At 37.8% G+C, this 57,671-nt stretch carries 49 protein-coding genes and 2 pseudogenes (1 of these 51 running past the window's edge); 43 read left to right on the plus strand and 8 right to left on the minus strand.

Annotated features, from left to right (window positions below):
- The first annotated feature begins 999 nt into the window (after window positions 1-999).
- The 11 genes and pseudogenes from IW510_RS12110 (at window position 1,000) to IW510_RS12155 (ending at window position 11,965) form a co-directional block, all read left to right on the plus strand.
- Entirely contained in the window at window positions 1,000-1,176 is a 177-nt protein-coding gene (locus tag IW510_RS12110; protein WP_202059991.1) for a restriction endonuclease, read from the plus strand.
- Between the two features lie 209 nt (window positions 1,177-1,385).
- Window positions 1,386-2,468 carry a hypothetical protein gene (locus IW510_RS12115; protein ID WP_202059993.1) on the plus strand — a complete coding sequence of 361 codons (1,083 nt, stop codon included), beginning with the start codon at window positions 1,386-1,388 and terminating at the stop codon, window positions 2,466-2,468.
- Window positions 2,469-2,572: 104 nt separating this feature from the next.
- Window positions 2,573-4,549, plus strand: a complete 1,977-nt coding sequence (locus IW510_RS12120; RefSeq protein ID WP_202059995.1) for a hypothetical protein — start codon at window positions 2,573-2,575, stop codon at window positions 4,547-4,549.
- Window positions 4,550-4,772: 223 nt separating this feature from the next.
- Complete coding sequence (locus IW510_RS12125) at window positions 4,773-6,713, plus strand: NACHT domain-containing protein (protein WP_202059998.1); 1,941 nt, start codon at window positions 4,773-4,775, stop codon at window positions 6,711-6,713.
- A 178-nt stretch (window positions 6,714-6,891) separates the two neighbouring features.
- Window positions 6,892-7,188: pseudogene (locus tag IW510_RS12130) on the plus strand (tyrosine-type recombinase/integrase); the annotation flags it as partial.
- 481 nt (window positions 7,189-7,669) lie between these two features.
- Complete coding sequence (locus IW510_RS12135) at window positions 7,670-8,482, plus strand: aminoglycoside phosphotransferase family protein (RefSeq protein ID WP_202060002.1); 813 nt, start codon at window positions 7,670-7,672, stop codon at window positions 8,480-8,482.
- A gap of 71 nt (window positions 8,483-8,553) precedes the next feature.
- Window positions 8,554-8,676 (plus strand): annotated as a pseudogene (locus tag IW510_RS21480) (TetR/AcrR family transcriptional regulator); the annotation flags it as partial.
- A gap of 39 nt (window positions 8,677-8,715) precedes the next feature.
- The gene (locus tag IW510_RS12140; RefSeq protein ID WP_236674735.1) at window positions 8,716-9,150 is read left to right on the plus strand and encodes a TetR/AcrR family transcriptional regulator; all 435 of its coding nucleotides are present in this window, start codon (window positions 8,716-8,718) and stop codon (window positions 9,148-9,150) included.
- 161 nt (window positions 9,151-9,311) lie between these two features.
- Window positions 9,312-10,109 (plus strand): hypothetical protein, encoded by a 798-nt coding sequence (locus tag IW510_RS12145; protein WP_202060004.1) that lies wholly within the window; start codon window positions 9,312-9,314, stop codon window positions 10,107-10,109.
- 47 nt (window positions 10,110-10,156) lie between these two features.
- The gene (locus IW510_RS12150; RefSeq protein ID WP_202060006.1) at window positions 10,157-11,026 is read left to right on the plus strand and encodes a GNAT family N-acetyltransferase; all 870 of its coding nucleotides are present in this window, start codon (window positions 10,157-10,159) and stop codon (window positions 11,024-11,026) included.
- 528 nt (window positions 11,027-11,554) lie between these two features.
- Complete coding sequence (locus tag IW510_RS12155) at window positions 11,555-11,965, plus strand: pyridoxamine 5'-phosphate oxidase family protein (RefSeq protein WP_202060008.1); 411 nt, start codon at window positions 11,555-11,557, stop codon at window positions 11,963-11,965.
- A gap of 165 nt (window positions 11,966-12,130) precedes the next feature.
- On the opposite strand, the gene IW510_RS12160 is transcribed toward IW510_RS12155, so the two are convergent.
- Window positions 12,131-13,171 carry a BtrH N-terminal domain-containing protein gene (locus IW510_RS12160; RefSeq protein WP_202060010.1) on the minus strand — a complete coding sequence of 347 codons (1,041 nt, stop codon included), beginning with the start codon at window positions 13,169-13,171 and terminating at the stop codon, window positions 12,131-12,133.
- 293 nt (window positions 13,172-13,464) lie between these two features.
- Here IW510_RS12160 and IW510_RS12165 point away from each other — a divergent pair, with 293 nt between their 5' ends.
- From IW510_RS12165 to IW510_RS21580, 8 genes are all read left to right on the plus strand, one after another.
- Window positions 13,465-15,201, plus strand: a complete 1,737-nt coding sequence (locus tag IW510_RS12165) for an InlB B-repeat-containing protein (RefSeq protein WP_202060012.1) — start codon at window positions 13,465-13,467, stop codon at window positions 15,199-15,201.
- A 10-nt stretch (window positions 15,202-15,211) separates the two neighbouring features.
- Window positions 15,212-15,520, plus strand: coding sequence for a hypothetical protein (locus tag IW510_RS12170; protein ID WP_202060014.1), 309 nt, complete (start codon window positions 15,212-15,214; stop codon window positions 15,518-15,520).
- A gap of 9 nt (window positions 15,521-15,529) precedes the next feature.
- Complete coding sequence (locus tag IW510_RS12175) at window positions 15,530-15,871, plus strand: DUF7006 family protein (protein WP_202060015.1); 342 nt, start codon at window positions 15,530-15,532, stop codon at window positions 15,869-15,871.
- 202 nt (window positions 15,872-16,073) lie between these two features.
- The gene (locus IW510_RS12180) at window positions 16,074-17,612 is read left to right on the plus strand and encodes a helix-turn-helix domain-containing protein (protein WP_202060017.1); all 1,539 of its coding nucleotides are present in this window, start codon (window positions 16,074-16,076) and stop codon (window positions 17,610-17,612) included.
- Between the two features lie 239 nt (window positions 17,613-17,851).
- On the plus strand, window positions 17,852-20,101 hold the full coding sequence (locus tag IW510_RS12185) for a BspA family leucine-rich repeat surface protein (RefSeq protein WP_202060019.1): 2,250 nt from the start codon (window positions 17,852-17,854) through the stop codon (window positions 20,099-20,101).
- A gap of 10 nt (window positions 20,102-20,111) precedes the next feature.
- A complete protein-coding gene (locus IW510_RS12190; RefSeq protein WP_202060021.1) occupies window positions 20,112-20,585 on the plus strand; it encodes a tRNA (uracil-5-)-methyltransferase in 474 nt (157 codons plus the stop codon).
- A 19-nt stretch (window positions 20,586-20,604) separates the two neighbouring features.
- Window positions 20,605-21,078, plus strand: coding sequence for a hypothetical protein (locus IW510_RS12195; RefSeq protein ID WP_202060023.1), 474 nt, complete (start codon window positions 20,605-20,607; stop codon window positions 21,076-21,078).
- A gap of 30 nt (window positions 21,079-21,108) precedes the next feature.
- A complete protein-coding gene (locus tag IW510_RS21580) occupies window positions 21,109-21,408 on the plus strand; it encodes an LPXTG cell wall anchor domain-containing protein (protein ID WP_202060025.1) in 300 nt (99 codons plus the stop codon).
- 187 nt (window positions 21,409-21,595) lie between these two features.
- Here the strand turns inward: IW510_RS21580 and IW510_RS12205 are convergent, their stop codons facing one another.
- Window positions 21,596-22,009 carry a MerR family transcriptional regulator gene (locus tag IW510_RS12205; protein WP_202060027.1) on the minus strand — a complete coding sequence of 138 codons (414 nt, stop codon included), beginning with the start codon at window positions 22,007-22,009 and terminating at the stop codon, window positions 21,596-21,598.
- Window positions 22,010-22,133: 124 nt separating this feature from the next.
- Here IW510_RS12205 and IW510_RS12210 point away from each other — a divergent pair, with 124 nt between their 5' ends.
- The 7 genes from IW510_RS12210 to IW510_RS12240 all read left to right on the plus strand — a co-directional run bounded on the left by IW510_RS12210 (window position 22,134) and on the right by IW510_RS12240 (window position 32,969).
- Window positions 22,134-22,979, plus strand: a complete 846-nt coding sequence (locus IW510_RS12210; protein WP_202060029.1) for an aldo/keto reductase — start codon at window positions 22,134-22,136, stop codon at window positions 22,977-22,979.
- An 80-nt stretch (window positions 22,980-23,059) separates the two neighbouring features.
- A complete protein-coding gene (locus IW510_RS12215; protein ID WP_202060031.1) occupies window positions 23,060-24,067 on the plus strand; it encodes an aldo/keto reductase in 1,008 nt (335 codons plus the stop codon).
- A gap of 131 nt (window positions 24,068-24,198) precedes the next feature.
- Window positions 24,199-25,089, plus strand: coding sequence for a MurR/RpiR family transcriptional regulator (locus IW510_RS12220; protein ID WP_202060033.1), 891 nt, complete (start codon window positions 24,199-24,201; stop codon window positions 25,087-25,089).
- Between the two features lie 266 nt (window positions 25,090-25,355).
- A complete protein-coding gene (locus IW510_RS12225; protein ID WP_202060035.1) occupies window positions 25,356-27,200 on the plus strand; it encodes a beta-glucoside-specific PTS transporter subunit IIABC in 1,845 nt (614 codons plus the stop codon).
- An 80-nt stretch (window positions 27,201-27,280) separates the two neighbouring features.
- Window positions 27,281-28,708, plus strand: coding sequence for a 6-phospho-beta-glucosidase (locus tag IW510_RS12230; protein WP_202060037.1), 1,428 nt, complete (start codon window positions 27,281-27,283; stop codon window positions 28,706-28,708).
- Between the two features lie 292 nt (window positions 28,709-29,000).
- On the plus strand, window positions 29,001-31,034 hold the full coding sequence (pbp4, locus tag IW510_RS12235; protein WP_202060039.1) for a penicillin-binding protein PBP4(5): 2,034 nt from the start codon (window positions 29,001-29,003) through the stop codon (window positions 31,032-31,034).
- A gap of 708 nt (window positions 31,035-31,742) precedes the next feature.
- Complete coding sequence (locus tag IW510_RS12240; protein ID WP_202060041.1) at window positions 31,743-32,969, plus strand: L-lactate MFS transporter; 1,227 nt, start codon at window positions 31,743-31,745, stop codon at window positions 32,967-32,969.
- 107 nt (window positions 32,970-33,076) lie between these two features.
- Here IW510_RS12240 and IW510_RS12245 read toward each other — a convergent pair whose 3' ends face one another.
- A complete protein-coding gene (locus IW510_RS12245) occupies window positions 33,077-33,943 on the minus strand; it encodes a LysR family transcriptional regulator (RefSeq protein ID WP_202060043.1) in 867 nt (288 codons plus the stop codon).
- A gap of 112 nt (window positions 33,944-34,055) precedes the next feature.
- Here IW510_RS12245 and IW510_RS12250 point away from each other — a divergent pair, with 112 nt between their 5' ends.
- From IW510_RS12250 to IW510_RS12260, 3 genes are read left to right on the plus strand one after another with little or no spacing between them, the layout of a single operon-like run.
- Window positions 34,056-34,619, plus strand: coding sequence for a DapH/DapD/GlmU-related protein (locus IW510_RS12250; protein WP_202060045.1), 564 nt, complete (start codon window positions 34,056-34,058; stop codon window positions 34,617-34,619).
- A 48-nt stretch (window positions 34,620-34,667) separates the two neighbouring features.
- Window positions 34,668-35,189, plus strand: coding sequence for a cyclophilin-like fold protein (locus IW510_RS12255; RefSeq protein WP_202060047.1), 522 nt, complete (start codon window positions 34,668-34,670; stop codon window positions 35,187-35,189).
- 26 nt (window positions 35,190-35,215) lie between these two features.
- On the plus strand, window positions 35,216-35,962 hold the full coding sequence (locus IW510_RS12260) for an SDR family oxidoreductase (protein WP_202060049.1): 747 nt from the start codon (window positions 35,216-35,218) through the stop codon (window positions 35,960-35,962).
- Between the two features lie 197 nt (window positions 35,963-36,159).
- On the opposite strand, the gene IW510_RS12265 is transcribed toward IW510_RS12260, so the two are convergent.
- Complete coding sequence (locus tag IW510_RS12265; RefSeq protein ID WP_202060051.1) at window positions 36,160-37,194, minus strand: AraC family transcriptional regulator; 1,035 nt, start codon at window positions 37,192-37,194, stop codon at window positions 36,160-36,162.
- A 271-nt stretch (window positions 37,195-37,465) separates the two neighbouring features.
- Between IW510_RS12265 and IW510_RS12270 the strand changes: the two genes are divergently transcribed.
- Window positions 37,466-38,782: a PTS sugar transporter subunit IIC gene (locus IW510_RS12270; RefSeq protein WP_202060053.1), complete on the plus strand. Its 1,317-nt coding sequence runs from the start codon at window positions 37,466-37,468 to the stop codon at window positions 38,780-38,782.
- Window positions 38,783-38,825: 43 nt separating this feature from the next.
- Window positions 38,826-41,402 (plus strand): family 78 glycoside hydrolase catalytic domain, encoded by a 2,577-nt coding sequence (locus tag IW510_RS12275; RefSeq protein WP_202060055.1) that lies wholly within the window; start codon window positions 38,826-38,828, stop codon window positions 41,400-41,402.
- 106 nt (window positions 41,403-41,508) lie between these two features.
- Here the strand turns inward: IW510_RS12275 and IW510_RS12280 are convergent, their stop codons facing one another.
- Both IW510_RS12280 and IW510_RS12285 read right to left on the minus strand, forming a co-directional pair.
- Complete coding sequence (locus IW510_RS12280; protein ID WP_202060057.1) at window positions 41,509-42,081, minus strand: TMEM175 family protein; 573 nt, start codon at window positions 42,079-42,081, stop codon at window positions 41,509-41,511.
- Window positions 42,082-42,503: 422 nt separating this feature from the next.
- A complete protein-coding gene (locus tag IW510_RS12285; protein WP_236674737.1) occupies window positions 42,504-43,322 on the minus strand; it encodes a sortase domain-containing protein in 819 nt (272 codons plus the stop codon).
- 204 nt (window positions 43,323-43,526) lie between these two features.
- Between IW510_RS12285 and IW510_RS12290 the strand changes: the two genes are divergently transcribed.
- Together IW510_RS12290 and IW510_RS12295 are read left to right on the plus strand one after the other, a co-directional pair.
- Window positions 43,527-45,017, plus strand: coding sequence for a helix-turn-helix domain-containing protein (locus tag IW510_RS12290; protein WP_202060061.1), 1,491 nt, complete (start codon window positions 43,527-43,529; stop codon window positions 45,015-45,017).
- 235 nt (window positions 45,018-45,252) lie between these two features.
- Window positions 45,253-45,606: a hypothetical protein gene (locus IW510_RS12295; RefSeq protein WP_202060063.1), complete on the plus strand. Its 354-nt coding sequence runs from the start codon at window positions 45,253-45,255 to the stop codon at window positions 45,604-45,606.
- A gap of 495 nt (window positions 45,607-46,101) precedes the next feature.
- Here IW510_RS12295 and IW510_RS12300 read toward each other — a convergent pair whose 3' ends face one another.
- On the minus strand, window positions 46,102-46,779 hold the full coding sequence (locus tag IW510_RS12300; RefSeq protein WP_202060065.1) for a cyclic nucleotide-binding domain-containing protein: 678 nt from the start codon (window positions 46,777-46,779) through the stop codon (window positions 46,102-46,104).
- A gap of 293 nt (window positions 46,780-47,072) precedes the next feature.
- Here IW510_RS12300 and IW510_RS12305 point away from each other — a divergent pair, with 293 nt between their 5' ends.
- From IW510_RS12305 to IW510_RS12345, 9 genes are all read left to right on the plus strand, one after another.
- The gene (locus tag IW510_RS12305) at window positions 47,073-47,999 is read left to right on the plus strand and encodes a phosphate/phosphite/phosphonate ABC transporter substrate-binding protein (RefSeq protein ID WP_202060067.1); all 927 of its coding nucleotides are present in this window, start codon (window positions 47,073-47,075) and stop codon (window positions 47,997-47,999) included.
- 60 nt (window positions 48,000-48,059) lie between these two features.
- Complete coding sequence (gene phnC / locus IW510_RS12310) at window positions 48,060-48,827, plus strand: phosphonate ABC transporter ATP-binding protein (RefSeq protein ID WP_202060069.1); 768 nt, start codon at window positions 48,060-48,062, stop codon at window positions 48,825-48,827.
- The gene (gene phnE, locus IW510_RS12315; protein WP_202060071.1) at window positions 48,824-49,603 is read left to right on the plus strand and encodes a phosphonate ABC transporter, permease protein PhnE; all 780 of its coding nucleotides are present in this window, start codon (window positions 48,824-48,826) and stop codon (window positions 49,601-49,603) included. The genes phnC and phnE (IW510_RS12315) overlap by 4 nt, the downstream gene beginning before the upstream one ends.
- Window positions 49,600-50,382: a phosphonate ABC transporter, permease protein PhnE gene (gene phnE / locus IW510_RS12320; RefSeq protein WP_202060073.1), complete on the plus strand. Its 783-nt coding sequence runs from the start codon at window positions 49,600-49,602 to the stop codon at window positions 50,380-50,382. The genes phnE (IW510_RS12315) and phnE (IW510_RS12320) overlap by 4 nt, the downstream gene beginning before the upstream one ends.
- 2 nt (window positions 50,383-50,384) lie before the next feature.
- Entirely contained in the window at window positions 50,385-51,188 is an 804-nt protein-coding gene (locus IW510_RS12325) for a metallophosphoesterase family protein (protein ID WP_202060277.1), read from the plus strand.
- 252 nt (window positions 51,189-51,440) lie between these two features.
- Window positions 51,441-52,988, plus strand: coding sequence for a bifunctional metallophosphatase/5'-nucleotidase (locus IW510_RS12330; protein WP_202060075.1), 1,548 nt, complete (start codon window positions 51,441-51,443; stop codon window positions 52,986-52,988).
- A 338-nt stretch (window positions 52,989-53,326) separates the two neighbouring features.
- Window positions 53,327-54,070: a hypothetical protein gene (locus IW510_RS12335; protein WP_202060077.1), complete on the plus strand. Its 744-nt coding sequence runs from the start codon at window positions 53,327-53,329 to the stop codon at window positions 54,068-54,070.
- 110 nt (window positions 54,071-54,180) lie between these two features.
- Complete coding sequence (locus IW510_RS12340) at window positions 54,181-54,396, plus strand: hypothetical protein (protein WP_202060079.1); 216 nt, start codon at window positions 54,181-54,183, stop codon at window positions 54,394-54,396.
- The gene (locus tag IW510_RS12345) at window positions 54,397-54,903 is read left to right on the plus strand and encodes a hypothetical protein (protein ID WP_202060081.1); all 507 of its coding nucleotides are present in this window, start codon (window positions 54,397-54,399) and stop codon (window positions 54,901-54,903) included.
- A gap of 153 nt (window positions 54,904-55,056) precedes the next feature.
- Here IW510_RS12345 and IW510_RS12350 read toward each other — a convergent pair whose 3' ends face one another.
- Window positions 55,057-55,878 (minus strand): helix-turn-helix transcriptional regulator, encoded by an 822-nt coding sequence (locus tag IW510_RS12350; protein ID WP_202060083.1) that lies wholly within the window; start codon window positions 55,876-55,878, stop codon window positions 55,057-55,059.
- 146 nt (window positions 55,879-56,024) lie between these two features.
- Between IW510_RS12350 and IW510_RS12355 the strand changes: the two genes are divergently transcribed.
- A protein-coding gene (locus IW510_RS12355; RefSeq protein ID WP_202060085.1) for an ABC transporter ATP-binding protein crosses the window boundary here: on the plus strand, window positions 56,025-57,671 show its 5' portion. 96 nt of this gene lie beyond the right edge of the window; the window shows 1,647 of its 1,743 coding nt (coding positions 1-1,647); the start codon lies at window positions 56,025-56,027; its stop codon lies off the right edge, out of view.

Below are 57,671 nucleotides of genomic sequence, written 5' to 3' on the forward strand. Positions count from 1 at the left end.
TAGAAAAAAATAGAGAGATAGCGGTTGGCGGTCTCTTAAAAAGCTCCCTTGAAGGGAGCAGCAAGTAATGAGCCCTTCTAGGGCTATTAAAAAGCCACCCGCTATGCGGGTGGATAATTACTTTCATTCATTTCGTCAAAAAGTGAAATTTTTCTGTAATTGACGATTTTCATTATTTTTTGTGAGCACAAATTTGAATACAGAAATACCAAAACGACGACCGAGTTTAGCAGATTAGAGGTTGGGTTGTTAAAATGGGAGAAAAACCCAATCCATGTACCTATGTGTGTATAAAGGACTGATGACGAACTTTCTAAAACCATTTTGGAAAGGACAATCGAGGAAATGAGAATAGATAAACGAGTTACTTAGAAGGACAAATGCAATCTCGAAATTAAGAACTTTATAGCGAATCGTAGAATCTTTTCAGTGAGAGAATATTAGCAGTTTAAGAAGAAATATCCAAATGATGTATCTGGCTTATAGGTCATCCAATAAAGATTTGATTCTATGGATTGGAGATTACTAAAACAGTAGAAAATGCTGACGGAACCAAATTAACTGCGTCGCAGAAAAAAATGAAAGAAGAACAGAAAATAGAAGAGAAGTAGCTCCTAAAGGCTATGAATGGATCTTAGTCTATACAAAGGTACAAATTAATACAAAATGAAGACGGAAGTGACGATAAGAAAATTAGCAGTGCTTCAATATATCCGGCTTTGGATTATAAATCGATGGTTGGATATATGTGTGAAGGATACATTTCAGACTATACAAAGATAAGGGATAACGTACGAATACGGTTCAATCCATTAACAGGTGACTATGTAACATTTGCTTTGGAATAAAGAAGAAAGTAGTCTGAATGTTCAAGATATTTAAGGAATCTCACTGATTTTTAGTGGGATTTTTTGTACTAAAAGATATTAATTTTACTGTCATAATTTTAGTTATACAGTATAATTAAATTAAGTACATTTGAAATGGAGAAGTATGGATATGTTTAACTATGCCAGTTTAAATGATGTAGAATTTGAAGAGCTGTGTCGAGATGTTATGCAACGAAAATTAAATTTGGAATTAAGAACTTACTCATCTGGAAAGGATGGAGGAATAGATTTTGCAGATGACGAATTTCCACACAAAGTGATAGTTCAAGTGAAACATTTCGGATAATTGAATACATTACTAAAAAAAGAGTTTTAAAAAATATTAGCGAAAAAAATTACTATAATTTTGTAATTGAGAATCTTAATTTCCCCAATAGGATTTGGGAAAATGAATTTTCAAAAAGAATTGAGGCAATTGACAGACATTTTATGTTGGTTTTGTATTCATTGACCGATACTGTTGTAGACTATCAGGTTTTAAAAAGATGTTTTGAAATGAGAATCAGTGGTATTCACAATCTGGATACTAGCATTAACCAGTTTGAGTTAGTATTGAGCAGGCTAAATGGATCAATGATTACAATTTTTGATAGTAAAGGTAACAAAGTTATAGGTGTATCAAATCCATCCGTAAATGATTATTTACGGAAAATATTTTATGATAATCAAGTTGAATTAGAGAGGATGAAGGAATCAATTTTACACTTTGAACAAATCTTTCGATGCTATGATCAGGAAGATGCGAATAGAATTTTGAAAAAAATGCTGTTAAACGAAAAGATACTAGAGCTCGAATTTGATTCTTTTGCAGTAAAGACTTATATTCTTTCGGTTATCGCTACAAAAAATAGAGTTATGAAGCCTGGTTATCAAGTATATATAGATAATTTTTTAACTAGCTATGAATCGAAAATAGCTCATCTATACAGTAAACAGGATATGTTATCAGATATTTTCATGACACTATTGGAAGAAGAGCTATATCAATATTATAACATTTCCAAGTATCTCTCAAATAGGGATAAGTTAAAGCAAATAATCAATAAAATTGAATTAGAAGATCTTTCCACTATAGTTAATAGGCTATGGAAAAAGTTACATGAGAAGCGAGTAATGCATCTTGGTAATATAAAAGACTATTTAGCATTTTTTAACGAAACTATTCTTGAAAAGATATCAGATTGGATGATGAATCTTTCTATCGCGGAAATATTAGATAATACGGATATGGAAGATGTTGTCAATGATAACAAAGAAATCAATTCTGATGGGGAAGTAGAATATAATGAATACGAAATTGAGGAAGAAGCAAAAGATCAGATTAAACAGTATTGTATTGATGAGATAACAAACCATTTAAAGCCAATCAAATTTATAAACTGGGAGCAAGTAGAAGATACAATAGAAAAATCGGATATTTTAGACATAGATTTTGATGATATTGTAGTAGAGATTTATGATAACTCAGATGATGAAGAACTATATACTCCTGAACTTTTGAAAGAAGATCGTGCAAGATTAGAGGCACAAGAAAGTTTGAATTATCAAGATGAAATAGATTCAATTTTTGACAGATGAAAAAATCAGTTTGATTAATTTTATAGTCAAATAAAGAATTAAATTCATATTGTTTAAAACGTTAATGGATTTAAAGAGTTAGAAACTCAATGAGAGGAGATGTCATGAAAAAGATTAAAATTGCAGATGTATCTACAGAAGTCGCAGAAAAAAACTTTTCAGAACTGCTAAAAGATAATAAAACTTATTTTTTAAATGGTCCTTGGGGATCAGGAAAGACTAGATTTACAAAAGGAGTAGAGAGAATTTCAGATAAAGATTTCGTTTATCTTGATCTATGGAATATAAAAGATGATCGAACTGTAATAAATATAGCTTTTGACAAGTTTACCAAATTGAACCCTACTATTTTAAAGCTAATTATTATTTTATGTGTAGGACTTTCTTTATTAATGACAGAGTTTACAAATTTAGGATTTGTAACTTTACTAACGAACTGGGGATTGGATGGACTTATTAAAATATTTGGAGTGATTGCGTTAATAGTTGCAACTATGCAATTTCTACAGATTAAATCAGACCAGATTTATGTATCAATATTTAATAGATGTAACTTCATTTTCAGTAACAAAGCATTGATAATTGATGATTTTGATAGAATTATTCCAGAAAAACAAGAGGATGCATACAAATTATTTAATATTTTAAACGGGAAGTTACCAATTGTGTTTCTGGGTGACTTTACAAAGATCACTAAGAACGGAGATAATTATTTACAGAAAATAATTGATAGGCAGATTGACTTGCCTTATGCATTACATCCAAAATCTATTTGGAGTAGCTATTTTATCAAAATAGAAAAAAAGTTTGAGATAGAAATGTTAGAAGAATTAAAAGCTATTTTTATCAATGAAAATAGAAATATACGAGAGCAAATACACTTTAATGATTATGTCAATTTGGAATTTTTTGAGCGAGAAAAATTTGGACATATTCAAATAAATCAGCAATTAACGGTAATTTATTTATACTTATTTCATAAAGATTATTACCAGCAGCTACTAAATGGCTGGATACCTGAATTTCAAGAAAAAATAAGCAGTGATTTACCTAGTGAAAATTTATTCACTGTAGCAGACCAAGACAATATGAAGTTTAAAAATGATCTTGAAGAAACAATTTATCAAATTCTATTTAATAATACAGGTTACCCAGCAAGTTTTGGAGAAAATAGACAGGGTTATTTCATTTTCGAAACCATTTCAAATTTAAGTATTAGTGAAGCGGAAAACATGTTGGAAGATGATGCTAAATTGAAAGATTACATTATTAAATATGGAAAAAGTAGTGATGACTTTTTCCAATTTGTAATCAGTAAATATAAAGAATGGTGGCCTCATACTAATCAAGAAATATTACTGTCTGATATGAATGGTGAAAAGATAAATTTGACTAGTGAAATAGTTCGAATTGAAAGAGTAGCGTTTCAACAATTAAAAGATAATAATCAGTCGAATTTGATAGACTTTATTGTGCAAGAAATACAAAAAAGAAACCAGCTTTTTCTTAGTGCTAACAGTGATCTTGAGAATGCTAAAAACACGATTGATTTTTTTGAAACTAATTATTTAAACTCATTTGAGTTATCTCAGAAAATATACTTTTATGATCATTATAGGTTGATAAAGTTTTCTAATTTAAAGGAGCTATTTCATAATGATGCAAAGGACATCTTAGAAGAGGATGAACGATATCAAAATGAAACTAAGAAGCCTTATTTGCTCATTCTAGCAACTCTTGCTGAGAAAAGGAATTGGATATATTCGAATCAGTGGAGTCAGCAAATAAAAAAAAGGATTAGAGAGTTAAATGATGTAGATCTCATTGAGTTTTGGCGTTTGATGCGAATTTTTCAAGTGAAATACAAAACCATCTCAGATTATGAGACTAATCGACTTTCAGAAATAGAGCATATAACAATAGTAGAAGGTTACTATCCAAGAAAAGAGATGAGGGAAGAGGAACAGAATTATAGAGATTTAATAGATTTTAGTTTATTTGAAGAAAGACTCAATGAAATTGCTGGAAAAATAGGTTTTGAAATCATATACATCAGTAAAAAGACACAAGATAACAAGTAAGAAAATCTTCAGGGGTACCTAATTCATAATTTTTAATACGTTTAATAGAGTTATGTATAAAGTTTTTTTAGTTAGCAGAAGTTAATATACTATTTTTCCAATATTAATAAATATTAACTGAACAGACATTAGTATTACAAGATGATTATTTTAGAGTCAGTTGATTATACAACGAATGATCATTTCAATTAAAATATCAATATTTGAATAAATTGGAGGAGTAATGATGGTTTTAGAGTTGATAACCACGACTTTACTTGCATATAATCTAGAGCAACTAAGTGAAGGGATAGTAAATGAAGCAGTTGGGAAATGGGAACAATTTGAGACTAAATACAATAAAAATTTTAAAACATATTTCCAACGATGTGAAAAAAAGTACAGAATTATTAGAACAATTCTTAATGATAGAGAGCAAGATCTAATTAAAATTTACCAGCCTACATCCTTGTTTCAAGAAAGAGAAGAAATCAAAGCGGATAAGTTGTTACAGTTTATTGATAATATGAATTATGTTTGGATCACAGGACATGGAGGACAAGGAAAATCGACTTTATTAAGGTATTTAATGCTAAAGATTTTATTTGATGAAAAAAATAGTAAACAAAAAATACCAGTTTATGTAGAACTTCGTAAATTTAACAATGAGAAACATGAACGAAGAAAATTGTCTAAATTTATTTATAGCGAGATGAATACTTTGGGCTTTGATTTGGGGTACGATCTATTTGAGTTCATGTTAAAAAAAGGTCGATTTCTATTTCTTTTTGATGCATATGATGAAATTATTTCTGCAAAAAACCAGTTGTTTATGTTAGAATTTGATGAATTTATGACTAAATATGATGAAAATAACTTTCTCATCACCAGCAGAAAGATGCCCACAGGAAATCTAGAAAATGTTGTTTCTCTCTCCCGCTTAGAATTAAAAGGATTTACAAAAGCTGATGCTATCAGCTTTATTAGGAAAGTCGAATACCTTCCTGAAATTAAAGAAGAATTTCTTGCTCAATTAGATGAAGGGCTTTATGAAAAATACAAATCTATAGCATCTAACCCTTTATTGTTAGTTTTAATGCTGAAAGTTTTTAAACAAAATCCTAATTTCCCTAAAGATATCAGTAAATTTCTAATTGATGCGTTCAAAGTTTTATATGAACAACATGATGCTGCAAAACTAAGTTATCAAAGAGAATACCGTTCTAAGTTTAATGAAGAGCAAATGTTACAGTTTTTTTCAGCATTTTGCTTTATTACTTACTTTCACTCTAATGCTCAATCAAAAGAATTTTCTGAAGAAACAATCTCAACATATGTCAGATTAATAATAAAAAACTATTCTTGGGTAAATCAAAAAGCTGAATTTTCTGAGAAAGACATTATCTATGATTTCAAAGTTTGTCTATGTTTGTTATACGAAGAGGGTCAAAATTATTATTTTGTGCATAACATTTTTCAAGAATTTTTTGCTGCATATCATATTTATCAATTATCAGAAAGAGGGAAGAAAAGTTTCTTATCAAAATATATTCTCTCAAGTAATGGTAAACTATTTTCTAATGTTAGGTTATTTACAACAACTTTCGATTATATTTATGAACTAGATGCTTTCAAAAATACTAAGTCGCTTGATTTAGAAATTTTATTACCATTGATTGAGTCTGTTGAAAATAGTGAAAACTTTATAGATTTCCATCATTACTTTATCTACACCTTTGATGTAAAGAAAAAGGGGAGCAATCAATTCGAATTGTACATGTCTCACAATTCAAATCATTATAAAAATAGAGTTCGACAAGTTCTAATTAGATTGAATTTTAAGCATAAATATGGAAATAATTATCCAAATGCTGGAGGAATAGCGCTGAAACCACTAATAACTTTAAGTAAAGGTGAAATAGTTAATTTAGTAAAACAATCTAATTATAGCAAAGATGATTTAGAGAAATACTTATCAACAATAAAGGAAAATAGTTACCAAAATTTCAGATTTGAACTTGATATGGAAACTATTGAAAAAAATCCAGTTCTTTACACTCTAGTTAAAAAATCGGCAAGATATAAAAGTATAGCAGAATTTGATCCACTGAAGATAGAACTTTTAGAAGAACGAAGAGAATTTGAAAAGGAAGAATTGTTTTTTTTCGAGTATGATGAATTCTAAATATTTTTTGCTGGTAGACGCTTATTAATAATTTTTACAGCATGTTGATTGCTATCAAAGAAAAAAATCTCATTTTCATATTTTAAACCGTATCTGATTCTCTAGATATGGTTTTTTACTGTGTATACAAGAACAAAGAAAATACTCAAATTTTTATGAGGACATCCTAAAAATCTAAGTGGATGACTTCTACTTATTTGTTTATCTTGACCCACCTAAACGAGGTGCTCTATTTAGGCGCGAGTATGTAAATAATCACGTTAAAAAGTGTGTAGCTCTTTGTGGTATTAAGAAGCCTTTTCAAACACACTTAGCCCGACATACGATGGTCAGTTTAGTGGCAGAACATTGCAGTTGGGATGTATTGAGAGTTCGTTTAGGACATACGAATAAAGCAACATCAGAAATTTATCGCCATCTAACTTCAGAAGAACGTTTAAAACCATTAGAAGCTTTTAAATATTTAGAAGGCTAAGGCTGACGACATTTTAATAGATTGACTATAAAAATGATTATTCCGAAAATCTGTGGAAGCATCGTGGAATTAGGCTTTGTAAAAACATGACAAAAATTGACATTAGTCAACTGTAGTCAAATTTAAGTTGAAAAATCAATAATACCAGTTAATAGAATGACTCTCGCACACAACAAAGAAATCCGTCGTTAATTCATTATTATCGAATGAGATTGAACCCCTTGAGAAATCAAGGGGTTTTTTGTATGTATATAAAATAATCATTGTTATCTATATATATTAGTTTAAGACTATTAACCAGATTTTTTTCTAGTACAGAAAACGCAAGAGCTCTTAAGCGTTCTTTTATTTTTTATCTGTTTTTCAAGGTGAATTGACAAATACTAGCGTTCACTAGTAAAATAAAATGAAACTAGTGAACACTAGTGTTTGTTTGAAAAGATTCTTTACACTAAAAACTATGTCAAAGGAGGCTAAGGTAATGGAGAGAAAGCTGATTTCAGAAGGGAATACCGCAGAGGTTTTTGAGTGGTCGAATAACAAAATCCTAAAGCTATTCAAATCAGGTTTTACTGAAGAGACATGCAAAAAGGAATTTATGATAAATCAGGAGCTGGCAAAATCATTATCCAACCTGCCTAAAGCTTTTGAAATGATAGCTATAGATGACCGACCGGGAATCGTCTACGAAAAAGTTTCAGCACCAACTTTGCTTGAGCTGTCACTGAAGAAACCTTGGAACATAAAGAAGTATGGCTTGAAAATGGCTCAAATCCATTTCACTATCCATCAAAAAGAGGTTCTTGGGGAGTATATTCCCAACATGATAACGACGCTATCCACCAGTATTTCTGAATCTATCAAGTTAGACGTGAAAGAAAAAGAACGAATTCTTTATAAATTATCCCTATTGCCTGTTCAAAATAGAATTTGTCATTTTGACTTCCATCCAGATAATATCATGTATACAAAGGGGAAAGAAAAAGTTATTGACTGGATGACTTGCTGTAGCGGAAATCCACTAGCAGACGTTGCAAGAACTTCAATGATGTTAGAGCTTGCTGTCATTCCTAGAGTACCTGCCATCATCAATCAGCTCATTTCTATTCCACAAAAAATAATGAATCGTGCTTACCTTAAAGAATACTGTAGACTTTCTAAACAAACAATTCCTGAAATTGACGAATGGCGCCTAGTCATTATGGCCTCACGATTACAGGAATGGCTGCCAAAACAAGAAGCAGATACATTGTTAAAGAAGGTAAAACTGCTGTTGAATGACGAAGCTGACTAGTAGAGTCAGCGCCGGCTAAGCGATACGATGAAAAAACGGAGGGAATTATTATAAAAAATACAAAAGAGCTTATATGGAAAGAAGCGCTAAATCTATTTTCAGAACACGGATATGAAGGAGTTTCAGTAAAGGAAATTGCTAAAGCTGTCGGTATAAAGGACAGCTCACTTTATAATCATTACCAGAGTAAACAGGAAATATTTGACACGATTTTAGTTCAGGTCACTGATCGGTTGAAAAATGCTAATAATACCTATGTCTTCCCTATAACAACAGAAACAATCAAAGAATATGAAAATACTGATGTACAGGAGTTGGCACAAAGGTACATTGATTTGTTTGAGTTCTATTTACAAGACGATATTGCGTCTAAGTTTAGAAAAATGCTAGTCATCGAGCAATATTCCAGTCCTCGTGCAGCAGAGCTGTTCAATGAAATATTTATTGATATGCCGTTAAATTATATCACCATTCTTTTTACTGTGTTGATTCAGAAGGGGAAATTTATTCACACAGATGCATATATTATGGCATTAAACTTTTATTCACCACTTTTTTTACTTCTCTTCAAAAGCGATTCAGCAACGACTGAATTTGAACAACTAAAGAGCATGTTGACCAATCATATTGAAGTGTTTATTCAAAATCATGGGAATATAGAAAAATAGCTGGTTTAGTTCTTTTAAGGTACACAATCCTATATATTTAGAAGTAAGTGATGTCGTGCTTACTATTGTTATTGTACAAGTAGTTGCTTTCATAGGTTTGGGGCTATCTATAAGGAATAAAAGTGAAAAACAGTCATCATAGATATTCGGAGGTGCTTATTATGGGGAACATGATTGATATAGCGATTGTAAAGGACGGCAAGAAATCTGAAGTACAGGGGTCTCTATACAATTGGATAAAGGGCAAGGATAGTTATATAAAGCTAAATGAATGTGTAGTTGAGCAACAAGACAACGCGGTGGTGATACTATTTAATCATGACAGTTGTATGGAGGGGAATGGTTTTTCATATTTTTTTTCTAGTGAGACAACTGGGGTAGTATTATCCATTTATGTTTATGATAGTGACTATTGGGGATACACTTTATATGATAACGGCAAAGAGGTTGATATGTTTTGCACACGTCCGTATTGGTCGCTTTCCAATCCTTCACTGGAAGAACTGCAAAAATATTCCGGCAATAGTGTAGTACTCTCCAAATATTTTAATGTTGAGGAAGATAGTATAAAAAACTATCTTGTGTCCTGGCCAGAGGAGACGGAAGGTCAAGGGAAAGCCTATCCTGACGATAAGCACAGTCAGGAGGATTGGCAGATATTAGATTTCATGGAAAAGTTAGGATACCAATATCCTGAAGAGGAGGAGGGTTTCCCTGATTATTTTGATGATTTTTCCAGAGAATATGTATCAAATGACAATGAAACTACTTCAAATGGTGGAACATCAAAATCATCTGGATTTATGCTTATTGCAATGGGCATTATATTTTTACTTGCAATAGTGTTTACAAAAGAATTTCTGTTATTTGTATTACTATTTGGTATTACAGGCAGCATTTTACTCAGTGTTGGGGGATGGCTCTTATATAGGGGATTTCAATCTGATAGACTAGACTGATTAGATTTTATAGTAAATGGCAATGAGTAACAAATAGGAGGATGAAAATGATTCATTATCAAACATTGGAAAAAATTCCAGTCGAAACACTCTATCAAACATTTTTAGAGGCCTTTTCTGATTATGCAGTGCAGTTTCAGTTGTCGCTGGAAGAGTATAAAAACATGCTAAAAAGAAGAGGGTTTACTCCGGAAGTCTCAGTAGGCGTCTTTCATAATAAGGAATTAGTGGGATTTGTATTGAATGGACTCAGGGAGATAGAAGGTCACCTTACTGCGTATGACGTAATGACAGGGATTGTTCCTTCAAGTAGAAAACAAGGGCTCTCAAAAGAGATGTTTCGGTTTGTGCTGCAAACATTTTCTGAAGCAGGAGTGATGCAATATATTTTAGAAGTTCTTCAGGAAAATAGGACAGCGTTTGATATTTATCAAAAGCAAGGGTTTAGAATAGTAAGAAGCTTTGATGTATTTAAACTTGAACAGAAAATTGCTGGACCTAAAAAAGAAATGAGTAACATTGTTTTTGTAACGGAACTGTCAGATGAACATTGGGCATTGGTCCAAACATTTTGGAAGTCATCACCTTCTTGGCAAAATGCAATTGCATCCATCAAAAACACCCCAGCTGCTTTTTTCTATGCGTTGGCAACAATTGATAGAAAAATAGTCGGCTATGGGATTGTTGATAAAAAAACGGGCGATGTACCGCAGTTGGCTGTCCATGGAAAATATCAAAATTTAGGGATTGAGCAACAGTTATTGGCTGCATTGCAGGATAAAACCGAGAGTAGTACATTGAGTCTTGTGAACATTGATACTGAGCTGAAGGATAAAATTGAGTTGCTGCAGACAATCGGTTTTAAGCGAACGACTTCGCAATACGAGATGATTCTGGATAGCGATAAACCAAAATAAATAATTTGACTATCTTCTGTAGTATTCCAAACTTTCCGGTTAAAAAAATAAAAAAGTGATTTGAAGCGCTTACATTTGGTGGTATAATGAAATCAAAAAGAGGGTTTGATGCATATGGAAATTAAATGCAATTGTGGTCATAGCTTTATAGGAGTTAGCCTTTTTGAGTTACAGAAATCCGGACATGGCATTTCACCAGATGTAAATGTTGTTTCAAGTAAGAGAAAAGGAGATAAATGGATTTTCAGGTGTCCGAAGTGCAAAGGTGAAAATGAGAAATAACTATAGGACCTCAGTTAAGAGGTCTTTTTTTGAGGACTAAACCCTTGATATGTAAAAATGAATAGAAGTTCCTTGACGGACTTATATTTACAAAAGAAATAACAGAACAAATTATCGTAAGAGCTGTAGTTGGCGGCAATGATATATTTCCAGATAACTATCTAAGAGCTTATATACAGTGGATAATTGTGTTGTATTCTTAGAACATCAGGTATAATAAAGAAAAACCTTAAGGGAGAGATGATTGTGATTGATGAAATTCGTAAATTGATAGAAAATACTCGTTCTTTTTTGCTTTCTACTGTTGATAGAAATGGATTTCCAAACACAATTGTTGTATCTAAACCAATTGCCAGGCTCGATTTTTACACGCTAAAGTTTTACGTAGATGGAGACGGTGGTACAGTTAAGAACATTAAGCAAAACAGTAAAGGAAATGTGTGCTGCTATAATGAAGACAAACACGAAAGCTTATTATTGAAGGGGGTCTTTTCTGTCCATCCAATAGATGGGTACCCAGTGATTGAGGAAAGACTAAATGATTATCAAAAATTTCTCAACCACAAGAACCCTGTCATTGTATCCTTTGATGTGTATACAGCAAAGGTACACCAAAATGGCTCAACGGATTTTGAGCAAATTGAAGAAAACTTTTAAGTGATATCCTTGATATTCTGTATTTCTACTTGAAACGCCAGTTTTAGCAATTGGCAATGCCGGTATCATTCTCCTGTATCCCATAAAAAGCAATTAAATAAGTCTCTGCCAGAGTAGATGTATCTGGTGGAGACTTATTTTAGTGTATTTCATAGAAAACTTAGCTTAAAGGAGCTGTTCCAATTCTTTTAAAAGTGTAAGCTCGCGTAAATACAGCTGCTCAATTGTTTTAGACATTACAGGAAGCAGCTCCTGATCGGCAGTTGTATGAAGTGTCCACATATCATCAGCAAGACGATCCCATGAAGATGCTAACTCAATAAAAGCAGTACCATTTTTCTCAAGGCGGCTTTCTTGAAGAATCGCTGCAGCTTCAATCAGAAATCTGCCAAATAGACTGCGGAAAATTCCACCACCGGTCCCACCATCCTTATTGATTTGAAAATAATTGGTAGCACCGGCAGTCCGCAGCTTCCCAGCATCAAATTTTTTCCAACTAAGCACCTGCTTAGAAAATTTTTCTATTCCTTGAATCCCCTTCAGTTTAGCACTCGGGTAAAGCATTTTTTCAACAGTATGTTTAATAGCTGTAAGGAGAACTGTTTTTTGAGGAGGCTGATAGGACGAAAAATCGAAGCTGATACTCTTGTTATTCGCGGGAAAAGGACGATACTTACTGCCTCTGGCAAGTGACAGATTATTATATGAAATCAGATGATAGTCCTCGTGACTTAACCCAGAAGGTGTTCGAATAGGAAAATCAGAGTGATCCCGATCGCTGAGATAAAAGAGCTGCTTTTCATCATCAAAGCCATAGAGAATAACTGCGTGTCCACCAAAATGATTCTCACTTTCCAGTGAAAAATAAGGAAGATAGGCCATATCTGTGTAGATTAGCAGCGGTTGATTAGCAATCAATTTTCTTTTGGCAGCATTAAAAGCCTGTTCATTCGTCTTTGGTTTTTGAATGGTCAGAGCAATGCCGAGGTTGTCTGCCAATTTTCTTTCGAACTCAAGAATTTTTGAGCGACCCGAAATCATTGGTGAATGCTGCAGGTTGATATACGTAAAATCCAACCCTTCACCTAAACCGAAAAGCATTGCTTCAGAAAGTGGATAACCGTGATAAGCGAAAAGCTGTTTTAGTGCATGAGTAATACAATGATCTCCACCAGTGGGAGTGAAGCCTTTTATAATGTGTTTCATGAAATCTCCTCCTATTTTTTCATAGTGCGTTACCTTACAGCTTCAGTATAAACTCGTTCCTAAGGAGAGAGTCAATAGATAAAATAGACGTAACACGGCCATTTAAGCGTGAACCATTTGTGTTACTAATAGGAAGTGTTGTTGCAACGTCATAGAAGTTTGGGTGAACTTGCTGAAAATTTTAACTATTTAAAAAAAAAGCAAATATGAAGCTTTTTCTATTTGGTATTCTTACTCTAAGACTATGTTAGCGTGGAGGAGGAGCGGCAATAGAAAAGAAAAAAATTTTTTATATGAGTTTGGTAGGTGTCACAATTTTAGGATCAGTCCTGCCGGGACAAGTGTTAGCCAATCAAGAAATGGAGTGGCGTGTAAATGGGGGGGATTCCGAAGAGGAAGAGGAGGAACAGGTAATAGAGGAATCCTTTGAAGTCGAAGAGGAATTGTCTGGGGCAAGTGAAATAGAGGAGTCTACTGAAGAGATTGTAGACGAAATAGAGAGTGACTTTTCTTTGGTTGAAGCAGTTGAAAATGTGGAGGATTCTCTTGATCATATCGAGATAGAGCCATATAAAACTTCTGTAGATGAACGAACGGGAATTGGATATGCTCGTGGCGGCTATGTACCTACTGAAGATAGTGGGATGGCTGCGACATATTTGGATTCATACAAGATTGTCTCTTTTACTCCTGGTAAGGTGACAGATATTGTTTTACCCAAGTTTGTGAATGGGCTGACGTTTGCTGATATTGATGAGTCTGTTTTTGCAAATAAGGGAATTACCTCAGTTAGCGGCGGAGCGCTGGTGCGGAGGTATAGAAGAAGCATTTTTAGGGATAACGAAATTACTTCCGTTGACATCCCCGGGCAAAATGTGTTGAGAATCGAAAGTGATGCGTTTTCCGGGAACCAGATAAAAAATCTATCATTTGGAAAAAAGTTAGACAGTATAGATGCTAATGCGTTCAGAAATCAACGCTTTTCAAAAGTGGCTGCGCCCAATGAACAGTTATCTTTGTCTACTTTATTTGCAGATAATCAGATTGTTCAAACCGCAATTGCAACGGGTGGAGGGAATAGCGCTATTACTGTTTCGAATATTTCATCAAGTGGGATGACCTATAATTCCAGAACGGGTTTGTTTACTAGAACAGGGAAGCGAGAGCCGTTCACCTTTGACTTTTCATTAAGTACTATTATTGATAATAACAGCATCCGTTACAGTGGAACCTATTCCATTGATTACAATATGGATGAGACTGCTCTCGTTTTAAAAAGTCATTTGATAGAGGTTCCTCAATATGCCGCATTGGACCTATATGAGAATATTGAATCGGTAACAGATAAGTATGGAAATGCTGTTGATAAGCAACAGGTATCCCTTAGTCATATGGTGGACACCGACAAACCTCGTACAGACTCTGTTCGTTATTATTATGACACGGTGCAAAAGGATGTTGAAGTACGTGTTATAGCTGTTTATGATTTAAGCTTTGAGACAAATGGTGGAAGTCAAATTCCTGCTCAGAGAGTTACAGTAAATGATTTTTGGCAAGTTCCTGAAATACCAACAAAAGAGGGCTATCAATTCGATGGCTGGTATAGCGACAACGACTATACCGAACTGTTTGATTTTAATCAATTGGCAACAGAATCCAAGACTGCTTATGCTAAGTGGATAGAGGATTACACAGTCATTATTCCTGAACGGATTACATTGAATACGCACCCTGACCTTAAAATCCGAGGTGTGAATCGCGGCAATAAACAATTGTCTGTTGAGATTAATCGCTTGGAGACATCAATCTCAATAGACAACCAGTTAATTCTCAAGCATGAGTCTGATTTTGAAATTGAATGTTTTGCGCAGTTAAGTTGGCTTGGTTCAGATATCAATGGCCCGATTCTAGTCATACCATCCGAACATGGAACGATTGAGAGAGAAGAAACGCTTTCATTTGAAAATCCAAAAAGGGCACAAGCTGGGCATTATGAGGGGAATATTGTGTTTACTATCAGCTACAGATAGGGAGAAGATGATGGCATTTATAAGAAAAGAAAAGGCAATGATTTTTGCAGCAATGGTTTATTTACTAGCCGTTGTTGTCTTTATTCTTGTGAATGAACGGAAGACTCTTGAATCTTCAAAGGCTATTTGGTCTGAAAATCAAGGGGTTGTTGCACAAGTAAAAATAGAGCTTGTTCATGAAAAGCAGTCGGTAATTACTGAACAAGAACAATGGGTTCGACTGTTTCAAATAATACTTCCTGTTTGCTCAGATTCTAATGCAGAAAATGGTGCGTTTATTGATTATGAACATTGCGTGTATTCGAAACTAAAAAAGTAGGAGGTTGCTATGGATGGAGATAAGAATAAGTTAAAAGCGTTAGACTCATTTGTAGAAAAACAAGATATTTCTAAGTATAAGGTGCTAAGTGACTACTATAAAATGTTAAGAAACGAACTGAAAGAATTATTGGTTGAAGAATCACAAACGAGTGCGCTTCAGTCTGCTCTCCGCTGCTTGAAATTGGAGTCTAAACTACAATTGTTCCTCTTCTATTTAGAACAGATAGAAGAGAGCTGTTTAGATTTGACCGAGCTGGAAATAGTGACATTGATTGAAAGAGAGTATGAGATGTTCTCTGTTGAAATGATAAATACCGAGTTAATTGGAGAATATTCGCTTCTTTTTTAGCAAAGTTTATGGAGATTGGTATAGAAGAACTATCTCGAAAAAGAGAGTTACCGGATAATCCTAGGGCAAGCAGAGTATCTAAGATGCCCTAGGATTATTGTGTGCGTTTTCATTTCTTTGTAAACCGTTTATAATGGGGATATAAGCTTTATTATAACTAGGCAAAAGAAGGAGATAAATACGGGGGGAGAAGTGAGATGACATGTTTGGATTATTAGATACAAAAAGCCGAAAAAAAGTAGCGATTATTGAAAAAATATTCCACGCTAAGAATCATTCTTGTGATCAAAAAGTTTTACTGGAATCATTAAATATGACCTACCCTACGCTGCTTTCCATGATTGACACGATTAATGAGGATGTACTTAGATTTGGATATGACAGCTTTTCAATCAGACACTCACCGTCTAATCAGATGTATTCATTACAGCTTCATGAAAATATGAGTGTGCAGCTACTGATTCATGCGTATATTAGAGAATCAACAAAATTTATTCTACTGGAATTACTACTAACTTCTTCGTTTCCTAATCTGCAAGCCTTAGCCAATAAGCTCCATATCTCATATACCGCAATAAGAAAAGATATTAGAGAGTTAAATCAGATGCTGGACGAAAATAAAATGTATATTTCTACGAGAAATGGTGTTCGTCTTGAAGGCGATGAGTTGGGCATAAGGTTGTATTATAGTTTCTTGTTTTTAACAGTTTATGGAGGTGAACTATGGCCGTTTTCTTACATTCAGTATTTTGAGATTTCGAAGCTTTTGACGAATTGTCCTGAAGAGATATACATAGCCGGTTTAATCGATAAGAGTATGCTTATTCATTACTATATAGGCGTTCATTTATTAAGAGACAGGCAAAATTATTTAGTTTCGCAAGCGCGAACATTCGATGTCCCTTTGTATGCACCTTATTCTGAAGAATCGAGACACTCAGTAGAAGCGTTTCAAAAGGACCTGAAACACTATTTACCCAACATAAATGGCAAAGCACTTTGCTTTACCACAACACTTCTATGTAGTGTTCTTCTTGCATTTGGCAGTTATACTTCAATTGAACGTGTCCCTGGCTTCTTTTATTCTGAAAAAACATTTAGAGAAAATGACTTTTTAGATACTGTTTTGTTTATTGGTGAGAAAGTGGAGCAACAACTCTCAACTCCTTTCTCAGAGCATGAAAGAGAGCTACTATTCTATTCGTTAATGTGCGTGAATTATCGCCATTTTTTGTTTAATGGCTTAAGTCTCAATCTGAAGTCGGTTATTATCGGTTACATGGATATTGAAAGAAACCCGAGGAAAATGCACAAAATTAATCACTTGCGTCCGCTTGTCAGAGCATTATTGGAGCTGGAAGAGCTATCTGCCTTAGTTCCGTTTAAACAGGCGATCGCCTCTGATTACCTTATTATATTTGAGAAGCGAATTGATTTTTCCAAGCACACTCGTCCGATAAAGATAGCCCTTTTATCTGTTATTTCTAACGAAACTGCTTCTTTTGATTTTAAAAGCTATTTTTCAAATTACTATAACATTATCGTAACCAATGTTTTGGAAAGAAATATTGATCTCTTCATTAGTGACTTTTCTTTGTCACCGCAAGTATTAACGACTCTGCGCATCAATCAACCTGTGGTATACGTAAATACTCGATGGGTTCAATCAGACTATGAAAAGATTAATGTGAAGCTGGCTGAGATAGCTACTAAAAAATTAATCAACAAAAGGACAGAGTGATTTTTGGTTTTGTGAATCAACTCACTTGAATGCGATTGGCAGAAATGTTTTGCCAGCAGCATTCAAGTGAGTTTTTTTAGTTTTCTCAAAATAAACGTGTTCAAAAATTTTAATAGTTTAAAAAAAAATATCGAACTACCTTGTTTTTTTTAGCTAGAATAAGTCCATAAGAGTGAGCGCAAAACGCACATATCCTACTAGAAGCAGAGAAAGGTTTAAAAATAGTGAAGAAATTTAAAATGGGTATACTTATTATTTTATCTCTCATAACAAGCATTAGTGTGCCTCAAAGCTTCGCAATGGCACAGAAACTGAATGGACCAACGGATAATCTGTTTGCTATCGAATCAGATTTGGCTGTTGCTGAAGTAGAAATTGCAACTAATGAAGAGGAAAATGCTGCAAATGAACCAGAAGATAAATGGTTAGAAGAGTCAAGCGGTTTGGATATTTCTCAGGAGGAAGAAAAGAATCTAGAGACTTCGACTGACTTTTTTGAACTTGATCGTGCTGATAATGCCATTATTGATTGGGGAGAAGTGCCAAGCGGAAGGTGGGTACTGTATGCGGATGGACACCTGACCATAGAAGGAGTGATTACTCGAGAAGTCTCTGCTGGATGGGAAAACTATGCTCAAGTCATTGAATCAATTGAATTTGGACAAGCCAATTTATATGGCAGTTTTCGTGACTTCTTTTCACCATATACAAATCTGAAAGCTGTTGAATTTGGCTACGCCATTCTAAATGACGTCACTTCGATGGAAGCTGCATTTGCAGGACTGGCTAAGCTTGAACGAGTTTCTTTTAGAAATGTTATTCATGAGGAAAGCGTTCTGAGTGTGACCATGAATATGTTCTTTGGCTGCACTAGCTTGACGGAAGTGGATTTCGGTAGTTTAAATACGAGTGCTGTATGGCAAATGGCGTACATGTTCTATGATTGTACCAATTTAATGAAATTAGATGTAAGTCGCTTCGATACAAGTGCTGTCATAGATATGAGCTATATGTTTTTCAACTGTAGGAGGTTAATCGAGCTGGATGTCAGCAGCTTTGATACTCGTTTGGTGAGAGATATGAATTCGATGTTTTATGGCTGTAGAGGCTTAATTGAATTGGATCTAAAAGAATTTGACACAAGTGCTGTAAGAAATATGGCTTCTATGTTTTATTTCTGCGATAGCTTAACTAAGCTGGATGTCAGCGGCTTTGATACGAGTGCGGTGACCAATATGAGTCGAATGTTTTCTAACTGTAGCAGATTGCCAGAACTGAATGTCAGCAGCTTTAATACAAGTAGTGTAACAACGATGAGTGGGATGTTTGAAGGATGCTACAGTTTGACCAAGCTGGATGTAAGTGTCTTTGATACACGCTCTGTGTGGAATATGAACTCTATGTTTTTTAATTGCAACAAACTTTCAGAGATAGACTTGAGCAGCTTTGACACTAGCGCCGTGAATGAAATGGAATCTATGTTTGCTTATTGTACGAATCTGTCAGTCCTTGATTTAACAAATTTCGATACAAGTTCTTTAAAGAATATATACAAAATGTTTGAACAATGCAAAAGTCTTAAAACGCTAGACCTTAGCAGTTTTGATACAAAATTGGTAACCAATATGAGCGCAATGCTTAGCGGTTGCACGAGCCTGACAGAGTTAGATTTAAGCAATTTCAATACAAGCAGGCTTTCAAGTATGGCTTCCATGTTTTCTAATTGCTATAGGCTTTCTCTGGTGCGACTAGGGCAAGAGTTCAAATTCTCTTCCATTCCTAACTATAACTTTCCTGCATTAACAGAGGGTTATGCTTGGAAAGAGGAAAATAGTTCGATGATCTTTTCAAGCTCTGATGAAATGGTGAATTATCACAATGAGGTGAATGAAGCTGGTGTTTATCGAAAAGTCGCTCAGCTTCAATTGACGATGAATGCGAACGGTGGCAGCTTTATAGAGTTTGAGGGAGAGGACGTAATATATCAAGAAACCTTTTCCGGCTATTTTTGGGCGGAGCTGATTCCGATAAAAGAAAATTGTGGGTTTGACGGGTGGTATGTTGATCAAGAGTACACAACGAAATTTGATTTCAGTCAACCAGCTGCTGAATCCTTAACAATTTATGCCAAGTGGATTGAAAGCTTTATAGTGACGATTCCGGCAACGATAAACATAAATTCGGAGGATACGCTTTCTATATCAGGAGTAAATAACGGCGAAAAAACATTGGAAGTCAGTCTTAAGCAAGAAGAAAGTCAGATTGACGAATCTTTTCAATTGAAGCTGATTCATGAAAGAAATGCTGATATAGCTGTTTATACTCAGCTAAAATGGGAGCAGCATCCCGGTGATCGTTGGAATGTGTTAACTGTTGAGCCAGGATTAGAACCCGTATCAAAGAGTTCCAATATCCAGCTAATGAGACCGGAGACAGCTCAAGCCGGCAGCTATGAAGGGCAACTTGTCTTCTCAATCAAGTATGAATAGGTGGTTAATTATGAAAAAGAAAAAAGTAGGTATTACAATCTTGCTGTTGTTAGTAGCGCTTGTTGCTGTATTTAGAATCTACTCATTGTCTAAAGAGGAAGACAATCTATTAGACGTTGACTCTTCTGCAGTGGCATGGGATGGAAAACGAAACAAAGCAGCAGAAAATGAGGTTGCGACTATCGCTATCCCAGGCTTTGAAAAAGTAACTTTAAATGCCGACGAGAAAATGCAGGAGGTCAATTTTCACAATCCGGAAATCAACGATTGTTACTTTAAATTAACGTTGCTTCATCCTGATGGTTCAGTACTATGGACTTCTGATTTAATTGAACCTGAAAAAGGGATGTATTCAATTGAGTTGGAAAAGACCTTGACTGCGGGTGAATATGCAGATGCAGTCTTAAAATATGAATGTTTTTCTTTAGACGATCAGTCACCCTTGAATGGGTCTGAAATAAATTTAAAATTAGTTGTCGTATAGACATAGGAGGAAATTAGTTATGAAAAAATTAGTAGTAGGCGTCTCAGCTTTAGCAACACTTGGAATGGTTATTTTTATTGGAAACACTGCGCATGCAGATACAACAAAAGTTGAATACTCTGTAGAAAGTGATTATACATTGGTGTTTCCACAAAGCGTAAATTTGTTGCATGATAATGTGACGGAAATGTCTGTGAAAACAATCAATCGTAATTTGGAACCGGAAAAGGAAGTAGAAATTAGATTAACAAGTGGTTTGAAGGCGGATGGCGAGATTGAACTTGAACGTACTGGGGCAACTTCAGACAAATTGACTAGCAGCATTAAAAGTAATGGGACTAGCGTTACTGTTGCAAACCCAGTAATCGGGAGTTTCACTGGATACGCAATGGCTGAAACAGAAGTGAGCAAAATTGAATTCGGTATTCCACAGGGAGAAAAATTGGCTGGAAGCTATTCAACGACATTAGTTTTCGGAGCTAGCTATAAGTAATAGAGTTATTCATATTAGGAGAGTGGTTCAGTGAAATTTAGAATAACAATCTTACTATTGCTGGTATGTCTGATAGGCAGCTTCCGTTTGTTGACAGCTGTAGAAGCTCATGCAGGACAGACAACATTGGAGTTAGTCATTCCGGAAGAGACAGCGACTAGCGAATCTATGATTGAAATTGAAAAAGGAGCCTCAGAAAATAATGAGGGCTCCATCAGAAAAAAACAGCCAGCTTTACCGGCAACTGGTGAGATGCTGACTAGTTTGACATTTATTGGCGGATGCTGTCTCCTTTTTTCACTGACAGTATTTCGTAGAAAAAGAAGGTAGAGCAGTTTTCCGGCAAAGCGACTATAAGAAAATCAACAGGCAAGAAGGTCTTGGTAAATCATTTTCAATGATTCTATCAAGGGCTTTTTTTCTTGTTAATGGCTAGTGGCAACAACCATTAAGTTTGTAGAGCAATTACCATGTTGCATTTCTTTTCAATAAAGCAGGATTCAAAGTTATACGACTATCACACCGTTACTTGGTTAATTGGCCATTTATCAGGATTCGCTGTATCGGTATGCTGACGATTTTTTATTTTTTCGTATAGTTCAAGCTTATCTTCCAGGTATTTATAGCGCTTCTGAGCTTCCAGCAACTGTTCCTCTGCCAGAGCCTTCTGCTTTAAAATAATGTCAAAGCGTTCATCAATCGTTGAATCTCCTAGAAGACAAAGCTGATTGTATTCACGAATATCTTGAATAGACATCCCACAATTCTTAAGATAGCGAACGCCAATGAGCCAATTTAGCGAAGCATCATCAAATATGCGGTTATTATTCTTGTCACGTTGTAAATTGGGAATTAAGCCTTGGTCGGTGTAATAGCGAATGGTGTGTTTGGAAAGATTCAATCGTTCAGAAACGTCATTAACAGTATACATAGACAGCACCTCTTTTTATAAATGTAGTTGACTCAAAGAAATTTTTTGTAAAACCCTTGACTTCGAGTTACCCGAATGGAGTATAGTCCAAGTGTATCATTTAATTAGAGGAGGAGACAAGAAGATGGAAACAATTACTTTAGTGAATGGTGTAGAAATGCCTATTCTAGGTTTTGGTGTGTATCAGGTGACTGATTTGACTGAGTGTGAACGCGTGGTTACAGAAGCTATCGAGGTTGGCTACCGTTCAATTGATACTGCACAAGCGTATGGCAATGAAGAAGCTGTTGGGCGTGCAATCATTAATAGCGGGATACCTAGAGAAGAATTCTTTCTTACGACAAAGATTTGGATTAGTAATGGCGGTTATGAAAAGGCGAAACAATCATTGAATGAATCGTTGGAAAAACTGCAAACAGACTACATTGACCTCGTTTTAATTCATCAACCGTTCAATGATTATTATGGAAGCTATCGTGCGATGGAAGAGTACTACAAGGCTGGAAAACTTAAAGCTATCGGTGTCAGCAATTTTTATCCGGATCGCTTTATTGATATTGCCAAATTCAGTGAGATTCCTCCAATGGTGAATCAGGTGGAAACACATGTATTCAATCAACAGGTTGAAGCACAGAAAATTATGGAAAAATATCACACACAGATTGAATCTTGGGGACCCTTTGCTGAAGGGAAAAATGATTTCTTTACGAACGAAACCCTGGCAGAGATTGGAGACAAGCATCAGAAATCTGTTGCTCAGGTTGCCCTGCGCTATTTGATTCAGAGAAAGGTAGTAGTGATTCCAAAAACAGTTAATAAAGACCGAATGATTCAAAACTTTGATGTTTTCGATTTTGTTTTGTCTAACCAAGACATGGCGACAATTCAGGGACTGGATCAAGGGGAGAGTCTGTTCTTTTCACACTATGATCCGGAAACCGTCGATTTCCTAACGGGGTTAAAACTATAGCATGTAGATGTTTCTTGCCGGCAAGGCGAAAGCACGTCTGCAAAAAAGACTCACTTTACATTACAATGGAGGTCATTTGGTTGAAAAAAAGACAACTAAGAACTATTGAAGTTTCGGAAATCGGTATGGGCTGCATGGGTTTTTCTCATGGGTATGGTGCTGTACCGACTGAGGAATATAGTATCAAAGCGATTCAGCAAGCCCATGATTTTGGGTGTACCTTTTTTGATACAGCGGAATCCTATGGACAAGAAATGTTTTATGCCGGTCATAATGAGCGGTTAGTAGGAAAAGCCGTGCAGTCATTTAGAGACCAGATTGTATTAGCGACCAAATTTCATATTCAAGCAGGTGAGTATGAAAAGGGTAAGAATCTTTACGAGCTGGTTACAAAGCATCTAAATGCTTCGATGAAAAACTTGAAAACAGATGTTATTGATCTTTATTATTTGCATCGAATCAATGAACAGGTCCCTTTGGAGCAGCTGGCTGATGTGATGGCTAAGCTCATTCAAGAAGGTTACATCAAAGGCTGGGGTCTTTCTCAGGTGTCGGCTGAGACGCTTCGCAAAGCCCACGAGGTAACACCTGTATCTGCAGTTCAAAATCTCTATTCAATGATGGAGAGGGATAGTGAAATAGATATTTTTCCATATTGTCTAAAAGAAAATATAGGCGTGGTACCGTTTTCTCCGATTGCCAGCGGTTTTCTTTCTGGAAAAGTAACAACAGAAACTGCATTTGAAGGAGATGATGTGCGAAAGTTCGTGCCTCAGCTCTCTAAAGAAAATATTCTTGCTAATCAACCAATTTTGGATATTCTTTCAAAATTTTCCGCACAAAAAGGAGCGACAAACGCTCAGATTTCACTGGCATGGATGCTCCATAAATACCCAAATGCTGTTCCAATTCCCGGGTCGAAAAATCAGGAGAGGATACTTGAAAATCTTGGCGCATCAACCGTGGAGCTAAGTGATTACGAATTTAACGCCATTGAAGAGGCTTTAGACAAGATTCAAGTGCATGGACACAGAGGACATGTCGAGTCTGAACAAGTAAGATTCAGCAGTAATTGGTTAAAGAAGTAATTTAGCTGAAAGGCATCTTTCTAGAAAGAGAAAAGACTGATAGAATGGAAGCATAACTCTGCTTCCGGATATGAAGATAGGCTACAGCTAACAGGAATCAGGAATTCTTTTTTTGAAAGGGTGTTTGCTAAATGTACTTGTTTCAACGAATTGAAGAAGCGGTTTTCAAGGAGAATGATGCCAAAAGGGCTATTGGAGAGTTTATACTGGAAAATCGTAATCAGCTACAAGATTTTTCAATGGAAGATATTGCCAAGCAAACCTTTACCTCCAAGCCGACATTAGTACGTTTTGCCAAATTTTTTGGTTACTCCGGCTGGAAGGAATTCATGTACGCCTTTACCCACGAAGTTGCTTATCATGATGACAACGCCTATAAGGATGTGGACCCCAATTTTCCCTTTTTAGGAACAGATGATTCATTGGAGATGATTGAAAATCTTGTCAGTCTGAAGATTCAAAGTATTAAGGACACTGTGTCGCTGATGGCTGTTGAAGACTTAAACAAGGCAGCTGCCATTATTCAAAAGTCCGCCAATGTAGTGATTTACGGAACAAGCCCTAACTATTATTATGGAGAATTGTTCAGAAGAAACCTGTTAAGCATCCATAAGAAGGCTTTTATGGCTAATTCAGGAGAGAGCGGCATCATTTCTCATACACTTACGGAAAAGGATTGTGCGGTTATCATCTCCTATTCCGGCAATAGCCCGGAGGAAAGCCCAACCAGTAATGTGAAAATTCTAAAGAAAAATAATGTACCAATTATCAGTATTACCAGTGGAGGAAAAAACTATTTGCGGGATTATTCAGATATCGTGCTCAATATATCTAGTAAAGAAAAGTTGTACTCAAAAATCTCAAATTATGCAACGCAGGAATCGATCTTATTGATTGTAGAGATGCTATTCTCGAAGGTTTTTGCCTTAGATTACGAAGCAAACATGGAGAAGAAGCTTGCCAGCTCAAGACAGCTTGAATCGAGACGACAGGCAACCTTTAAGGATTTGTCTGAACAATAAATAATAAACAGCGGATGAAGTATGAGGCCAATACTTTATCCGCTGTTTTTTCATGAGCGTATGTATTACGGATGAACTGGCAGGGTAAACCATGAAATGAATTCCATCAAAACCAGCTTGTTTTTAGAAAAGATGGAATACGTTTCATCTTCTCAAAGAACTGTTGGAAACGCTATCTAAACGTGATATTGTTCAATTATAAACAAGATATGACTAACCGGTTAGCTCAAAAACAGCATCTTGTTGCAATGAAAGGGGAACTTACCATGAGTAAGAAATATGAGAAATTGGCTCATGATATTATCGAGAAGTTAGGTGGAAAAGAAAATATTACGGATGGTTACCATTGCCAGACTCGATTGCGTTTTAAAGTTTCTGATGAAACAAAAATTGATATAGCGGGCTTGGAATCCTTAGAGGGAGTGGCAAAATACATTTCTAATGCAGGCGTCCATCAAGTCGTGATTGGCACACATGTAAAAGACGTATTTGAAGAGGTGGAGAAAGGGCTTGAGCTTGATCCGTCAAAAGAGCCTTCAGGAGAGAAAAAGGGGATTTTTACGTCAATTATTGAGTTTGTAGCAGGCACCTTCCAGCCAGTAATTCCAGCTTTGTCAGGTGCTGGGATGGTAAAGGCTGTTTTAGCTTTGCTGGTTGTTTTTCAAGTGATTTCAACTGATTCACAAACCTATTATTTATTGAATATGTTTGCGGATGGCGTATTCTATTTCCTACCAATGATTTTGGCTTTTACAGAAGCACAGAAGCTGCGTTGTAATCCAATTCTGGCTGCCTCTGTTGCCGCTATCATGATGCATCCCAACTGGGGCGCACTAGTAACAGCTGGTGATCCGGTTCAATTTTTTGATATTATTCCGTTTACTTTAGCAACTTATACTGGATCAGTTATTCCAATTTTATTGGTTATCTTTGTCCAATCATACGTTGAAAAATTCTTAAATCGAATCATTCCAAAATCAGTGGAGCTAGTATTTGTTCCTATGCTGACCTTCCTTGTCATGGGGACATTGGCCTTCTCCGTATTGGGTCCTTTTGGCAGTATTATCGGCGGTTATCTTGCAAGTTTCTTTACGTTCCTCAGCGTTCATGCCAGCTGGGTACCTGCAGTTCTTATCGGTGGTTTCCTACCGATTATGGTGATGTTTGGTCTTCATAATGGGGTTGCACCTCTTGGCGTAATGCAAATGGCAGAGCTTGGCTATGATAGTATTTTTGGTCCCGGTTGTGTGTGCTCAAATATCGCACAGGCGACAGCTTCAGCGGTAGTAGCCTTTAGAACAAAGGATAAGAAGCTGCGGCAGTTGGCTACCTCCGGTTCAATTACTGCGTATATGGGTATTACTGAACCAACCTTATATGGAGTCAATTTACCAAAGAAATATCCTTTGGTAGCAGCTATGATTGGAGGCGGCTTTGGTGGACTATATGCCGGATTAACGAACACGCATCGCTTTGCGACAGGCTCGTCCGGACTCCCTGCAATTTTGCTTTATATCGGTGACGACACGATGAGATTCTTTTGGAATATTGTCATTGCGTTGTTAATCTCTGCCGGAGTAACAGCAGTCTTAACCTATATTCTCAGCTTCAAATTTGAAACAGACGAGTTGCCTGAGGTAAAAGAAATTGTTTTAGAGGATACATTAATCATCAGTCCCATTAAAGGTGAGATTGTTCCTTTAAGTGAGGTACACGATGAAGCCTTTGCTTCTGAAGCATTAGGGAAAGGCTTTGCCATCGAACCGAGTGAAGGAAAAGTGGTTGCGCCATTCAATGGTCGAATAGTAGCTGTTTTCCCAACCAAGCATGCGATTGGGCTAGTATCAGATACAGGTGTTGAGCTCTTGATTCATATTGGGTTAAATACTGTTGAGCTTAATGGACAATATTTTGAAGCATTAGTAGAAACAGACCAACAAGTGACAAAAGGACAGCCAATCTTGACTTTCGATTTAGAGAAAATTCAAGCGGCAGGCTATGATACACAGGTACCAGTTGTTGTGACGAATACACCACAGTATGCTTCGATTGAAACAATTACGGTTGGCGCTCCAGAATGGAATCAGGACATTTTGGCAGTGAAGGTTTAGCTGGTTATTTCAAAAAATGGGGATGTCGTTGTTGCTTTATTTTAAACGAAATGACAGATTGAATGAGGAGAGATAGAACGATGGTTTTAGATAAGAATTTTTTATGGGGTGGTGCAACAGCGGCCAATCAAGTAGAGGGCGGTGTACTGGAAGGCGGTAGAAAGCTTTCAAACATTGATGTTTTGCCCTTTGGTGAGGACCGCCGAGCAGTCAGCTTAGGTGAGATGGAGATGTTGGAATGGAAAGATGGCTATTATTATCCTGCAAAACAGGCGATTGATATGTATCATCAATATCTTGAGGATATAAAGCTGTTTGCCGAAATGGGCTTTAAGGTTTATCGAATGTCGCTGTCTTGGTCGCGAATTTTTCCTAATGGTGATGAGGAGGAGCCAAACGAAGAAGGGCTGCTATTTTATGAGGCTATTTTTGAAGAGCTGAAAAAGCACGGGATTGAGCCATTAGTTACGATTGCCCACTTTGATGTGCCGATTCATCTGATTAAGGAATATGGCGGGTGGAAGAATCGTCGTATGATTGAGTTTTATACACGCTATGCTGAAACAGTAATGCAGCGCTATAAAGGAAGGGTAAAGTACTGGCTGACGATTAATGAAATCAATATCTTGCTTCATCAGCCTTTTGTCGGCGGAGGGATTGTTTTTAAAGAGGGAGACAACAAGGAAGAAATCAAGTATCAAGCTGCTCATCATCAATTAATCGCCAGTGCTCTAGCCACAAAAATTGCTCACGAGATAGACCCCGATAACAAGGTTGGGTGTATGCTGGCTGGCGGAAGTCATTACCCTTACACTTGTCGACCGGAGGATTATCAAGAGGCAATTCGCAGAGACCGAGAAGGGTATTTTTTCATTGATGTACAGGCACGTGGGAAATACCCTAATTATGCATTGAAAAAGCTGGCACGTGAAGGTCTAAATATTCACATGGAGGAACAGGATAAGGCAATCCTGGCAGAATCTCCGGTTGATTTTGTGACGTTTTCCTACTACTGCTCTCGAACTGTAAGTGCACATGCAGAAGACTATGAACAGGCAACAGGCAACATATTCCCTTCTATAAAAAACGAGAATCTTCCTTCTACGGAATGGGGCTGGCAAATTGATCCGCTTGGTTTGAGGAATTCGCTGAATCAATTGTATGATCGGTATCAAAAACCATTATTTATCGTAGAAAATGGACTTGGTGCAATCGATACACCGGATGAAACCGGCTATGTGTCAGATGACTACCGTATTGATTATCTGAAAAGGCATATTGAAGCGTTCAAGGATGCGGTGGAGATTGATGGTGTCGAGCTGTTAGGCTATACAACATGGGGCTGCATCGATTTAGTTGCTGCAAGCACAGGACAAATGAGTAAACGTTATGGCTTCATTTATGTTGATCGAGACGATGAAGGTAATGGTTCATTGAAACGAACAAAGAAAAAATCATTTGAGTGGTATAAGCAAGTCATTGCTTCAAATGGAGAAATGCTAGAATAAGTCTTGACCTAAAGCTGACTTCAATTTGTAAGCTTAAAACAGGTCACTTCGATAAAAAAATGGCTCGGCTAAGAACATTCAACCTCCATGAGAAATCATGGAGGTTTTTTCTATCTACCTGCTTTCTTACCTCAATAAAACCGTTGATGAAGTAACTGGCATCGATTTTTAAGAATCCAATAAATAAATAATAATTTTCATGCGTTGAGCTATTTTTGTACAGCCCATCATTGTAAAATAGAATGAGAAAGTATTGAGTTGATCTTATTAAATTAGGAAAAGGAGTGTTGGTATGGGGAAACAAAGAAATAAAAAGATACTTGTTGGAGCCGTTGTTATTGTTGGTGTGGCTGTCTGTTCAGTCGCAGGCTATTTTTTCGTATCAAGTCAAAATGAGAAAAAGAAGGTTGAAAGTATCGTAGATGCCTATACGAAAGCTCTAACAAAGCAAGAGTTCGCGAAATACAACGAGCTATTTTCTGAAAAATCATTTACTAACTATGAAACAACAAAAGAAGAAACGACGCAAAGATATGAAATCATTTTTAGTGGGATTGGTGTAAGAGAGATAAAAGTGAAGGATATCTCCAAAACTAAAACCGAAAAAGGTGATTATAAGGTTACTTACTACTTAGACTTGGTTACTGAATTTGGCGATATTGTCACGGATAAATATACTGTTGATTTGAAAAAGCAGGATGAAGATTACTCATTTGTATGGACTCCGGCATTGATTTTTCCAGATATGAGTGAAGAGGATACAATCAAGGTCGCAGCAGATGAAGTTGCTCGTGGAGAAATACTGGATAGAAATGGCGTGAAGCTTGCTGAAAATTATGATTATCAGCAAGCCGGAATAATTCCGGGCCAGCTTGGAGAAGGAGCCGAAAAAGAACAGAACATACAAGCAATTAGTGAGGAATTTGGTCTCTCTGTTGAAACAATAAATGACAAATTAAACCAAGCTTGGGTAAAGGATGATTTATTTGTCCCAATCAAGACACTGGAGAATGCAATGAGCACATTGGAGATTGCCGGATTACCGCAAGGGGTGACGATTGGCAGTACCAATCAACGGCATTATCCTTTTGGAGAAGCAACTGCTCACTTACTTGGCTATGTTGGCAAGGTCAGTGCGGAAGATATTGAAAAAAATCCTGAGCTGTCTGAAAATGATGCTATCGGAAAATCAGGCTTGGAAGCAGCCCTAGATGAAAAGCTAAGAGGGAAAACAGGTGTAACAATTGATATTGTTGATAAAGATGGACAAGTAAAAAAATCACTTTTGAAGCTAGAAAAAGTCGATTCGGTTGATATTACCTTGACAATAGATAGTGAGGCACAAAGAATTGCCTATGATTCATTGGCAGGCAAGCCCTCAACCGCAGTTATCTCCGAACCAAAAACAGGAGAGCTGCTGGTTGCGACAGGTGCCCCATCTTATAACCCCGATAAAATGGTATTAGGTATTTCGGAAGAAGAGTATAAAACATATGCAGATGACACAAATTTACCGTTTATGGCACGCTTTTCTAATCGCTATGCACCAGGATCGACGTTTAAGACAATAACAGCAGCTATTGGTTTAGATTCAGGTCATATCACAACTACGGAGGAACGAAGTATTGACGGTCTAAAATGGCAAAAGGATGCCAGCTGGGGCGGTTTTTGGACAACAAGGGTCAAGGAGACACCTGTCGTTGATTTGAAAAAGGCGCTCGTTTATTCTGATAATATTTTCTTTGCACAGAAAAGCCTGGAAATGGGCGAAGATGTTTTCCGAAGCGGATTGAACAAGTTTATTTTTGGGGAAGAATTGGATTTGCCAATTTATATTGAGCCGGCGAGTATCTCAAATGAAGATACCTTTAACTCGGAAATTCTTTTAGCAGATACAGCTTATGGACAAGGAGAGCTGATGATTTCTCCAATTACTCAGCTAGCAATGTATAGTGTTTTTATGAACGATGGAGCAATTGTCTATCCTCAGATAATTAAAGGTCAAGAAGTAAAAACGAAGCAAAGCGTTATCGGTTCAGAATCAGCGAATACGGTACTGAACGATTTGATAGATAGTGTGGCATCACCGGAAGGGTATGTTTACAGCTTGAATAACCCTGACTTTACTCTCGCAGCAAAAACAGGAACGGCTGAAATAAAGGAAAAGCAAGATACTCTGGGAACTGAAAATAGTTTTTTGTTGTTTTTCGATGTCAACAATCGTAATTTTATGGGATTAATTATGTCGGAAAACTCAAGAGAAAATGGAACTGCTACAGAAAAAGCAGCGGCGGTTGTTCAATATTTAGAAGCAAATTATAAATAGTAAGCAACTATTTTATTCATTTGCACCAAGTAAAAAGGCTGGGCGTATCAATCACGCACCGGTCTTTTTATTGTTAAGTCTTTTGTCGAGCTGTGATGATAACGCGTATCTATTCTCAAAAAAAGGAAATGCGGATTCGTTAATATGCAGATGGTGCTGGATGTTAACAGATATGAAAGGGAGATAAATCCCTATATAATACTATTTTTCCATTTGACTTATCTATCTGTACTGGTACAATGTATCTTATATAATAATTGTTATATAAAAGGGGGCTTCTATGGTCGATATCAGGGAATGGGGATTACTGCTGTTTGTAAGAACAACTAGCAGTAAAAAACTATTGAGGGGGTATTGTTAGTAGAAAATAAGTAAGCAATAAAAAGTTGCCAATACTCATTGGGCAACTGTTTTTTTATAGGATAAACCAATTATGTATAGAGATAGAAATCGGATGTAAGAAGTAATAAGCCACTTTATGAAGGTGGTGTTAGGATTTCTTACTGAGTCTGAATATGCGAATAAACTCATCTACAAGGAGCGTTGAGTATTGGCACGGTAGATGTTAGATAATAGTAGAATAGAAAATATTGGATAACCATTAGCAGACATACAAGAACGTGTCATTTATCATGTTTGTTTCATGTAATTACAGATTGTAAAATTTGTTGTTTGTGTGCTGCTACGAAGAGAAGGAGAGATTTTTAAGTGAGTAAAGTGAAAAATCGGTGGCTGATTGCGTTGGCAGGCGTATCTGTGCACTTGTCAATTGGTTCAGCGTATGCTTGGAGCATTTATACTAAGCCGATTAATGAGCTGACCGGCTGGTCGCCGACCTCTATTTCATTTGCTTTCAGTATAGCCATTTTTTGTTTGGGTATATCTGCTGCATTTATGGGGAAATTTGTTGAACACTATGGGCCAAAAACGACTGGAACAGTTGCGTCCATTTTCTTTGGGGCAGGCATCGCATTGACTGGTGTAGCTATTCAAGTTCAATCATTGCCGCTGTTGTACGTCACATATGGTTTAATTGGTGGAATTGGGTTGGGGTCAGGTTATGTGACACCTGTTTCAACCATGATTCGCTGGTTTCCGGATAGAAGAGGTCTTGCGACAGGAATGGCGATTATGGGCTTTGGATTTGCTTCATTGATTACTAGTCCAATTGCACAATTTTTAATGGGAAAAGTAGGAATATCTAATACGTTTTATATATTAGGCGCTATGTATTTCTGCGTCATGTTTCTTGCCTCACGCTACCTTGAAAAACCGCCCAAGGATTGGAAGCCTGAGGGAATGGTGGAGGAAGAGAAGCCATTTGATGGAAAGAAAATCGATGTCTCAGATGGTCTTACTGCAAATGAAGCCATTCGAACACAAAAATTCTGGATGCTTTGGCTGATGCTTTTCCTAAATATTACATGCGGGATTGGTATCGTGTCAGCTGCTTCACCAATGGCACAGGAAATGACCGGTATGTCGGATCAAATGGCGGCAGCTATGGTTGGGATTATGGGGATTTTCAATGGCCTAGGTCGTTTGTTCTGGGCAACAATCTCGGATAAATTTGGTCGTCCCAAGGTATACTCGACAATTTTCGTGGTAAATGCCATCGCGTTGACTGCGCTGTATTTCTCAAGCTCAGCTATCTTTTTTGCGGCATTGGTATGTATTATCATGACCTGCTACGGTGCTGGATTTTCAATTATACCAGCCTATATCGGCGATGTATTCGGCATGAAAGAGGTCGGTGCAATCCATGGCTATATTTTAACGGCTTGGGCTGCAGCAGGTATTGTCGGTCCGGTTCTACTGTCTACTGTGAAGCAATTGACAGACGGATATACAACAACACTATTCATTTTTATCATCTTATCAGCCATCGCTTTCACAGTATCATTAATTATGCGTAGAAAGCTGGCTCAGGAATAGAGAAAAAACGAGAACTATCTATTGGGATAGTTCTCGTTTTTTCTGTTAATAGCAGCAATCACTAGTTAATTGTCTATTTTCACCAATTTTTTTATGAAAGAAGTTGGTTATTTCCCCTGCAGCAGCTGTAAAAAGGCTTTGGAGGCATTAGAAAAAATCTGATTTTTCTTCCAGATAATATTGATTGTCGCGCTAAGGGGCGGGGAAAAAGGAATGAAGGTTAAATTGGTATTTTCAGTAGGAATAATTCCATCGATACACAGTGCGCTTGCAACGTTTTGTTTTACTAAGAGCGACGCGTTATAAAGCAGATTGTAGGTACCCACAATCATTAAATGATCGAGATTTTCACCAAACCATTCGGCGAGTTGGTTATCTACCAAGCTCTGATTGGAAATCAATAAGGGGGTATCGGTGATATCTTCAGGAGCGATTGTTTTCTTTGAAGCAAGTGGATGTTCAACATTCATTAACACGCCCCAATAGTCTGCCAGGGGCAGGCGAAGATGCTCATATTTCTGTTTTTCTACTGGATCAATAACCAGCCCGAAATCCAGTAGTCCATGATCAATTTTCTCCATGACGTCATCAGCATTCCCACTATAAAGCTTTAGCTTGATATCTGGATGCTTTTCTCTCAGCTCACGTAAAAGGATTGCAACAAACTCAAAGGCCTGTGTCTCTCCTCCGCCTAGTGAAACCTCACCACTGATGAGATCATCTGATACTAGATTTGTTGTCGTTGCTTCGACAAGAGCTAGAATCTCTTTCCCTTTATTAGCGAGATAAATCCCTTCCTCTGTTAATGTAATGGTTCGATTGCCCCTTGTGAATAGAGTGACACCCAGCTCGTCTTCTAACTCCTTCAGCTGCTTGGAAAGTGTTGGTTGTGAAAGATGCAGCGCTTCAGCGGCTTTGCTGATAGTCTTCTCTCTGGCAACAGTCAAGAAATAATTTAAAACTCGTAATTCCAATGTAAACCTCCTCCTATAGCTAAAAGTTATGATTAGTCATTCGATATAAGTATTAGTTAAGTATAGCAAAGTTAGATACAATAGGGATAGTAGAAAGTGAGGGGGAACAAGAATGACTGATTTTGATTTACAGAAAAGGCTGTTGAATCATGATATCTTACCTGATTCAGCTTTAAGCAAAGAGCTCCATTTAGTGAAGCAGAATAATGAACGACTACTGATGGAGCTGAATACCCAGTATCGCACAAATGAAGAGATGCTAAGCTATCTTGAAAAAATCACCGGAAAAGTAATTGACTCGTCAACCACTATATCACAGCCATTTTACAGCGATTTTGGTCGGCATATCACCTTAGGCAAGAATATTTTTATTAATAAAAATGTGACATTTGTTGATTTAGGCGGTATCACAGTGGAAGACCATGTGTTGATTGGTCCGAGTGCTCGATTCATTACAGTCAATCATTTAGTCGAACCTAAACAGAGACGCGGTTTAAGAGTAGCACCAATTGTCCTTAAGAAAAATTCGTGGATTGGTGCAAATGCAACGATTTTATCAGGAGTCACGATTGGAGAAAATGCGATTGTTGCAGCAGATTCTACAGTGACAAGGGATGTACCGGCAAATGTAATTGTGGCGGGCAGTCCGGCAAAGGAAATTCGTAAGGTTGAGTAGGGAGGACAAGAGTAGCATCTATACTCGCGTTTCAAGAGGTGACAACGAATGAGCGGAAAGAAGATAAGACACTATCTGTCGATAGCCATTGTTTGTGGATTTTTTGTTCTTTCAGCATGCTCATCTCAGTCTCCAAATAGTCCCCGCACATCTGGTTCTCAGGAGGGATTAGAGACACAAACCACTGTACTGGAAGAGGCGCAATTAGAAGATGAGGAGTCGGAAGTGATTATTAAACAGATAACAATTGAGAATCAGACGTTTCACCTAGAATTGGATGCTAACGAAACTGCTGAAGCCTTTGTACAGCTATTGCCGATTACTGCTGTGATGGAGGATTTACATCAAAATGAAAAATATCTTTACTTATCTGAAGAGTTACCAACAAATCCCAAACTAGTGGAGAATATTGAGAAAGGAGATGTCATGCTATTCGACTCTGACTGTCTGGTGATTTTCTATAAGAGCTTTAGTACGTCCTATTCTTATACACGAATTGGAAAAATTAGAGAAGCAGATGCGTTGGATTTTTTAGCAGATAGGAATACGATACAAATAGAATTGAACTAACCTATTCAAATTAAGGAGAGAGAACAATGACAATTAAAGATAAAGTCGTTATTATTACAGGTGCTTCTTCGGGAATTGGTGAAGCAACAGCTAAGCTATTGGCTGAAAAAGGAGCAAAGCTAGTGTTGGCAGCTCGTCGAGCAGAGAAGCTGAAAAAAATTGTTGAAGAAATTACTGAAAATTCAGGAAAGGCTGTTTATCAGGTTACTGATGTGACCAAGCGGGAAGACAACCAAAAATTGATTGATTTTGCCAAAGCTACGTATGGTCGAGTGAATGTCATTTTTCTAAATGCCGGAATCATGCCGAACTCACCACTTTCTGCTCTGAAGGTAGATGAGTGGGATCAGATGATTGACATCAATATTAAAGGGGTTCTCAACGGTATAGCAGCAGTGCTGCCATCCTTTATCGAACAGAAATCAGGCCATGTAATCGCAACTTCATCGGTTGCCGGTCTGAAGGCTTATCCGGGAGGTGCTGTATATGGTGCAACAAAATGGGCAGTTCGTGATTTGATGGAGGTTCTGCGTATGGAGTCAGCGCAGGAAGGGACCAATATTCGTACAGCGACCATTTATCCGGCAGCAATCAATACTGAGCTGTTAGATACAATTACCGATGATCAGACAGCGAAAGGAATGACCGGTCTATATGAACAGTATGGCATTACACCAGATCGAATCGCCAGTATCGTTGCTTACGCTATCGATCAACCGGAAGATGTGAATGTGAATGAATTTACGGTAGGGCCAACTACTCAGCCGTGGTAATCAGCAACTGCAATGACTGTAAAGACTGACACACTGGATGATTTCCTATAGAAGAGATGGTAAGCAAGAGGTTTTTTAACGGTCTTGCTTACCATCTTTGTTTGTTCAAGCAGATTTTAGAGATGTTGAGTTGCATTCCTTCTTTTGAATATAATTATTAGCAAAAGGCTTTTGTTGCAATAATTTTTAGACTTTCTTCATATCAACGCTTTTCGATAATCATTTGGCGAGAGGTCATATCTTTCATGAAACTTTTGATAGAAGAAGCTCAAGTTTTTATAACCAACCTGCTGGATAATTTGTTCGATAGGAAGTGTGGAATTTTTCAATAACAAAGCGGCATGCTGTAGTTTAATATCCTGAATAATGGAAATAAAGGATTTCCCCACATGCTTATGAATGAGTCGGCTGAGATAGCTGGGATTATACCCAAACTCGTGAGCAACTTCCTTTAATGTACAACTCATGTAGTTTTTCTCCATGTAATCCAAAATATCGCCAATATAAAATTGATTGGCTTTTTTTGATTCCTGTGATTTTTTCTTTTGAAAGGAGCGCAGCAGCTCCGAAAAGACAATAATCATATAGGCATTAATCACTTCGTGAGAATCACCCACAGGATCGAAATAGTGGGATAACACGCCTTCAATAGCATCCAATAAAAACTCGTTATTTAATGCTTCAAATACAATAAACTGATCGTGCTTTTGACTTTCAGATAAGGCGTCTACAGCGAATTGAGAGATGGTGCTGTTAGAGGCGAGGCGACGAAGCATCTGCGAAGAGAAATACTCCTTTTTCATCAAGAAGTTAATCAGAATATCCTTCTCAGAGGTTTCCAGAACACGGTGAATCACATCGGTATCCAACAGACAGAAGTCACCTTGCTTTAGTACTACATTCTCATTATTGATTATCATTTCCACACAACCGGAATAGACATAACTCATCTCAATAAAGTCGTGGGTGTGAAAAGGAGTATAAGAATGTCTAGCATGCTTTAAAATAATTACTTGGCTACTTTCCAAAAAATGAGTGTAAGGGAAATCCTTTTTTAAAGCACTCTCTAAATGTTTTTCAAAGGTATAGCGATAAACCTTTTGACCACCCTCTGAAATGAAGAAGGGGAAATACTCATATTCCATCGAAGCAGCTTGATTTTTCGGTGCCAATAATTCTTTTTCTGTTTCTGTATAGGCAACAAGACGTTTACGAATATCCTTTTTATCCATGGGTTACCTCCTGATAAGAATGGTCAATGAATGTGTGTCGATAGTTACTTCTATGGTAAGCGTAGCAAGTTGAACCTGTCAACCTGAACATGAACAGCTTTTGATAAAATGAACTATAAATAGAGAAAGTAAAATTCAGTCAATCTTCTGGTCAAAAATAGATATTAACGAATCGTGTTCAATCAGCTACAATGATTATGATAGCGATATCATAAAAGGTGATCCGGACATCATTTATAGTCACTATAAAAAATAAAGGGACGTGACAAAAATGACTACTGAAAAAATGTCTTTAGGGGACAGAATACAAGCAAAGCTAGGGCCGTTTTCAGCTAAAGTAAACGGAAATCTTTACATTCAGGCAATTCGAGATGCGATGTTGGCGTACATGCCCTTCACATTCGTAGCTTCAATCTTTTTAATCATTGCTTTTTTTCCAATTGATGCAGTAACAGACTTTATTACAAGTATTCTCGGTGTTGCAGATGCCAGTGTCTGGCAAGAAAAATTGCTATATGTGAATAATGCAACGCTGGCTATTGGTGGACTTATTGTCGTAATTTCATTATCCAAATCCTTATCAGAAAAGCTGGAGGTTAATGTTACACAAAACATTCTGACAGCACTAGTTTCTTTCTTACTATTGACTCCGTTGACTGAAACAGAAACAGGGCCGATGCTGGACATCTCCCGAATCGGTGCGCAATCCATGTTCTTATCCATCATCGTTTGTATTATCAGCGTGAAGCTGTATAAGCTGATTGCGGATAGAGATATCAAGATTAAGATGCCTGCTTCTGTTCCACCGGCTGTTTCCGGTCCATTTGAGTCAGTGATTCCCTCATTCATCGTCGTTTTCGTATTTTTCATTTTCCGTCTGATTCTGGAAATAGGCTTTAATAGCGATGCGTTGAGTCTGATTAATAAAGTACTAGGTACACCGTTGACCATGCTGGGCGGTTCCCTAGGCGGTATGATTGTCGTGAAGCTTTTTGAGCAGTTTCTTTGGTTTTTCGGCTTACATGGTTCGTCAATTATTGCAGCAGTTATGGACCCTATCCATCAGGTTTTGGAGGATCAAAACAAAGTGGCATCTCTTGCCGGAGAGGTTCCAGAAAATATTATCAGTATGAGCTTCAGAAGTCATTTTGCTTCTATTGGCTTGGTGGGAGCGGTCATTGCCATTTTATTGGTTGCTAAAAGCCGACAGTACAAAGAAGTAGGAAAAATCGCTTTTGTTCCATATCTGTTCAACATTGGTGAGCCGACTCTTTTCGGGATACCATTGATGCTGAATTTCAGCTACATTATTCCGTTTCTGTTGGGAAATACTATCTCTACAGTAGTTTCCTATCTGGCATTTGCCTCCGGCATCGTTCCGTTGCCTACAGGCTTGGCACAACTGCCTTGGACGACACCGATAATATTTAGCGGCTATTTCGTGACAGGAAGTATTAGAGGGTCATTGTTACAGATTGTCCTGTTGGTTCTGATGACTCTGTTGTGGCTGCCGTTTGTTAAGGCTGCAGATAAGCAGATTTATGAAAAAGAAATAACCACTGCTAAAGCTGAAGAGAACGAAGGATAGAAGGGAGAGAACGAAAATTAGTCTATTGATAAATGGCAGTATAATGCCTGATTCTGTCACAATTACAGATTCTGTGACGATAGCTTGGCGGGATATCCTGTTTGAGCAAGCAGGGTATTCCATAGAAATCACAGATAGAAACGGGCAGTTGATTTTTATAGAAGAGAAGCAAACTGCGGAGAAAGCCGCGATTATTAAATTAAACTCGAAACAGCTGACAGGTGAACGACAGACACTTTTGGTTGAGGTTACCTTGGAGTCGCCAAAGAATGAATTGCTGAAGCTGTCCAGCCAGTTTACAACGACCAGTCAAGGACTTGAAAAGGCTGAATGGATTACACGTTTAGATCATCCCATTGCGAAAGAGGGAACTTATTTTCGAGACAACCCGACAATTATTCTAACAAAAGTGATTCGATTAGAAGCAGAGATAAAGCAAGCTTGGATTGATATCTGTGGTCTGGGTTACTATACATTGTCTATAAATGGTAAAAGAGTAGGAAACGACTATCTGAACAACGACCTAAGTAATTATGATAAGGTTGTTTATTATGATACCTATGAGATTTCAGAGTATCTGATGGTTGGAGAAAACACGCTCGCTGTTGAATTGGGGAATGGCTGGTATAATCCGGCACCAATCAATATTCTAGGTAAATACAATGTACGTAAACAGCTATCAATAGGAAAGCCATGCTTAATCGCGGTTATTGACTTGGAGGATGTGGAGGAAAGAAGATGGCAAATCGCCACTGATACGACCTGGGAAAGTTCCTATGGGTCAATTCTTATGAATAATGTTTATGTCGGTGAACGAATGACAGATTGTCTGGACGAAAGCCGAAGAGGAAAAACTGTGAAAATCATAGGCCCTTCAGGTAGACTGACAGCAGGATTTATCCCGAAAATACAACGAGTGAAGAAAAGAGAACCTGTACGTGTGCTTTTTCAGGAGAATAGAGCAATTGTTGATTTTGGTGGAATTATCTCAGGTCAGCTGTCCTTTACTGTGGCAGCAGATTTTACAGGGACCATTCAATTAAACTATTCGGAAATGCTGTCTGCTGACGGTACCTTGAATTATTCAAGCACCATTAGTGGTACTTATGGTATTGCAGATTCTGAGCTGGGAATTGAACCGAATCAACAGATTATTCAACAAGATTCACTTAAAAAAACTAGGGAAGAAGTATTTGCTTTCTCTAATCAGTACACGTATCATTCCTTCCGTTATGTCGAGTTCATTTTTGATAAGCCTGTTTCCTTTGAAGAGGTAATAAAGGATATAACAGCGTTTAGTCTTCATACGAATGTCGAAGTGATTACGGAATTTACCAGCTCGAGCCCAATATTGAACGGGCTTTGGCAGGTAGGTCTTCAAACTCGATTAAACAATATCCATTCTTATTTTGAAGATTGTACCAGAGAGCGTTTTGGTTATGGTGGTGATATTGTCGCATTGATCGATTCCCATCTGTATTCGATTGATAGTCTCAGCTTGTTGAAAAAAGTGATGATAGATTTCATCAATGACCAGACGACACAAGGCGGAATACCGGCAACAGCGCCTTTTGTAGGTATTATGACAAATGGTCCCAGTAATAAAGCCGGTGCCGTTGATTGGCAGCTGGTTCTGCCGACCATTGCCAACAAGCTGCTGAAATTCTATGGTGATGCTTCTTTCGTTAAACAATTTATTCCAGAGCTGACCAGACATATTGAGTATTTACTCAGCTTTGATTTTGACTACATTAAAACTTGCAGTTTGGGTGACTGGGGTTCGATTGATGAAGTAGTGTATGGGCTGGTCATTCGCTCACCGGATCAGGAATTTTGCTCCGCCTGCAGCTACAGTATTATCCTTCAGGAATATGCAGCTGTGATGATGCAGCTTTCTGAAAAGAGGCTGGCAAAGCAGCTGTCAGAGAAAATCCATGAAGTGAAGCAACGAATTTACACAACTTATTATCATCAAGATGAGAAGATTTTCGGAGATGGTACACAATCTAGTTATATCTTTGCTCTTAAGGCTGACCTATTGGATACTGCTGATAAAAAAATGATGATTGAGCGGCTGGCAGATAAAATAGAAAGAAATGATGGTATTATTTCCGCAGGGATATTCGGAATGTCCTGGGTTTACGACTATCTGAAGGACTTTGGCCATAAGCAGCTTCTCTTTCGGTGGTTGACTCGAAAGCAACATCCAAGTTATCGTTCGATGTATCTAGAGACAGGCACGATAAGCGAGCATTTTCCAATGAAAGATAAGGATACAACGTATAACGGATCATTGAATCATGCGATGTTTTCCTCTTATTCAGCTTGGATGGCTAAACAGCTTCTGGGAATCAACTTTCCCGATGGATTACTTCAAAAGGTCATCATAGTACCAAATACTGAATTGTTCATCGAAGAGGTAAGTGGCAGCTTCAAGACACCATACGGGAAAATTGAGGTGCAGTGGACACAAACACAGGAAAGTATCGTTGGAAAAATAACACTACCTAAAAACATGTCCTACGAGTTGAGCTGCTCTAACAAGAGTTGGAGAGTAGAAAAGGTTTTAAAGGAATCTGCTGAATGTTATGAGCTGTTGGTTACGCTGACAAAAGAATAAAGCTCAAGATTTTATAGTATCAAAAGAATAGCAGACCGCTGTGATAAATGGTTCTATCACAGCGGTCTGCTTCTTTTTGAACGACGATTACCGAATTTCAATTTTTTCATTTTCCGGTTTCAAATTGATTGGGAATTACAAAAAGCAAAAGAGTCAAAACAACAGAAAGACTCATTGCAGGTGGATAAATAGTAACTGATACGACAAACCCAATAATTTTAAGGATGATATCATAAGTAAGCCAATGTACACGATGATTCATTCGCTTTAAAAATAGCTCACTGGAGGTATTTGGAGCAAGTAGTGTCTGATAGGTCAACAGATTTGAGAAGGTGACTAGTAGGACAATTAATCCGTAAAAGCCCTGTGCGACACCATTAGAGAAATTTGCAGCAACAATACTGGTGGAGTAAGGAAAAATGGATGAAAAGAAGAGCATAATCAATGTTGCCCAAACTGTTTTTTTCGATATCCTTTCGATATTTTCCCATTCATTATGAAGATTCACCCACATTGTGCCTAGCCAAAAAAAGGAAAGTGTATAAGCAAAAAAGTTTTCTCGTAATGCCCAAAAACCTGCAAAAGACAACACATCAGGTTTTTTTAGTTCTAAAACTAATAGCGTCATAATGATGGCCAGTACAGCATCAGTAAATGCTGCTAACCGTTCTTTTCTCATCGTTACCCTCCTTTCGACTATAAATCAAAAGAAGAATACATCCAACAAGTGATTTTGTAAAGCAATTGACTTGTCCATGAGTGGAAATGCTGGAGTAGGTAAAAGTTCATACAGTGAGTTTAGAATATCCTAATCCCTTAAAAAGAATAAACGGTATTCAAAAGCTTCATCAGGCTTCGAGAATCGGAGCAAAGCGAGAACTGCAGCCAAGCTTGTAGGAACCTAATACTTTGACTCGAGAGTCGTTAGACTGCTAGAGACAGCAGTTCTCTATACTTCGTTCCGATATCATCAACTTCTAAGTGCTAAAACACTTAGAGCCGAGGTACTTTACTGCGATAGTTGAACAGATGCAATAACCATACCTACTTGGTTATGGGAACTAAATGCCTTTTCACAAATCCATTGAATCTGAACCTAACTTATTTATATGCTAAAACAAACAGGTTTACATCATCGTTAACACAGGTTTGCAAGGTGATTCGTTCGCCGCCTCCGGTTCCCACTGTCAGATCCCATACATCCTGTCCTGTAGAAAGCTCTTTGCCATAATCATCAACCTGCATAACATTTTGAACGGTGTAAGTAGTTGGGGTGCCGGCACCATCTGTTACTACAATTTGGCTCCCAATACCTACGCTGAACAGAGCTGAGAACGCCCCAGGATTATGTCCAATGATATGGGTATTCATGCCATCATCTCCGGACTGAACAGGTGCTCCGCCCCATGTTGCTGCAACACCATTGGGATTGCTGTCAATAATTCCTTGTCCACTGCCTGTTCCGCCATTTTGATAAGAAATGGTTTGACCGGCAAGAGACAGTGTCATTGCTTGATAAGTCGGAGCACTGACTTCGACAGGCGCGGGTTGAGACGCTGTTTCCGAAACGATGGCAGATTGAACAGGCGTTGCGACCGCTTGCTCTTCAGGAGCAGGGGTATCAACTGCGACTTCCGATTCAACTGAGACAGAGGGTTCTGTTTCTACCTCGACAGGAGCTGTACTTGAAGCTGCCTCTGTTTCAACTGTTTGAGGTGTTGAGTTTTTTTCTGTGCTTGTTGTTGTACTTGTTTCTGTACTTTCCACAGTACTGCTCTCTTCTAGCTGGGAAGAGGCTGATACTGCTGAACGGATTGCCGAGGTATTTTCCGCAGCAACGCTGTGATCAAAGATGACTGCTCCGCCCAATAAAACAGCTGCTCCCATAGGAAATAATAACGCTAATGTTCTTTTTTTCATGAGAATCCCTCCAATTGGTGAGATCATCATTTATCGATAAACGCTAATCTATTCTTGACACCCACATCATATAGGACACCCTTGCATTATTCCTAATTTCCTGTTTATAAAAAACATGAAAAAATGATATAATTACTATTAAATCAAGGGATATTCAATTTTTATCATGTACCTAGAAAAAATTGAAACAGGGGAGGTAATGAGATGGAACGCTTATTATCAAATGAAATGAATCGGCGTGTATTGTTGTTGAATGAGCTATATAGTACCACTGAGTGGCTGACATCTGAACAACTGACCAAGTCACTAAAATGTTCAAGCAAGACGTTATTTTTGGATTGCCAATATTTGGAAGAACGTTGGGGGGCGTACCTGACGATTGAAATATCAAAAAAGAGTGGGATAAAAATGATTACAGCCCCACACCAATCGATTCATGATATTTATTCACAAATCATCAAAGAATCCTCGGCATTTATTTTGCTGGAATCAATATTTTTCCACCCAAATCATGAATCAAATTTTTTTGAAGAAAAGCTTTTCATGAGTAAGTCGACACTGTATCGTTTAACCAAAAAAATTAATGTCTCCTTAAGGGATCGAGAACTGAAGCTGTCACAAAAGCCTTTTTACTTATTCGGAAAAACAGAGCGGCAGATTCGCTATTTTTTTGCGGCTTATTTTTTAGAAGTATACGGCATTCATGATTGGCCATTTCTCTTTGATAAAGAGAAGATTTTGGCTTTTATCCAAAAAATTGATGAGAATTTTCAATTACAATTGACAGACATTCAAATCATTCACCTTGCTTTTTCGATTGCAGTGACGCTTATTCGCCAGCAGCAAGGATACTATGTACAGATTCCTGAGAAGGAACGAGAAGAGCTTGCAAGAGAGCAGGAGCAGCTGCTTATTTATCAAAATGAAATTTATGACTTTACAGGAATGCAACCGAAAGAAATCGCAGACTGTTGGTACGAAGACTTCATATATACCTTTTTCTGGTGGAATTTTGGTTGGAAATCTTTGCTGGAAAAGCAAGAAGTGGAAAGTGCTGGGGAGGACTTTGTGGAAACAATAAGGAATGCGTTGACGATTCCTGTTACAGAGAGCAGCAGGGAGAGAATTATCCGCCTTTTTCAAAATACGTATACCTTACACAAAATGTTTCCCTTCAAAAAGTATATGATTTATGATCGTTTTTTGTTTTCAAGTAAAGCAATTCAACAAAACTATGTGGTTTTTTCTGCGGTAGTCTCAAAAGCGTTGAAAGTACTAGAGGAGGAAACAGCTTTTCCGTGGTACCAGATGTATCAAAATGAGCTGCTTCATGAAGTGATGATTTATTGGGAGCATTTGGCTATTTATATGGATCAGCTGCGGAAAACGGTTTCTATACTGGTTTTGAGTGATCTTGGGCAAGAGCACGCTCAATCGATGGTCGATCAATTAACAAGTGCATTTCAATATAAAATTTCTGCCACTTATCAAAAACATGTGATATTGGATACGGATGTGTCAGGCTATCAAACAGCCGATTTATATGTGACAAATTATTTTCCGGAAGGAATGCTGAATGAGCAGTTGATTGTTGTTGAGGATGTGCTGTCTTCGAAGGATTTAAATGATTTGCGTGATTTCATTGATAAAGCAAGACTGATTTTGCCGGAGGATATCCCCTATTTACATAGTTAAGAATGCTTATTGGTATTCTTTTCTATGGTAAAGGCGTATTGCAGAAGCCGGACTTGCCATTGCTTTGTCCTGAATAGGCTTGCTTTTTATTTTTTCTATGCTATGGTTGTGATAGTTATGCTATTGGGAGGGGATTATCTTGCATGATTGAGCTGGACACACGGAAGTGCCAGTCATCATGAGGCTTCTTTGTGTCTTATTCAAAAAAATGGATAATAGATGAAGGAGAATAGACATGATCATAGTTAAAGGAAACGATTCAAGAAAAATCGAAAATATTTGGGATGTAGTAAAGAAGGAACACTCTGGGAATAAGGTAGCCATTGTCAGCCATAAAGGTGGAATTCCTCATAATTTTGTAAGAGGAAAGCAAATGCATGCCTATGAAACCTTGGCGACAGGAGACTTGGTTCAGGAAGTTGAACAGTTCATGCAATCGATTCGTGGGCGCTTTGAGGCGATTGTCTTGTATGTAAACTGTGAAAATCACTTCGTGGAGTCAATCAAAGAGCTGGCTGAAAAGTACCAGCAAAAAGTATTTTTGACTGTTCATGATGAAGAGACGATTTTAGCTATAGAAAACTATTGATTCAATAACTATAAAAGAGGTTGGGCCAGAAGTGGTTAGCTTCAAGCAATAAGCCGGAATTTACGAAAATTGTTTTACAAATTTTTGCTAAATTTCGGCTTATTGTCGAAGGAGCTGTTTCTGGCCCACCGTTTATTCGGATATAGTAACACTGGAAGTCTGGGAATTTCTTTATGTCCTAGGCTCCTTTTTTGTATTCAAAGACAAATTCGAATCACTAGATAGTTTGAAAATCATAAGAAGAAGTGTGCAGATACAAAAATCGCTTATTATCTGGAGCTAAACACTTCATTCCTTCTTTTTGCTTGTATTGATTTTTTGAAGAAAGAGAATCAATAAGAGTGTGGGACTGTAACAAATTTTTTTCATCAATAGCATATATCCGAACAAACGGCAGAACGCTTCTGCTCCTGTGATTACTCGTCAGACGGAGAGGCTTTGTCTCAGTCTCTTCCTACTAATCTAAGTATGTTTTTGTATTGCATGACGTAATGCCTATTTTTTTAGCTGATTTAGGCTGTTGGCCAATTTCTCCAATGCTTCCATATCATGGATTAAGTAGCTATTTTTTTTCTTTTCTAAAATATCGGCATCGCGAAAGCTGGTAATGGTTCGCAAAAGATGTCGGTAGCTTACATTTAATATTGCTGCACAGGTTGTTAATTGGAAGGAAAAAACACCATTTTTATGATGAGTCAAAATAAATTTTGCCAAGCGTGTTTCTACAGGTTCAGTTAAGGAATTTGCCAAGTTAATCCCGGAGTTGAGTCGATAGCTGAGTATTTGACAGATATTTTGTAAAAACCGAACATCTCGCTGTAACGTTTTTCTATATTGGTTTAGAGGAATCGCAACACAGACACATGGCGTTATTGCCTTAACACTGCTTTGAGGCAGAAGCCCCCATAGTGAAGACGCTTCGCCGAGAGGGGTTCCGGGCTTTGTATAATCAATACAGATGTTTTGTGTGCCGGAAGAATAGGAGTAGACCATCACCATTCCATCAACTAAGAAATATAGAAAGTCTGATGCAGTTTCTGCATGGATGAGATGATCCTCCTTCTCGAAGGAATATAAAGAAGCCATGGAAAAAAGGTCCGTGTCCATGTATGATTGCAAATCATGATTTTTTATGTATGCTGATAAGCGGTCGGGATTCTGAATTCTTTTCATGATTGATGACTCCTTATGTATTTTGCTTTATTATAACGTAGAATCAATCTGTACTCAACACGAACGATAATCGGTGGTTTTCGTAAATTGTTTGTAAAAATTATGTAAAATAGGACACAAGTCACTTCCAAAAATTGAAATCCTTGCTATTATTTAGACGTACCATATGAAACTGTTGAATCAGTGAGTAGTATGCGAGGATTCATTGCATGAGCAGTGTTGCTCTGAGAATGCATTTTTTGCTACAGTTTAATAGTTTTCATATCAAAATTCATTTCCTAGGAGGAGAAAAGATGCAGTTCAGGCAATTGGTAAAAGGGTTTATGGGCGTGATGCTTTTGGCAGCATTAACTGGATGCGGATCAAGTAATTCAGGAAGTTCAAATGAGGCTACTAAGGAAAAATTGGTTGTTCAATTTGTACCAACGAATAATGATGGAAGTATGGAAGCGAAAGCAAAACCATTTGCTGAATATCTCTCTAAAAAACTGGATCGTGAGGTAGAAGTAACGTTAGCAACTGATTACTCTACAATTGTTGAAGCGATGGGCTCTGGACAAGTAGATGTAGGAATTATGCCTCCGGCAGCCTATGTTCAGGCGAAAGACATGGATGCAGCAGAAGCAATCTTGACATCACAGCTTGGCGATTATGATCAGAAAACCGGTTTACCGTTGGAGGGAGAGCTGACAAATACCTTCAAAGGGGAAATATTAGTTCGTGAAGATAGTGATTTAAATAAATTAACGGATTTAAAAGGGAAAAAGATTGCAACATTAAGTCCCAATTCAGCCAGCGGGTACATCTACCCGGTTGCAGAGCTGAAGGATGCTGGTGTTGATCCAACGACAGATGCAACATTGACGACAGTTAATGACATCCCAAGTGAAATTACAGCAGTGTTGAACGGTCAAATGGATGCGGCATTCGTATTCGAGGGGGCTAGAAATGTGTTTGCTTCGAGCTTCTCTGATAATGACCTATTCAAGGAATTGAAAGTACTTTATCTGACAGAAGGCGACATTCCTAATGATGCGATTGCTGTTCAACCATCAATGGATGATGAGTTGAAAAAGGAAATCAAAGATGTTTTCCTTGGCATGAAGGATGATGAAGATGGTGCAGAGGCGATGTCATTGTGGGGGCATCAAGGCTATGAAGAAGCAGCTGATTCTGCCTATGATACCATTCGTGAATATACAGAAAAAGCAGCAGAATAAGACTTTGACGAATGCTGGTGCCACTTAGGCATCGGCATTCGCTAAAAATGGGGAAAGATAATGATTATTTTTGATAATGTTTCAAAGGTTTATCCGAACGGAGTAAAAGGTTTAAATAAAATCAATCTAACCATAGAAGATGGAGAATTCGTTTCTATTATTGGTTTGAGCGGTGCTGGAAAAAGTACCTTATTACGGTCGATTAATCGATTGGTGCCAATCACTGAAGGAGATATTCAAATTGATGGAACATCAATTACGAACGCCGGTAAAAAAGAATTGCGCTTGCTTCGTCGTCAAATTGGACTGATTTCGCAAAGCTTTAATCTGGTGAAACGGAGTACCGTTCAAAAAAATGTTTTGTCTGGAAGGCTAGGCTATTATACAACCCTAAAAAGTATCTTTGGCCTATTTACGAAAGAGGACTATCAGCGAACGAAAGAAGCGTTGGAGACAGTTGGTTTGTCGGATAAGCTTCATTCCCGCAGTGACGAATTGAGTGGTGGACAGCAACAGCGAGTTTCTATTGCTCGAGCCTTGGTTCAGCAAGCATCTATTGTTTTAGCGGATGAGCCAGTTGCTTCATTAGATCCTATTACTACCCAGAAGGTTATGCAGGACTTGAAGAACATCAACAAAACGATGAATAAAACGATAATTGTCAACTTGCATTCAGTACCGTTGGCGCGTGAATTTTCTACAAGAGTCATTGCCTTGAAAGCCGGTGAAGTGGTTTTTGATGGAACTCCGGAGGCATTGACTGATACTCGATTAGAGCAAATATACGGCAAAGCGATATTTGAAGAAAAGGCAGGGGAATCCACGTGAAGCTGAAAGAGACTGTTCACTTTAATTGGTATAAACAGCTGCTGATTCTGCTTATTTTATTGGTGTGCTTCTTTAGCAGTATGCGAATTACTGGTGCTGATTTTTCCAAAGTGTTTACGAACTCTAGTCAAGTCACTGCTTTTTTATCACGTTTTGTTCATCCGGAATTTAGCTATCTTCCAAAGCTGGTTGATCCGATGATTAAAACCTTGCAGATGTCTTTACTGGGAACGACGATTGGTGTTCTTATTGCAATACCAGTCAGTTTTTTCGCGACAACGACAATTACAGAGAATCGTTGGGTATCGACGATTTTTCGTTTTCTTTTGGGATTGATTCGAACGATTCCCACCTTGCTTCTGGCGGCATTGTTTGTAGCAGTTTTTGGTATTGGTGAAGCAACAGGTGTACTGACAATAGCCGTCTTTACTTTTGGCATGGTCTCTCAGCTGATGTTTCAAGCAATAGAAACAATCGATTTTGGTCCACTTGAAGCAGCCGCAGCTGTTGGCGCAAATAAGCTGCAAATTGCTGTATGGTCGGTTGCTCCCCAAGTAATGAGTCAGTTTGCCAGTTATGCGTTTTATGCATTTGAAGTGAATGTACGAGCTTCGACGGTTCTTGGCTATGTTGGAGCAGGAGGCATTGGTGTTATCTTGAATTCTTCCTTGGCATTATTGAAATATGAGCGTGTCTCGATTATCATTCTGACAATTCTGGTCACTGTAGCAATTGTTGACAAGCTGAGTGAGCAGGTGAGGAGGTCCTTCTTATGATACTCCGTGATGTAAGTAAAAAAACATGGTTCTTTTTGGGATTGTTAGTTGCTTTGCTGATTTGGTCAGGACTTAGTATTGACTATTCCGGACTGAGCACTTTTTCTCTTTCTATGGGAATGGATGTCTTGCGAGGATTAAGTCAGCCAGATTGGGGCTTTCTCTATGATGGAAGCGGCGAAGATTTAGTTAGCTTACTTCTGCTGACAATTGGCATTGCTTGTTTAGGGACAATGATTGCGACTGTTCTAGCGCTTCCTCTCACCCTATTAAGCGCAGGAAACTTATGGAGAAATCATCCTTGGATGACAAAAATAGGAAAATTTGTGTGTAATGTTTTACGGGCATTTCCTGAGTTGGTCTTTGCAATTATCTTTGTAAAGGTTGTCGGTCCGGGTCCTTTTGCTGGGGTTATGGCAATTGGTATTCATCAAGTTGGAATGCTGGGGAAACTATTTACAGAAGAAATGGAAGCCATGAATGAGGATTTAGTAGAAGAAGCAGAGGCTATCGGTGCAAATTTCTGGCAAACAATTTTCTTTGTAAGAATCCCTCACCTAATGCCAATATATAGCTCATTAGCGTTAAACCATTTTGAAATTGCGGTCAGAAGTGCGGCTACTCTTGGCTTGGTGGGTGCTGGTGGAATTGGCGCACCGTTGATTTTTGCGATTCAGACCCGTACATGGAGCAAGGTCAGTATTATATTGATTGGTGTTGTGCTCACTGTGTTCATTTTGGATCAGGTGACGGGAATAATAAGAAAGAAATTGAGATGAAGATGAATTTATTGCATATATCAGATATACATTTTCGCAGAGAATACGAAGCCTGTGAAGAAGGCTATAAAAGTATGCTCTCACTAATGAAAAATCCACTGCTTCAACTGGAGCAGTGCTTGCAGCAAGTGATGAATCAGGAAACAGTTGATTTGGTGATTATCAGTGGTGATTTGACAGAAGATGGAGAAATTGAAGATTATCGTTTCTTGAAGAAATGGCTCCAATCTGTTTTAGGAGACATTGAAATTATTGTCACATTGGGAAATCATGATATCAAAGAAAACTTTCGTGTTGGTTGGTGTGAAGAAGCTGCTTCAGCTTTGCCCTACAATCAGGTTATTACATTTCCTGATTTCACAGTTGTTTCTTTTGATAATTCTGCTCATGGGCATGAGAATGGTGTTGTCAGCGAGGAGCAGTTTCAGTGGTTGGGGGAAACGTTAGAAGCGTTGCAGGATAGACCAATCATAGTAGCGACCCATCACCATTTACTCTCTCAGCAAAGTAGCATGCCAAAGTGGTCGGGGACTGAACGATTTTTGGAGTTAATCGATTCTTCAAATGTTCTCTGCATTTTAAATGGGCATACTCATCATTCATACTTAGGTACTATTAATGGTGTTCCTTATTTTACTGTTGCCAGTATGTCGTTTGCAGGTGATGATTTAGGCGAGGGCATTGTACGCTTCGAAAATCGTTGTGGGTATAACCTCTATCAATTTGAACAAGGAAAAATGCTGCGCCAAATTTCTGAAACGAAATTCTCAGGACAGGTGTTGAAGGTTCTTGATATGCGTAGTTAAAAAGGTAGAAAGCTGAGTTCTAAGAGCTGACTCAAGCCTGAATGATAATCAGAAAAAAGAGCAGGGCAGAGATGCTTCTCGGCTCTTTTTCGCTGTATCTCGCGGAAAATCACCTAGGCAGAAGAACGATCAACTAAATGGCTGGTGTGGTATTCACCTTATAATGCTGTTGCGAAAAACCACGAACGATGAAAGCAATGGATAAAACAGCATTATCTGTGCTTCCGTTTTACTTACAGAGGGGGAAGGAAAATGAAACTCACTTTTTTTGAAACAAGTGATATCCATGGCTATATATCACCAACGAATTATGCTGGTGGACAGAACCTGGCAATTGGGGCTGCCAAAGTGGCTGCCAAATTGAAGAAATTGAGAGTACAGGCTGCTGGTCCGATAATCACAATAGAAAATGGTGATTTTATCCAAGGATCGCCATTAAGCTATTATGTCGCAAAAAATCAACAGTGGCTTCCTGATTTTACACGAGTAATCAATGCGATGTCCTATGATGTTCAAGTGCTAGGTAACCATGAATTTAATTACGGTTTAGATTATCTAAAACGAGCAATTGCCAGCTATAATGCACCGGTTTTAGCAGCAAATATTCTAAGCGAAGAAGGGCAACCCTACTTTGGAAAAGGCTATACGGTTATTGAAAAAGAAGGAATAAAAGTTGCTGTATTGGGATTGGTTACACAATACATTCCCCATTGGGAACAGCCTGCTTTTATTCAAGGTATGCGTTTTGAAAGTGCTGTTGCTACAGCAAAAAGACTGATTCCAGAGCTTAGGAAGCTTGCTGATATTGTTGTGGTGAGCTATCATGGCGGCTTTGAGAAAAGCCTTGAGGATGGCAAAGCAACGGAGCAGTTAACGGGAGAAAACGAAGGGTATCAGCTACTTCATGAGGTTGCTGGCATTGATGCTTTGTTTACAGGACACCAGCACCGAGAAATTGCAGCAGTTATTAATGATGTGCCTGTAGTTCAACCTGGTTACCGTGGCAGTCATATTGGTGAAATCGAATTGACAATTGAAAGTGAAGGTGGGACAGTTGTTGTGACAGCTGCAAGTGCAAAGCTTCATTCTGTTGCTGACATAGAAGCAGACGCTCAAATCCTTTCAGAAGTTAACGCACTGGACACCGAACTGGAAAATTGGTTGGATCAGCCTTTAGGAAGAGTTGTAGGAGATATGGAAATCAGAGACCCTATGCGTGCACGTTTGGTGGAACATCCTTATGTTGAGTTTATCAATCGAGTCCAACTGTCAGCCAGTGGTGCAGAAATTTCCGGAACGGCTCTATTCAATAATGAAGGGAAGGGCTTCAAGGAGACAATTACAATGCGTGACATCATCACAAATTATATTTATCCTAACACATTGGCTGTTGTGAAAATCAGTGGAGCAGACCTACGGGAAGCGTTGGAACAGACCGCTGGGTATTTAGCTGTAGAAAAGAATCAAATTGTGTTCAATCCAGCATTTATAAAGCCAAAACCACAATATTATAATTATGATATGTACGAAGGAATTGATTACACCATTGATGTAAGCAAACCAAGTGGTCAGCGGATTACTCGCTTGTTGTTTCAAGAGAATGAAATTAAAGAAGATCAAATGTTCGAGGTTGTCATTAACCAATATCGTGCAGTTGGCGGAGGCAATTATGGGATGTTTGATTCCGGAAAAATAGTACGGGAGATTCAAGTCGATATGACCGAGCTGATTGCAGATTATTTGAGAGAGCATCCTGTAATTGAAGCAACAACAAACGAAAATTTTCAAGTGATTCTGTAAAACGATCACTGAGGATGAAGGCTTAAAAAAGGTTTCGATTAACTAGACCTAAAAAAGCGAGTGGAGTATTCATAGAAATACTCGGCTTGCTTTTTTTGTTTTGAAGAAATGAGAGCGAGGAAGCTTTATACTAGGCTGTTGTCTAATGGATGTTTTGAGCGTAAATGGATTTTAAAAATGTTAAATTGATTCCAATTAAAGTGTGTATCAGCTTTTCCTATTTTCAAGTTTATTTTGTTGTTTGTTTGCAGCAAAGATGTACTTCTAAAGTTCTATCCCTCAATCAGTCATCCTTTGGTATACTTTTAGTAGAACTGGAAAAGTTGGAGGAAATAAACATGAATAGGCTCTTTATTGGTATAGAAACAAGTAGAGAACCCAAAATAACCGGTGATAGAAATGGTGGTTTTCAAGTCGAATCTAAATGGACGAAGTCCTTTCGAAACAAAGAGGAAAGGAAATACTATTGTGAAGTATTCAGCGGTGGGCGCTTTGATGACTACGGTTTTGACCGCTTTCCACTGAAAATAGATACAGAGAAGCTGCAGTTGCCTGTAACCTTTTATGCAGACCGCAAATCAACAAAGGAAACAGCCTTTGTTTCGTTTGCCTTTCGGTTAGCGGCAATTCAGTTCATTGTGTCAGAAAAGGCTCTTGCAGTAATGCAACAATATCAACTGCCGCCAATGACTGTGGTGGCCTGTCGTATTGTATCAAAAAAAGAGGGTGCTTTTTCAGGAAACTATTTCCTTGTAGGTTTCGCTGTGATTGCTTCTGATGCCATTGATTATAAACAATCGTCATTTACTTATCTACATGATGAAAAGGATCATAACTGGGTGTGGCAAGACATGCCTCCGGTTGAATCAGAAGAAGCCTATCAAGCATTTACTGATGAGAAATTTTGCAGTTTGGTTCGTCCAAAGCAGATTACATTGAACAGTAGGTACCCATTTGATGTGGTGAATGCGCGTGAACATGGGGTGTTTTTTTCCGAACAGTTGATTCAAGCATTGCAGGAGCAAGAATGCTGGTTAGGATTATCTACAAGAAACTGTAAGTTAATGGAGTCAGCCAACTGAAGAAATTTCTGTTTATACAAATACAACGAGACAAATGATTTTTTTTTGCATTTCAGACAGAGAGAAAATAATTGCACGGATAAAGATGAAAAACTAAAAGGAGGTAGAAAATGACCTATTATACATATCGATTTAATAAGCATTCAGAGAAATTTTTGGTGACAGTTGATGAGTATCAAGGGGAAGAAGCAATTAACCTGAACTGCACACAATTGAGTGAAAGGGATTTTCCAAAGCAAAGTCAGCGAACAAAGGTGGTAAAAGACTGGATTGATTTTCTTGAGAAAAATCCGAAAAAACTGAAAAAAATCTATTGTGTCAGCTGAATGAATCAAAAGCTGTTTAACGCAATCTGTATGCAGGAAAACTTAGAAGAATTGTACATTAAGTGGGGCGTGTATCCTGATTGGACGAAAATCAGAAACTTAAAAAAATTAACACATGCTTCCTTGACTGCCGGAGCTTCAACAAAGGATATTTCACCTGTAGGAAATTTAACAAATCTTGAAGTATTGGGACTGTCAACGGTTGGAGCGACTGATTATTCAGCCTTGGAAAATCTAACAAACTTGACTGTATTAAGGCTGGATAGTGGGATGGATAATCTGATTAAAGTAGATAGTCTGGCATTTTTAGAAAATCTGACTGAGCTAAAGGATTTCCAGACAACTGGTTTTCGACTGCTGAATCATGATTACAGTCCGATATTTTCTTTGAAGAAGCTGGAAATGTTGTCCGTAAATATGCCTGCCTACGACCAGGACATATGGGAGCAGCAGCTAGCTGAACGTATGGATTATGTACCCAGAAATAGCCACCGCAACTGGAGATAAACAGGAAAGATGAGTTTGAGAAAAGGATGTCTGATAAACAAAGATATGTGCTCATGAATCGGTGGAAAAATTTTTGAATATGTTCCATTTCATAAAAGGAAGGTAAGCGGATACGAAATAATCCACTTGCCTTCCTTTTATTGATTGCAGCACTTAAACCTTTGACGGTGCTACACCATAATATTTTTTAAACAGTTTGCTGAAATGATACGCATCATCATAACCGACAGTTTGAGCGACTTCTTTGATGCTTGGAGCTGCTTCACTTTCCAATAGGTTTTTGGCATGCTTCAAGCGAATCTGAATCAGGTAATTGATTGGGCTGCTGCCGGTAATCTCTTTGAAAACCTTTGATAGATGCGTTGGGCTGACATAAAAGGTTGCTGCCAGCTGTTCTAATGTAATTTCCTCTGTATAACAGTTTTCAAGAAAATAAATCGTCTGATTCACAAGGTTTTGTTTACGCTTGGCTGAGTTTGACAGCGTTTGTGGTATGATTTCTTCCCGTTTTTTATTGAGACTTCTCAAAATTAACACAAGCATCTCGATAACCAATGCTTTTCCCATCAGTTGAAATTCTTCTTGCTGCTCATTGAATTCCTGTGCTAACCGCCATGCCTTTTCCAAAAATTGGCTATGGTATTCCCCTAGGTCTATCAAGGCTTTTTTGTTGGGGAAATGATTTCTTGGCAGACCATCCAGTGAGATATTGCCAATGCCGATGTGCAGTTGATGGGAATAGCTACCATCTGCTTGAGATTCTGAATGAAAAACTCCCGGATTAAAGAGCATGATTCTTCCCGGTCCTAAGGTAATTCTTTCATCCTCAATGACATAGTCTGCTTCTCCCTCTAAAATAATACTAATCTCCATAAACTCATGGGTGTGGCGCTTGGAATAGTGATTGCCGTCGTTCCAAGGATCGAAGGCATAAAGTATGTCTGGGTTAAATAGTTGAACATTTGTATAAGCCATAATAGCGCCTCCAAGTTTTATGCTAATATTGTACATCATTTTGAGTAATATTGCCCATTTCATTTTTATTCCTTGAAGACTATTCTATACTTCGAATGAGTCAAAAAAGAAAGCAGAAATTTGCTGAGACGTCGGGAGTGAATAGAATGAACAATTATCAGTGGATTTGGCAATATGCACGGAAATATAAAGGAAAAGCTGTGTTAGCATTTATTTTATTGTTATTAAACGCGGTACTGATTATTGTAAATCCGTTGGTCACCGGACAAATCGTTGATCAGGTAATTACACAAAAAAGAGAGGAGCTGCTGTTGCCCTTTCTGGGGATTATGGTTGGTATCACATTGTTTCGGACAGTGATTCGCTATGCCTATCAGATTGTATTTGAACGGATTGGTCAAAACACATTATTTGAACTGAGACAGGATATGTATCAAAAGCTGCAGGAGTTGGATTTTGATTTCTTTAACCATACAAGAGTGGGTGACATCATGGCGCGGATGACAGGTGACACGGATGCCATTCGTCATTTCGTTTCTTGGGTTGTCTACAATATCCTTGAATGTATCCTTTGGTTCATCTGTGCGGTTGTGGTGATGGGAAGTATCAGCTTGCCGTTGATGCTCTCACTGGTAGCAGTCACACCTCTAATTTTTGTACTGACAAAACAAATGGCCGGAAAGGCTCACCCAGTCTTTTTCGATATTCGTGAAAGCTTCTCTCGTCTGAATTCAATGGTGGAGGAAAATATTGGCGGCAATCGTGTGGTCAAAGCCTTTGCTCGTGAGGATTATGAGATAGAGAAGTTTAATGCCCATAATGAAGATTATAAGCAAAGAAATATGGCTTCCGCACAGGTGTCCGGCAGATATCTCCCGTGGCTGGATGGCTTGGCGGGTAGTCTGAATGTTCTCGCCCTATTGTTAGGAGGAATATTCGTGATTCAAGGGAAATTAACATTGGGGGAGTTGATTGCCTTTAATGGGTTTCTTTGGATGCTGAATCAGCCGATGCGCATGAGTGGCTGGTTGATTAATGATGTTCAGCGCTTCTCTGCTGCCTGCATCAAAATCCGTCAAATGTTGAATACTGAACCACAAATTCCTGTTGAGCTGAGAGAGACTGAGGAAAAAATTCAAGGCTATGTTACGTTTAAAAATGTATCGTTCCATTTTTCCGATGACCCTAAAACCAATGTATTGAGTAATGTGTCGTTCGAAATAGAACCGGGTCAGACTATCGGAATACTAGGAGAAACCGGGGCAGGAAAAACGACACTGGTTAATTTGGTTGGACGGTTTTATGATCCAACACAGGGTGAGGTACTGATTGACGGCAAGGATGCACGTTCCTATCCAGTTCGCCAACTACGGGAAAGCATTTCAATGGTTATGCAGGATGTTTTTCTATTCTCTAATACAATTGAAGAAAATATTGCTTTTGGTAATCCATTTGCGGAAATGGACTATATCCAACAAATGGCAGAAATTGCCGATGCGCATAATTTCATTTCAAAAATGCCTGAGGGCTATGGAACAGTAGTTGGAGAACGTGGGGTTGGCTTATCAGGTGGTCAAAAGCAACGGATTTCTCTAGCAAGAGCCTTGGCTAAGGACCCGTCAATTCTTATTCTGGATGATACGACCTCGGCTGTTGATATGGAAACCGAGTCCAAGATTCAAAAGGAGCTGACGAAGCTGACGGAGGCGAAGACAACCTTTATTATCGCTCATCGCATTTCCTCTGTTCGAGAGGCAGATTTGATTCTGATGATGGAGAAAGGGCATGTGGTG

It is taken from the genome of Enterococcus sp. BWR-S5, assembly GCF_016745255.1.
Lineage (GTDB): Bacteria > Bacillota > Bacilli > Lactobacillales > Enterococcaceae > Enterococcus_L.

Bases quoted from the DNA above. Each gene is read 5' to 3' on its own strand.
- IW510_RS12220 (WP_202060033.1), top strand. From the start codon at position 24,199: ATGTACTTGTTTCAACGAATTGAAGAAGCGGTTTTCAAGGAGAATGAT.
- IW510_RS12330 (WP_202060075.1), top strand. From the start codon at position 51,441: ATGAAACTCACTTTTTTTGAAACAAGTGATATCCATGGCTATATATCA.
- IW510_RS12250 (WP_202060045.1), top strand. From the start codon at position 34,056: ATGACTGATTTTGATTTACAGAAAAGGCTGTTGAATCATGATATCTTA.
- phnE (WP_202060073.1), top strand. From the start codon at position 49,600: ATGATACTCCGTGATGTAAGTAAAAAAACATGGTTCTTTTTGGGATTG.
- IW510_RS12290 (WP_202060061.1), top strand. From the start codon at position 43,527: ATGGAACGCTTATTATCAAATGAAATGAATCGGCGTGTATTGTTGTTG.
- IW510_RS12260 (WP_202060049.1), top strand. From the start codon at position 35,216: ATGACAATTAAAGATAAAGTCGTTATTATTACAGGTGCTTCTTCGGGA.
- IW510_RS12205 (WP_202060027.1), bottom strand. From the start codon at position 22,009: ATGTATACTGTTAATGACGTTTCTGAACGATTGAATCTTTCCAAACAC.
- IW510_RS12350 (WP_202060083.1), bottom strand. From the start codon at position 55,878: ATGGCTTATACAAATGTTCAACTATTTAACCCAGACATACTTTATGCC.
- IW510_RS12180 (WP_202060017.1), top strand. From the start codon at position 16,074: ATGTTTGGATTATTAGATACAAAAAGCCGAAAAAAAGTAGCGATTATT.
- IW510_RS12225 (WP_202060035.1), top strand. From the start codon at position 25,356: ATGAGTAAGAAATATGAGAAATTGGCTCATGATATTATCGAGAAGTTA.
- IW510_RS12230 (WP_202060037.1), top strand. From the start codon at position 27,281: ATGGTTTTAGATAAGAATTTTTTATGGGGTGGTGCAACAGCGGCCAAT.
- IW510_RS12265 (WP_202060051.1), bottom strand. From the start codon at position 37,194: ATGGATAAAAAGGATATTCGTAAACGTCTTGTTGCCTATACAGAAACA.
- phnC (WP_202060069.1), top strand. From the start codon at position 48,060: ATGATTATTTTTGATAATGTTTCAAAGGTTTATCCGAACGGAGTAAAA.
- IW510_RS12305 (WP_202060067.1), top strand. From the start codon at position 47,073: ATGCAGTTCAGGCAATTGGTAAAAGGGTTTATGGGCGTGATGCTTTTG.
- IW510_RS12165 (WP_202060012.1), top strand. From the start codon at position 13,465: ATGAGTTTGGTAGGTGTCACAATTTTAGGATCAGTCCTGCCGGGACAA.
- IW510_RS12135 (WP_202060002.1), top strand. From the start codon at position 7,670: ATGGAGAGAAAGCTGATTTCAGAAGGGAATACCGCAGAGGTTTTTGAG.
- IW510_RS12345 (WP_202060081.1), top strand. From the start codon at position 54,397: ATGAATCAAAAGCTGTTTAACGCAATCTGTATGCAGGAAAACTTAGAA.
- pbp4 (WP_202060039.1), top strand. From the start codon at position 29,001: ATGGGGAAACAAAGAAATAAAAAGATACTTGTTGGAGCCGTTGTTATT.
- IW510_RS12110 (WP_202059991.1), top strand. From the start codon at position 1,000: ATGTTTAACTATGCCAGTTTAAATGATGTAGAATTTGAAGAGCTGTGT.
- IW510_RS12160 (WP_202060010.1), bottom strand. From the start codon at position 13,171: ATGAAACACATTATAAAAGGCTTCACTCCCACTGGTGGAGATCATTGT.
- IW510_RS12285 (WP_236674737.1), bottom strand. From the start codon at position 43,322: ATGAAAAAAAGAACATTAGCGTTATTATTTCCTATGGGAGCAGCTGTT.
- IW510_RS12185 (WP_202060019.1), top strand. From the start codon at position 17,852: ATGGGTATACTTATTATTTTATCTCTCATAACAAGCATTAGTGTGCCT.
- IW510_RS12335 (WP_202060077.1), top strand. From the start codon at position 53,327: ATGAATAGGCTCTTTATTGGTATAGAAACAAGTAGAGAACCCAAAATA.
- IW510_RS12325 (WP_202060277.1), top strand. From the start codon at position 50,385: ATGAATTTATTGCATATATCAGATATACATTTTCGCAGAGAATACGAA.
- IW510_RS12340 (WP_202060079.1), top strand. From the start codon at position 54,181: ATGACCTATTATACATATCGATTTAATAAGCATTCAGAGAAATTTTTG.
- IW510_RS12275 (WP_202060055.1), top strand. From the start codon at position 38,826: ATGCCTGATTCTGTCACAATTACAGATTCTGTGACGATAGCTTGGCGG.
- IW510_RS12170 (WP_202060014.1), top strand. From the start codon at position 15,212: ATGGCATTTATAAGAAAAGAAAAGGCAATGATTTTTGCAGCAATGGTT.
- IW510_RS12195 (WP_202060023.1), top strand. From the start codon at position 20,605: ATGAAAAAATTAGTAGTAGGCGTCTCAGCTTTAGCAACACTTGGAATG.
- IW510_RS12255 (WP_202060047.1), top strand. From the start codon at position 34,668: ATGAGCGGAAAGAAGATAAGACACTATCTGTCGATAGCCATTGTTTGT.
- IW510_RS12150 (WP_202060006.1), top strand. From the start codon at position 10,157: ATGATTCATTATCAAACATTGGAAAAAATTCCAGTCGAAACACTCTAT.
- IW510_RS12280 (WP_202060057.1), bottom strand. From the start codon at position 42,081: ATGAGAAAAGAACGGTTAGCAGCATTTACTGATGCTGTACTGGCCATC.
- IW510_RS12190 (WP_202060021.1), top strand. From the start codon at position 20,112: ATGAAAAAGAAAAAAGTAGGTATTACAATCTTGCTGTTGTTAGTAGCG.
- IW510_RS12120 (WP_202059995.1), top strand. From the start codon at position 2,573: ATGAAAAAGATTAAAATTGCAGATGTATCTACAGAAGTCGCAGAAAAA.
- IW510_RS12295 (WP_202060063.1), top strand. From the start codon at position 45,253: ATGATCATAGTTAAAGGAAACGATTCAAGAAAAATCGAAAATATTTGG.
- IW510_RS12125 (WP_202059998.1), top strand. From the start codon at position 4,773: ATGATGGTTTTAGAGTTGATAACCACGACTTTACTTGCATATAATCTA.
- IW510_RS12145 (WP_202060004.1), top strand. From the start codon at position 9,312: ATGGGGAACATGATTGATATAGCGATTGTAAAGGACGGCAAGAAATCT.
- IW510_RS12175 (WP_202060015.1), top strand. From the start codon at position 15,530: ATGGATGGAGATAAGAATAAGTTAAAAGCGTTAGACTCATTTGTAGAA.
- IW510_RS12270 (WP_202060053.1), top strand. From the start codon at position 37,466: ATGACTACTGAAAAAATGTCTTTAGGGGACAGAATACAAGCAAAGCTA.
- IW510_RS12210 (WP_202060029.1), top strand. From the start codon at position 22,134: ATGGAAACAATTACTTTAGTGAATGGTGTAGAAATGCCTATTCTAGGT.
- IW510_RS12115 (WP_202059993.1), top strand. From the start codon at position 1,386: ATGAGAATCAGTGGTATTCACAATCTGGATACTAGCATTAACCAGTTT.
- IW510_RS12300 (WP_202060065.1), bottom strand. From the start codon at position 46,779: ATGAAAAGAATTCAGAATCCCGACCGCTTATCAGCATACATAAAAAAT.